The sequence below is a fragment of the Shinella sp. HY16 genome (assembly GCF_028534175.1).
Taxonomy (GTDB): domain Bacteria; phylum Pseudomonadota; class Alphaproteobacteria; order Rhizobiales; family Rhizobiaceae; genus Shinella.
This window is the reverse complement of record NZ_JAHYXL010000001.1, coordinates 1768146-1824599: the sequence shown is the minus strand read 5'-3', so window position 1 is coordinate 1824599 and position 56454 is coordinate 1768146. Positions and strand designations below refer to the sequence as shown.

General features: G+C 63.5%; 55 protein-coding genes and 1 tRNA gene (2 of these 56 running past the window's edge). 32 read left to right on the top strand and 24 right to left on the bottom strand.

What is annotated here, in order from left to right; translation table 11 throughout:
• Together K0P03_RS09315 and K0P03_RS09310 are read left to right on the top strand one after the other, a co-directional pair.
• Positions 1–157 carry the 3' portion of a BMP family ABC transporter substrate-binding protein gene (locus K0P03_RS09315; RefSeq protein WP_023513428.1) on the top strand. 914 nt of this gene lie to the left of the window's left edge, so 157 of the gene's 1071 nt are visible here — the last part of the coding sequence; its start codon lies off the left edge, out of view; it ends in the stop codon at positions 155–157.
• A 202-nt stretch (positions 158–359) separates the two neighbouring features.
• The gene (locus tag K0P03_RS09310; protein ID WP_367182441.1) at positions 360–1067 is read left to right on the top strand and encodes a FadR/GntR family transcriptional regulator; all 708 of its coding nucleotides are present in this window, start codon (positions 360–362) and stop codon (positions 1065–1067) included.
• A 31-nt stretch (positions 1068–1098) separates the two neighbouring features.
• Here the strand turns inward: K0P03_RS09310 and ybaL are convergent, their stop codons facing one another.
• The 4 genes from ybaL to K0P03_RS09290 all read right to left on the bottom strand — a co-directional run bounded on the left by ybaL (position 1099) and on the right by K0P03_RS09290 (position 4212).
• Positions 1099–2883, bottom strand: a complete 1785-nt coding sequence (gene ybaL, locus K0P03_RS09305; protein ID WP_023513430.1) for a YbaL family putative K(+) efflux transporter — start codon at positions 2881–2883, stop codon at positions 1099–1101.
• An 80-nt stretch (positions 2884–2963) separates the two neighbouring features.
• Entirely contained in the window at positions 2964–3311 is a 348-nt protein-coding gene (locus K0P03_RS09300; protein WP_023513431.1) for a hypothetical protein, read from the bottom strand.
• Between the two features lie 25 nt (positions 3312–3336).
• On the bottom strand, positions 3337–3600 hold the full coding sequence (locus K0P03_RS09295; RefSeq protein WP_272789424.1) for a hypothetical protein: 264 nt from the start codon (positions 3598–3600) through the stop codon (positions 3337–3339).
• A gap of 84 nt (positions 3601–3684) precedes the next feature.
• Positions 3685–4212 carry a DUF992 domain-containing protein gene (locus K0P03_RS09290; RefSeq protein WP_023513433.1) on the bottom strand — a complete coding sequence of 176 codons (528 nt, stop codon included), beginning with the start codon at positions 4210–4212 and terminating at the stop codon, positions 3685–3687.
• A gap of 537 nt (positions 4213–4749) precedes the next feature.
• Here K0P03_RS09290 and K0P03_RS09285 point away from each other — a divergent pair.
• Positions 4750–4839: transfer RNA gene (locus K0P03_RS09285), tRNA-Ser, on the top strand.
• A 133-nt stretch (positions 4840–4972) separates the two neighbouring features.
• On the opposite strand, the gene K0P03_RS09280 is transcribed toward K0P03_RS09285, so the two are convergent.
• The 5 genes from K0P03_RS09280 to K0P03_RS09260 all read right to left on the bottom strand — a co-directional run bounded on the left by K0P03_RS09280 (position 4973) and on the right by K0P03_RS09260 (position 10566).
• Positions 4973–6028 (bottom strand): type I restriction endonuclease, encoded by a 1056-nt coding sequence (locus K0P03_RS09280; RefSeq protein ID WP_023517567.1) that lies wholly within the window; start codon positions 6026–6028, stop codon positions 4973–4975.
• Positions 6029–6279: 251 nt separating this feature from the next.
• A complete protein-coding gene (locus K0P03_RS09275; RefSeq protein WP_023517566.1) occupies positions 6280–7056 on the bottom strand; it encodes an amino acid ABC transporter ATP-binding protein in 777 nt (258 codons plus the stop codon).
• 19 nt (positions 7057–7075) lie between these two features.
• A complete protein-coding gene (locus K0P03_RS09270; RefSeq protein ID WP_050744026.1) occupies positions 7076–8230 on the bottom strand; it encodes an amino acid ABC transporter permease in 1155 nt (384 codons plus the stop codon).
• A 1-nt stretch (position 8231) separates the two neighbouring features.
• Positions 8232–9440 carry an amino acid ABC transporter permease gene (locus K0P03_RS09265; RefSeq protein WP_272789423.1) on the bottom strand — a complete coding sequence of 403 codons (1209 nt, stop codon included), beginning with the start codon at positions 9438–9440 and terminating at the stop codon, positions 8232–8234.
• 97 nt (positions 9441–9537) lie between these two features.
• Entirely contained in the window at positions 9538–10566 is a 1029-nt protein-coding gene (locus K0P03_RS09260; protein WP_023515490.1) for an amino acid ABC transporter substrate-binding protein, read from the bottom strand.
• Between the two features lie 357 nt (positions 10567–10923).
• On the opposite strand from K0P03_RS09260, the gene K0P03_RS09255 reads away from it, so the two are divergent.
• Entirely contained in the window at positions 10924–12114 is a 1191-nt protein-coding gene (locus K0P03_RS09255; RefSeq protein WP_130515838.1) for a cystathionine beta-lyase, read from the top strand.
• A gap of 90 nt (positions 12115–12204) precedes the next feature.
• Here K0P03_RS09255 and K0P03_RS09250 read toward each other — a convergent pair whose 3' ends face one another.
• Together K0P03_RS09250 and K0P03_RS09245 are read right to left on the bottom strand one after the other, a co-directional pair.
• Positions 12205–13365 (bottom strand): FAD-dependent monooxygenase, encoded by a 1161-nt coding sequence (locus K0P03_RS09250; RefSeq protein ID WP_272789422.1) that lies wholly within the window; start codon positions 13363–13365, stop codon positions 12205–12207.
• Between the two features lie 22 nt (positions 13366–13387).
• The gene (locus K0P03_RS09245) at positions 13388–13636 is read right to left on the bottom strand and encodes a zinc-finger domain-containing protein (protein WP_023516619.1); all 249 of its coding nucleotides are present in this window, start codon (positions 13634–13636) and stop codon (positions 13388–13390) included.
• A gap of 166 nt (positions 13637–13802) precedes the next feature.
• On the opposite strand from K0P03_RS09245, the gene K0P03_RS09240 reads away from it, so the two are divergent.
• The 8 genes from K0P03_RS09240 to K0P03_RS09205 all read left to right on the top strand — a co-directional run bounded on the left by K0P03_RS09240 (position 13803) and on the right by K0P03_RS09205 (position 20935).
• Positions 13803–14588, top strand: coding sequence for an alpha/beta fold hydrolase (locus K0P03_RS09240; protein WP_023516618.1), 786 nt, complete (start codon positions 13803–13805; stop codon positions 14586–14588).
• A gap of 88 nt (positions 14589–14676) precedes the next feature.
• On the top strand, positions 14677–15510 hold the full coding sequence (gene cysE, locus K0P03_RS09235; protein WP_050744023.1) for a serine O-acetyltransferase: 834 nt from the start codon (positions 14677–14679) through the stop codon (positions 15508–15510).
• 152 nt (positions 15511–15662) lie between these two features.
• The gene (locus K0P03_RS09230; protein WP_024271065.1) at positions 15663–15866 is read left to right on the top strand and encodes a DUF3126 family protein; all 204 of its coding nucleotides are present in this window, start codon (positions 15663–15665) and stop codon (positions 15864–15866) included.
• A gap of 219 nt (positions 15867–16085) precedes the next feature.
• Entirely contained in the window at positions 16086–16439 is a 354-nt protein-coding gene (locus tag K0P03_RS09225) for a phasin family protein (RefSeq protein ID WP_024271064.1), read from the top strand.
• 296 nt (positions 16440–16735) lie between these two features.
• Positions 16736–17086, top strand: coding sequence for an ATP-dependent Clp protease adapter ClpS (gene clpS, locus K0P03_RS09220; protein ID WP_037408383.1), 351 nt, complete (start codon positions 16736–16738; stop codon positions 17084–17086).
• A 9-nt stretch (positions 17087–17095) separates the two neighbouring features.
• Positions 17096–19606: an ATP-dependent Clp protease ATP-binding subunit ClpA gene (gene clpA / locus K0P03_RS09215; RefSeq protein ID WP_023515318.1), complete on the top strand. Its 2511-nt coding sequence runs from the start codon at positions 17096–17098 to the stop codon at positions 19604–19606.
• Positions 19607–19859: 253 nt separating this feature from the next.
• Positions 19860–20594: an AzlC family ABC transporter permease gene (locus K0P03_RS09210; protein ID WP_272789421.1), complete on the top strand. Its 735-nt coding sequence runs from the start codon at positions 19860–19862 to the stop codon at positions 20592–20594.
• Positions 20591–20935, top strand: coding sequence for an AzlD domain-containing protein (locus K0P03_RS09205; RefSeq protein ID WP_050744020.1), 345 nt, complete (start codon positions 20591–20593; stop codon positions 20933–20935). The genes K0P03_RS09210 and K0P03_RS09205 overlap by 4 nt, the downstream gene beginning before the upstream one ends.
• 49 nt (positions 20936–20984) lie before the next feature.
• Here K0P03_RS09205 and K0P03_RS09200 read toward each other — a convergent pair whose 3' ends face one another.
• The 4 genes from K0P03_RS09200 to K0P03_RS09185 are packed head-to-tail and all read right to left on the bottom strand — an operon-like array spanning position 20985 to position 23812.
• Positions 20985–21410, bottom strand: a complete 426-nt coding sequence (locus K0P03_RS09200; protein ID WP_050744019.1) for an HIT family protein — start codon at positions 21408–21410, stop codon at positions 20985–20987.
• 17 nt (positions 21411–21427) lie between these two features.
• Complete coding sequence (locus K0P03_RS09195; protein ID WP_272789420.1) at positions 21428–22621, bottom strand: GNAT family N-acetyltransferase; 1194 nt, start codon at positions 22619–22621, stop codon at positions 21428–21430.
• Between the two features lies 1 nt (position 22622).
• Positions 22623–23348 (bottom strand): glycerophosphodiester phosphodiesterase, encoded by a 726-nt coding sequence (locus K0P03_RS09190; RefSeq protein WP_272789419.1) that lies wholly within the window; start codon positions 23346–23348, stop codon positions 22623–22625.
• The gene (locus K0P03_RS09185; RefSeq protein ID WP_023515324.1) at positions 23348–23812 is read right to left on the bottom strand and encodes a RidA family protein; all 465 of its coding nucleotides are present in this window, start codon (positions 23810–23812) and stop codon (positions 23348–23350) included. The genes K0P03_RS09190 and K0P03_RS09185 overlap by 1 nt, the downstream gene beginning before the upstream one ends.
• 179 nt (positions 23813–23991) lie before the next feature.
• Here K0P03_RS09185 and K0P03_RS09180 point away from each other — a divergent pair, with 179 nt between their 5' ends.
• The 14 genes from K0P03_RS09180 (at position 23992) to lpxB (ending at position 38423) form a co-directional block, all read left to right on the top strand.
• Positions 23992–24819, top strand: coding sequence for a cell envelope integrity EipB family protein (locus K0P03_RS09180; protein WP_272789418.1), 828 nt, complete (start codon positions 23992–23994; stop codon positions 24817–24819).
• 342 nt (positions 24820–25161) lie between these two features.
• The gene (rpsB, locus tag K0P03_RS09175) at positions 25162–25923 is read left to right on the top strand and encodes a 30S ribosomal protein S2 (protein WP_272789417.1); all 762 of its coding nucleotides are present in this window, start codon (positions 25162–25164) and stop codon (positions 25921–25923) included.
• 243 nt (positions 25924–26166) lie between these two features.
• Positions 26167–27093 carry a translation elongation factor Ts gene (gene tsf, locus K0P03_RS09170; protein ID WP_050744016.1) on the top strand — a complete coding sequence of 309 codons (927 nt, stop codon included), beginning with the start codon at positions 26167–26169 and terminating at the stop codon, positions 27091–27093.
• A 187-nt stretch (positions 27094–27280) separates the two neighbouring features.
• A complete protein-coding gene (pyrH, locus tag K0P03_RS09165) occupies positions 27281–28003 on the top strand; it encodes a UMP kinase (RefSeq protein WP_023515958.1) in 723 nt (240 codons plus the stop codon).
• A 57-nt stretch (positions 28004–28060) separates the two neighbouring features.
• The gene (frr, locus tag K0P03_RS09160; protein ID WP_023515957.1) at positions 28061–28621 is read left to right on the top strand and encodes a ribosome recycling factor; all 561 of its coding nucleotides are present in this window, start codon (positions 28061–28063) and stop codon (positions 28619–28621) included.
• 42 nt (positions 28622–28663) lie between these two features.
• Positions 28664–29410, top strand: coding sequence for an isoprenyl transferase (locus K0P03_RS09155; protein ID WP_130515849.1), 747 nt, complete (start codon positions 28664–28666; stop codon positions 29408–29410).
• The gene (locus K0P03_RS09150) at positions 29410–30243 is read left to right on the top strand and encodes a phosphatidate cytidylyltransferase (RefSeq protein WP_023515955.1); all 834 of its coding nucleotides are present in this window, start codon (positions 29410–29412) and stop codon (positions 30241–30243) included. The genes K0P03_RS09155 and K0P03_RS09150 overlap by 1 nt, the downstream gene beginning before the upstream one ends.
• Positions 30244–30270: 27 nt before the next feature.
• Entirely contained in the window at positions 30271–31404 is a 1134-nt protein-coding gene (rseP, locus tag K0P03_RS09145) for an RIP metalloprotease RseP (RefSeq protein ID WP_272789416.1), read from the top strand.
• 240 nt (positions 31405–31644) lie between these two features.
• Positions 31645–33975 (top strand): outer membrane protein assembly factor BamA, encoded by a 2331-nt coding sequence (gene bamA / locus K0P03_RS09140; protein ID WP_023516364.1) that lies wholly within the window; start codon positions 31645–31647, stop codon positions 33973–33975.
• A gap of 49 nt (positions 33976–34024) precedes the next feature.
• Positions 34025–35092, top strand: coding sequence for a UDP-3-O-(3-hydroxymyristoyl)glucosamine N-acyltransferase (gene lpxD, locus K0P03_RS09135; protein WP_272789415.1), 1068 nt, complete (start codon positions 34025–34027; stop codon positions 35090–35092).
• Positions 35085–35552, top strand: coding sequence for a 3-hydroxyacyl-ACP dehydratase FabZ (fabZ, locus tag K0P03_RS09130; protein ID WP_023516366.1), 468 nt, complete (start codon positions 35085–35087; stop codon positions 35550–35552). Before lpxD ends, fabZ begins: the two co-directional genes overlap by 8 nt.
• A 2-nt stretch (positions 35553–35554) precedes the next feature.
• A complete protein-coding gene (gene lpxA / locus K0P03_RS09125) occupies positions 35555–36364 on the top strand; it encodes an acyl-ACP--UDP-N-acetylglucosamine O-acyltransferase (protein ID WP_023516367.1) in 810 nt (269 codons plus the stop codon).
• Between the two features lie 5 nt (positions 36365–36369).
• The gene (locus tag K0P03_RS09120; RefSeq protein ID WP_050744011.1) at positions 36370–37248 is read left to right on the top strand and encodes an LpxI family protein; all 879 of its coding nucleotides are present in this window, start codon (positions 36370–36372) and stop codon (positions 37246–37248) included.
• Positions 37245–38423, top strand: a complete 1179-nt coding sequence (lpxB, locus tag K0P03_RS09115; RefSeq protein ID WP_272789414.1) for a lipid-A-disaccharide synthase — start codon at positions 37245–37247, stop codon at positions 38421–38423. Before K0P03_RS09120 ends, lpxB begins: the two co-directional genes overlap by 4 nt.
• A 31-nt stretch (positions 38424–38454) precedes the next feature.
• Here lpxB and gltA read toward each other — a convergent pair whose 3' ends face one another.
• A complete protein-coding gene (gltA, locus tag K0P03_RS09110) occupies positions 38455–39744 on the bottom strand; it encodes a citrate synthase (RefSeq protein WP_023516370.1) in 1290 nt (429 codons plus the stop codon).
• Positions 39745–40052: 308 nt separating this feature from the next.
• Here gltA and K0P03_RS09105 point away from each other — a divergent pair, with 308 nt between their 5' ends.
• Positions 40053–42509 (top strand): ComEC/Rec2 family competence protein, encoded by a 2457-nt coding sequence (locus tag K0P03_RS09105; RefSeq protein ID WP_272789413.1) that lies wholly within the window; start codon positions 40053–40055, stop codon positions 42507–42509.
• On the opposite strand, the gene lexA is transcribed toward K0P03_RS09105, so the two are convergent.
• From lexA to K0P03_RS09075, 6 genes are all read right to left on the bottom strand, one after another.
• Positions 42503–43228, bottom strand: coding sequence for a transcriptional repressor LexA (gene lexA, locus K0P03_RS09100; RefSeq protein WP_272789412.1), 726 nt, complete (start codon positions 43226–43228; stop codon positions 42503–42505). The two genes, K0P03_RS09105 and lexA, sit on opposite strands and share 7 nt — an antisense overlap.
• A gap of 98 nt (positions 43229–43326) precedes the next feature.
• Positions 43327–44550 (bottom strand): molybdopterin molybdotransferase MoeA, encoded by a 1224-nt coding sequence (locus K0P03_RS09095; RefSeq protein ID WP_272789411.1) that lies wholly within the window; start codon positions 44548–44550, stop codon positions 43327–43329.
• On the bottom strand, positions 44550–45047 hold the full coding sequence (gene moaC / locus K0P03_RS09090) for a cyclic pyranopterin monophosphate synthase MoaC (protein ID WP_023512641.1): 498 nt from the start codon (positions 45045–45047) through the stop codon (positions 44550–44552). Before moaC ends, K0P03_RS09095 begins: the two co-directional genes overlap by 1 nt.
• Positions 45048–45060: 13 nt before the next feature.
• Complete coding sequence (gene trpC / locus K0P03_RS09085) at positions 45061–45876, bottom strand: indole-3-glycerol phosphate synthase TrpC (RefSeq protein WP_272789410.1); 816 nt, start codon at positions 45874–45876, stop codon at positions 45061–45063.
• Between the two features lie 8 nt (positions 45877–45884).
• The gene (trpD, locus tag K0P03_RS09080) at positions 45885–46907 is read right to left on the bottom strand and encodes an anthranilate phosphoribosyltransferase (RefSeq protein ID WP_050744008.1); all 1023 of its coding nucleotides are present in this window, start codon (positions 46905–46907) and stop codon (positions 45885–45887) included.
• Positions 46908–46922: 15 nt separating this feature from the next.
• Positions 46923–48812 carry a peptidylprolyl isomerase gene (locus tag K0P03_RS09075; protein WP_272789409.1) on the bottom strand — a complete coding sequence of 630 codons (1890 nt, stop codon included), beginning with the start codon at positions 48810–48812 and terminating at the stop codon, positions 46923–46925.
• A gap of 281 nt (positions 48813–49093) precedes the next feature.
• On the opposite strand from K0P03_RS09075, the gene K0P03_RS09070 reads away from it, so the two are divergent.
• The 5 genes from K0P03_RS09070 (at position 49094) to K0P03_RS09050 (ending at position 55425) form a co-directional block, all read left to right on the top strand.
• Positions 49094–50746 (top strand): Na/Pi cotransporter family protein, encoded by a 1653-nt coding sequence (locus K0P03_RS09070; RefSeq protein ID WP_037408432.1) that lies wholly within the window; start codon positions 49094–49096, stop codon positions 50744–50746.
• Between the two features lie 134 nt (positions 50747–50880).
• Complete coding sequence (gene glmU, locus K0P03_RS09065) at positions 50881–52254, top strand: bifunctional UDP-N-acetylglucosamine diphosphorylase/glucosamine-1-phosphate N-acetyltransferase GlmU (RefSeq protein ID WP_272789408.1); 1374 nt, start codon at positions 50881–50883, stop codon at positions 52252–52254.
• A 113-nt stretch (positions 52255–52367) separates the two neighbouring features.
• Positions 52368–54194 (top strand): glutamine--fructose-6-phosphate transaminase (isomerizing), encoded by a 1827-nt coding sequence (glmS, locus tag K0P03_RS09060; protein ID WP_272789407.1) that lies wholly within the window; start codon positions 52368–52370, stop codon positions 54192–54194.
• Positions 54194–54688, top strand: a complete 495-nt coding sequence (locus tag K0P03_RS09055; RefSeq protein WP_197283974.1) for a GNAT family N-acetyltransferase — start codon at positions 54194–54196, stop codon at positions 54686–54688. The genes glmS and K0P03_RS09055 overlap by 1 nt, the downstream gene beginning before the upstream one ends.
• A 35-nt stretch (positions 54689–54723) precedes the next feature.
• On the top strand, positions 54724–55425 hold the full coding sequence (locus K0P03_RS09050; RefSeq protein ID WP_023512649.1) for a DUF502 domain-containing protein: 702 nt from the start codon (positions 54724–54726) through the stop codon (positions 55423–55425).
• A 176-nt stretch (positions 55426–55601) separates the two neighbouring features.
• Here K0P03_RS09050 and K0P03_RS09045 read toward each other — a convergent pair whose 3' ends face one another.
• The gene (locus tag K0P03_RS09045) at positions 55602–55817 is read right to left on the bottom strand and encodes a hypothetical protein (protein ID WP_272789406.1); all 216 of its coding nucleotides are present in this window, start codon (positions 55815–55817) and stop codon (positions 55602–55604) included.
• A gap of 109 nt (positions 55818–55926) precedes the next feature.
• Positions 55927–56454: the 3' portion of an ATP-dependent DNA helicase RecG gene (recG, locus tag K0P03_RS09040; RefSeq protein WP_272789405.1), read on the bottom strand. 1578 nt of this gene lie beyond the right edge of the window; the window shows 528 of its 2106 coding nt (coding positions 1579–2106); its start codon lies off the right edge, out of view — the gene reads right to left on this strand; it ends in the stop codon at positions 55927–55929.

Genomic DNA, 56454 nt, shown 5'->3' with positions numbered 1-56454 from the left:
AGCCAAGATCCGCGCAGGCGAACTGCACCCCTATACCGGCCCGATCAAGAAGCAGGACGGCTCGGACTGGCTGGCTGATGGCGCTGTTGCCGACGACGGCACGCTGCTCGGCATGAACTTCTACATCGCCGGCGTCGACGACCAGCTGCCGAAGTAAGCTGAAGCTGACCCATTCCAGCACCGAAGGCGCCCCATCGGGGCGCCTTTTTCGTTTGTGAAGGGCCGATGACGCGAACGGCCTTTGCGGAATCGGCGGCGCGCTCTATACCTGCCGAATGGCTTTGGACCAAAATGGGTGGTCCTTGGCGGAGGAGGGGACGTCGTTGCGCAGGGGTTTGTTAGAAACCGTCATCAGCGGGATGAACACGCGTACCAGTCACGCGCAGGTCGTCAACGAACTGGGCAGGGCAATCATTGCCGGCGACTATCCCGTCGGCGCGACCTTGCCCGGTGATGCCGAGCTTGCCGCGCGTTTCAAGGTCTCCCGAACGGTGCTGCGCGAAGCGATGAAAACGCTGGCCGCCAAGGGGCTCGTCGTGCCGCGCGCGCGAATCGGCACGCGGGTGACGCCGAACACCCAGTGGAACCTCTTCGACAGCGATATCCTCACCTGGTATTTCGCCGTCGGCGTCAACGAGGCGTTCCTGCTGCATCTGTCCGAAGTGCGTCTCGCCTTCGAGCCGCAGGCGGCGGCGCTGGCGGCGCGCCACGCGACGGAGGCCGATATCAGCCAGATGATGCGCCTTGCCGTCGCCATGGGGGATCCAGAGCACACGGCGGAAACGCTGGCCATGGCCGACCTGAAGTTCCACCTCTCCGTGCTCGAGGCCTCGCGCAATCCCTTCCTGCGCACGCTCGGCAGCCTCATCGAGGCAGGTCTCGTCGGCGCGTTCAAGCTCTCCTCGCCGGCCGCTGACCGTGGCAAGATTGGCGATGTCTCGACCAGCCACATCCGCATCGTCGAGGAGATCGACAAGCGGGACGAGGACGGTGCGCGCCGGGCGATGGAGAACGTCATCAAGGTCGGGCGCGAACGCGTCGTGCAGGCGCTGCGCGAAGGCATGTAGCGCGGCCGTGTTGCGTAAAAGCGTGCGCCCGTCAGAGTGATGACGGTGCGGCGAGGTTGAGTTCGCCCTGCACGCCATCCTCCTCGCGCGCCGGCCGAGCCTCCCCGGAAAGCAGGCGGTCCGCCATGGCCGCGGCGACCTCTTCCTTGGCAATCACGATATGGTTGGCGCCGAACTGGCGCAGGTGATCGGCCTCCGCCCCGGATGCCGCCCGCGCCACGATGCGGATTGCGCCATTGGCGGCGCGCGCCTGCTCGATCAGCGTCCCGGCTGCAAAGGCATCCGGTATCGCCGTCACGAACCAGCGTGCGCCGGCAATGTTTGCCTGCAGGAGCACGCCGCGCCCGCCTGCGGGTTCGCCGATCGCCTCGATGCCGCTTTCCCGCAGGGCTTCTGCCACGCCGGCCCGCTCCTCGATGACCAGTACCGGCATGCCGGCGGCGCGCAGCCGCTCGACGATACGCTTGCCGACCCGGCCGTAGCCCACGACGATCGCATGCTCGATGAGTGCCGTCGGTTCGGGAACGTCCTCGGCCGCTTCTTCCGGCTGGGGCACTGCGGCCGTGCTGCCGTCCGGCTCCTGTGCTGCTGCAGCATCCAGCCTCGCGCCATAGTGATCGACGGCCATGAAGAGAAGCGGATTGACCAGGATCGAGAACAGTGCACCGGCCACGACAAGATCTTGCGCTACGGCCGGCAGGAGATCGAGCCCGACCCCGAGCACGACGAGGATGAAGGAGAATTCGCCGATCTGGGCGAGGCTTGCGGCAATGACCAGCGCGATGGTGCGCGGATAACCGAAGGCCTTGACGATGAGATAGGCGGCGGCCGACTTGATGAAGACGATGGTGATAAAGGTGGCAAGGATCGCCAGCGGCCGCTCGATCAGGTTGACCGGGTTGAACAGCATGCCGACGGAGACGAAGAAGAGCACGGCAAAGGCATCGCGCAGCGGCAGCGTTTCCCGCGCCGCCTGCTGGCTGAGCTGTGATTCCGCCAGCACCATGCCGGCAAAGAAGGCGCCGAGGGCGAAGGAGACGCCGAATAATTTCGCAGAGCCGTAGGCGACGCCGAGCGCGATGGCGAGCACGGACAGGCGGAAGAGCTCGCGCGAGCCCGTATGCGCCACGTAGTGCAGGATCATCGGGATGACCTTGCGGCCGACGACGAGCATCAGCGCGATGAAGGCCGAGACCTTGAGCGCCGTCACACCCACCGCCGTCCAGAGCGCGCCGATGCCGAGCGCCCGCGTCAGCTCCGGATCGACATCGGCCGTCTGCGCCGTGCCGCCCAGCACGCCGGCGAGCGGCGGCAGCAGCACGAGGGTCAGCACCATGACGAGGTCCTCGACGATCAGCCAGCCGACCGCGATCCGGCCCCGCTCCGTCTCCACCATGCGGCGCTCCTGCAGGGCGCGCAGCAGCACCACGGTGCTGGCGACGGAAAGCGACAGGCCGAAGACGAAGCCGCTGCCGGCAGACCAGCCCATCGCCAGTGCAAGCAGGAGGCCGAAGAGGGTCGCCACGACGATCTGGCCGATCGCTCCGGGAATGGCGATGGCCCGCACGGAGAGGAGATCCTTCAGCGAAAAATGCAGGCCGACGCCGAACATCAGCAGGATGACGCCGATTTCCGCGAGCTCGTTCGCCAGCTTCTGGTCGGCGACGAAACCGGGCGTGAACGGGCCGATGACGACGCCGGCAAGAAGGTAGCCGGCGATCGGCGGCAGGCGGAAGCGATGTGCGACCAGCCCCGCCAGGAAGGCGAGGCAGATACCGGCAACCAGGGTTGCGATCAGCGGTGTCGCATGGGGCAAGCGCGTCTATCCTTAATTTCGTGGGAATTCAAGAGGATAGGGTAGGGCCACCGACCCCGTCGCGCAAGGCGGGAACGCCGTCAATCGTCGTTGCTGGCGTTCAGCTCTTCCGGCCGTTTTCCCTCGTCCGTGGCATGGGTTGCAAGCTGTGCCGCACCCATCGACTGGTAGAGGTTGAACAGCGCTTCACTCGCCCGGGCGGCGAGGCGGAACCATTCGTCGTTGCCGGCGATGGCGGGATGGTGGAGAAGCTGGTCGTCGACGAGGTCGAGCACGATGGATGCCGTGTGTACCGCCTCGTGGAAGCCGAAGGAGCCGGACGCATAGTGCGACAGCAGTTCGGGGGGCGTCATCGCCCGCTCTTGCGCGAGGATGTCGAGCTGCCTCAGCCGTTCGTCTTCCAGTTCGATGTCGGTGCTTTCCAGCATTGTCGTCTCCATGGCCTGCATCACCTCAGAAATACTCGATTCGCGTGTAGCGGTGGATCAGGAGAAGCGAACGATCCGGCTGGATACGGTAGGTTTCCACAACGGGGCGGCCATAGCGGTCGTTGAACGTGTGCTCGAGCGTGCTGCCGATCGGCGCCTTGGTGAGTTTGGTGCGCGGCTGGCCGCCATAGGTGATGCTGCCCGGAATGGGCTCCACCGCGCGGGTGCCCTCCGTCGTGCAGGCGGCAAGGAAAAGTGCGGCGAAAGCGGCGAGGGCGATACGGGTCATGTGAAACTCCTCCCGTGCAACTCTACCAGAACGCCGGCGCGCGGCAAAAGAAAAGGGCGGCCGAAGCCGCCCGTCTCTGCCGTATCAGCCCTGCGGCGTGAGGGTCACCGATGTGCCGGTGGCCGCAAGGTTCAGACCGATCTGGCCGCTGACGCTGATCGTCTGCAGGTGGATCGACCCGGAGGTGCCGCCGATGAGCACGTTGGTGCCGACGCCGAAGCCAAGCGTCGCTTCGGCTGTCGCGCCCTGATAGAGGCCGCCGAGCGAGCCCTGGTGGTAGCCGGCCGTCGGGGCGAAGACCGCCCAGACGATGCGGCCCTGCGTGGTGAAGCCGAGGTCGACGCCCATCTTGCGGATGACGCCGCTATAGGTGTCCTGCTCGCCGCGGGTAGACGAGAAGACGCAATCGACGCTCTTGGCCGAGCCGATGACATAACCGACCCCGCCGCCGACGTCGCAGGTCAGCATGCCGATCTTCACGCCGTCGCGATCACCCCCGCGCTCGACATAGGTCGGGGCGGGATCGCGTGCCACCATGTCGGCCGCGCCAGCGGTCGTTGCGAAAGCTTGCGCAAGGCCCAGCGCAAGGATCGTTCCAAGCTTCTTGTTCATTTGTGCACTCCTTCTAACTGGCACGGTAATGGCGAATCCGGTGCATTGGTTCCCGGCCGCAGGTCATCTCATGGAGAAGATCGTGGCAGAGTGTGGGCAGGTAACGATTTGATAAGATATTGCACCGGCCGGATAACGCGGCATTTGCCGGGCGAGGCTTTTCGACCACAGGCAGGGGCTGCGTCCCTTGAGCGCCTGATGGCCGAAAACAAAAAAGGCCGGGGCGAAAACGCACCGACCTTCCTCATCATCACCTTTTCACCAGTGCCAGTACATCCGTGGTCAATGGCATCAGGTGATGCAGCTATTGCGAGCGGCAGAAGCTTTCCAGCGCTCATCAGCAATGCCGATGACGGCTATATAGGAGGGCATTGTGTTCAAAACAAGATGTTGGCGACGAAGTCTGCCGCAAGCCGGCCCTCGCACGTTGACGATGCAGCCAAAGCTGCTACAAAGCCGGCATCGCCTGAAGGATGGGGCCGGCGGAGACCGGTTGCACATCGCTCCAAAGCCGGCAGGCTTTGGCCTTCAGACCGGGGAAGAGTGTCCGAGTGGTTTAAGGAACCGGTCTTGAAAACCGGCGTGCGGGAAACCGTACCGTGGGTTCGAATCCCACCTCTTCCGCCAACTGTTGTGTTTTCCAGTTCCATTATGTCGTTGGCGTTTTTAGCCATTTTGAACTTGTGATATCCAGCGAAGGTGGCATTCATGTGCATGCGCCGCCAACGCTGGTGCTAATGCAAGCTTAGCTGATCACAGCTCATTCACCTGCGTATCTCCTTGCTGTAGCCCGGAGCCTTTCGCTGTGATCGTAAATTTGATCAAGTGAATCGATGATTGTGCGATCTTCAGTCTCGCCGTCAAAAAGACCGATGTATTTAACGGAACGGTTGAACCATAGGCGAGCCAGCGGGCGTCGGTTGTTGTTGTCAACGAGCACGGCACAATAGGATTTTGCGTCGCGCATAGCGATCCGTTTGGAGTCAATCGTATCCCGCACAATCGCCTTCACGATCATGTAGCCCTCACGCTCCTCGTCTGTGGTAACAACCTCTGGCTCATCTTCTGTCGGCTCTTCAATGTTTTGAATAACTTCCTGTGTATCAGCAAGTGCGCTGGAGAGGCGATTTTTTACTGAGTCCATTATCACTTCTCTGAAGGCTGCGCGGACAATACCGGTAAACATTTCCTTTGCCTGTGCACGCATCTGGCCGTCATATACACTTCGGGATACCAAGCGCACAAACTCTTCGGTAGGATCTTCTATCAGCTTTGATATTTCCTGCTTTACCCCCGACGTGTATTTGAGACGCTCGGCTGTTGCTAGGATTGCTGATACGTCAAAGGAGCCTTTTTCAAATTTGCGAAGTTCGGACAGGATTCCTGCGTTGAAGTCAGTCAAGTCGAAGACGAAGAACGGCCGGGTGTCCAGTTTGTTGGTGGCCTCAAGATCCGTGTAGAAATTGAAGGTCCGTCCATTGGTCAATATGGCAAATTTCGCGTTGGTAACCGTGAAGTATCTGAAGAGCTGGTCGAGGTGCTTTTTGTCCAACTGGACTGAGATGGGTTTGCATTCGATCAGAATTCGAATTTCACCATCGATCTTGATGGCGTAGTCAACTTTCTCGCCTTTCTTGCCCACTGCGTCGGCTGTGAACTCGGGGACGACCTCGGTTGGGTCGAACACGTCGTATCCCAGTGAGCGGAGGAACGGGAGTACCACAGCTGTTTTCACAGCTTCTTCAGTTGCCATCGTGCTCGAATGCGACTTTACGCGCTCTGCGATTGCTCGCAGGCTTTCCTCTACCGTACTCATTTTTTCCCCCTACCCGTTATCTTGATAGAGTTGCGCAATCATTCGTTGCAAGTCAAGCCGCTTGCCTTTGCTGGTCTGAGTTTACAGTGCTCTTCTCTTGCCACGTGTTTTTGAAGACTGTCGTCTGCGGTAGCTGAAAAAAGGGGAGGACGTATTGCTGTAGTGGATGGGAAGAGGCGGACAATACAAAAGGCCGAAGCATCTTGCGGGATGCTCCGGCCTTGCACTGTGCTACGGGACCTTGGCTGCCGCTAGTGCAGGATCTGGCTCAGGAAGAGCTTGGTACGCTCGTGCTGCGGGTTGTCGAAGAACTCGGCCGGCGAGTTCTGCTCGACGATCTGGCCCTGGTCCATGAAGATCACCCGGTTGGCGACCTGACGGGCAAAGCCCATTTCGTGCGTCACGCACAGCATGGTCATGCCTTCCTCGGCCAGCGAGACCATGGTGTCGAGCACTTCCTTGACCATTTCCGGATCGAGCGCCGATGTCGGCTCGTCGAACAGCATGATCTTCGGCTTCATGCACAGCGAACGGGCGATCGCCACGCGCTGCTGCTGGCCGCCGGAGAGCTGCCCGGGATACTTGTTCGCCTGTTCCGGAATCTTGACGCGCTTGAGGTAGTGCATCGCCACTTCCTCGGCTTCCTTCTTCGGCATCTTGCGCACCCAGATCGGCGCGAGCGTGCAGTTTTCGAGGATCGTCAGATGCGGGAAGAGGTTGAAATGCTGGAACACCATGCCGACCTCGCGGCGCACCTCGTCGATCTTTTTCAGATCGTTGGTGAGCTCGATGCCATCGACGACGATCTGACCCTTCTGATGCTCTTCCAGGCGGTTGATGCAGCGGATCATCGTCGACTTGCCGGAACCCGACGGGCCGGCGATGACGATGCGTTCGCCCTTCATGACTTTGAGATTGATGTCGCGCAGCACGTGGAAATCGCCGTACCACTTGTTCATGTTGACGATCTCGACGGCGACGTCCGTCGCGGAGACCGTCATCTGTTGCGCCTGGGCCTGGTTTGCCATTGTTGTTGTTTCCTCTCAGTTATCTCTTGTGGTTCGTGTCGAGCCGGCGTTCCACGAAGGCCGAATAGCGCGACATGCCGAAGCAGAAAATCCAGAACACGAAGCCGGCGAAGATCAGGCCTGTCAACGGTGTGACCGGCGTGATCCAGCCCGAATCCCCAAAACTCGCCTTCACGATGCCGAGCAGGTCATACATCGAAATGATCGTGACGAGGGAGGTATCCTTGAACATGCCGATGAAGGTGTTCACGATACCGGGGATCACGAGTTTGATGGCCTGCGGAAGCACGACGAAGGTCATTTTGTGGAAGTAGTTTAGACCAAGAGCGTCGGCCGCTTCATATTGTCCTTTCGGAATGGCTTGAAGACCACCGCGAATAACCTCCGCCATATAGGCGGATGCGAAGATCGACACACCGATCAGCGCGCGCAGGAACTTGTCGATATTGTTGCCTGGCTCGAGGAACAGCGGCAGGAGCACGCTGGCCATGAAGAGAACGGTGATCAGCGGCACGCCGCGGATCAGTTCGATGAAGGCGATGCAGACCGTCTTCAGGATCGGCATGGTCGAGCGGCGGCCGAGCGCCAGCAGGATACCGGCGGGCAGCGACACGACGATGCCGACGAAGGAGATGATGAGCGTCACCATCAGCCCGCCCCACAGCGAGGTCTCCACATGGCGCAGGCCGAACGAGCCGCCGAGCAGCAGGAAGAAGGAGACGACCGGGAAGACGACGAGCAGCAGGAGCGCGTTCAGCCCCTTGCGCGGCGCCTTCGGCATCAGGAACGGGATGAGCAGACCGACGAACATGACGACGACGAGCAGCGGGCGCCACAGTTGGTCGCGTGGATAGGAGCCGAACATGAACTGCACGAAGCGGTCGTTCACATAGGCCCAGCACGCGCCGCTCCAGCCGGCGGGAAGCTGGCCGCCCTGCTCGGTGGTGAGGCACGCCATGCGGTCGGTCCCGGTCCACACGGCGGAGACGAACAGCCAGTTGAGGGCTGCCGGCAGGTACCAGACGATCGCCAGGATGGCGACGATGGTCATTGCACCGTCGGTGACGGACGCAAAGAGGTTGCGATGGATCCAGGCGAAGACCGAACGGTCGGAGGACGGCGGCTTTTCCGCTTCGAGGAACCGGTCGCGGACATAGGTAATGCTTTCAGCCATCTCAGCGCTCCACCAGGGCCATCTTGGCGTTGAACCAGTTCATGAACAGCGAGGTTATGAGGCTGATCGACACATAGATCAGCATCCAGATCGAGATGATCTCGATCGACTTGCCGGACTGGTTGAGGATGGTACCGCCGACCGCGACGAGGTCGGCATAACCGACGGCGACCGCGAGCGAGGAGTTCTTGATGAGGTTGAGATACTGCGAGGTGAGTGGCGGAATGATGATCCTGAGCGCCTGCGGCAGCACGACGAGGCGGGTCGCCTGGCCGGGGCGCAGCCCCAGCGCATAGGAGGCTTCCGACTGGCCCTTGGACACGCCGCGGATGCCGGCGCGCACGATCTCGGCGATGAACGAGGCCGTGTAGAGCGACAGTGCGAGGTAGAGTGCCAGGAATTCCGGCCCGATGACCATGCCGCCCTTCATGTTGAAGGAGCCCGGCACCGCGTAGTCGAGCGTCACGGGGCTGCCCATGACGAGGAAGACGAGGAAGGGGAAGAGCACGATCAGGCCGAGATTGACCCACAGCACCGGTGGGCGCTGGCCCGTGGCACGCTGGCGCGCATTGGCCCAGACAGTAAAGGCGATGGCGGCGAGAACGCCGAGCACAAAGGCGGATGCCACGACCCCGAAGCCCTCGCCGAAGACCGGCGCCGGCATGTAGATGCCGCGGTTCGAGATGAAGAAGACGGCGTCCGGATCCTCCTTGAGATGCTGGAAGATGGTGCGGATCGACGGCAGCAGGGCGAGAACGCCGAGATACCAGAAGAAGATGACGAGCAACGGCGGAATGTTGCGGAAGATTTCCACATAGACCGTGCAGAGCCGGGCGATCAGCCAGTTGTGCGACAGCCGCCCGATACCGACGAGCAGGCCGACGATCGTCGCGGTGACAATGCCGGCTACGGCGACGACGAGCGTGTTGATGAGACCGACCTGGAGCGCCCGGAAATAGGTCAAGTCGCTCGAATAGGCGATCAATGTCTGCGCGAGGTCGAAGCCGGCGCGGCTGTTCAGAAAGCCGAAGCCGGCCGTCATATTGGCGCGCGCGAGGTTCTGGACGACGTTGTTCCACGCGTACCAGACGGCCGAGATGATCACGACGAGCGTGACGACCTGATAGACGATGCTTCTCAGTGCCGGATTGTAGAGAAGAGATACCTTCGGCGGTTCGCCGGACCCTGTTCGGGCATCCGCAAGAGCCATGCATTTCCCCTGACGTTGGTTCGCCCTGTTTTCCGGGCGTTCTGTTTAAAGGGGAGGGCAGCTATCTGCCCTCCCGGAAGGAGTGTGCGCGAACCGCTTAGCGGACCGGCGGTGCGTACTGCAGGCCGCCCTTCGTCCACAGCGCATTCAGGCCGCGGGCGATCTTGAGCGGGGAACCTTCGCCGACATTGCGCTCGAAGGATTCGCCGTAGTTGCCGACGGCCTTGATGATCTGCACGGCCCAGTCCTTCGGCAGACCGAGGTCGGCGCCGATCGTCGAATCAGCCTCTTCGCCGAGGAAGCGCTTGATGTCCGGGTTGGCGGACTTCTTCATCTCCTCGACATTGGCCGTCGTGATGCCGAACTCTTCGGCAGCCACCATCGCATAGTGCGACCAGGTCACGATGTCGAACCACTTCGAATCGTTCTGGCGAACGGCCGGGCCGAGCGGCTCCTTGGAGATGATTTCCGGCAGAACCATGTGGTCGTCCGGATTGGCCATCTTCAGGCGGATGGAGTAGAGGCCCGAGGCGTCGGTCGTGTAGGCGTCGCAGCGGCCGGCATTGTAGGCGGCGTCCGCTTCGTCCTGCGCTTCGAAGACGACCGGCTTGAAGTCCATGTTGTTGGAGCGGAAGTAGTCGGCAAGGTTCAGTTCCGTCGTCGTGCCGGACTGGACGCAGACGGAGGCGCCGGACAGTTCCAGCGCGGACTTCACGCCGAGTTCCTTCTTCACCATGAAGCCCTGGCCGTCATAGTAGTTCACGGCGCGGAAATCGAAGCCGAGCTGCGAATCGCGGCTGACGCTCCAGGTGGTGTTGCGGGCAAGAAGATCGATTTCGCCCGACTGCAGGGCCGGGAAGCGGTCCTTGGCCGAGAGCGGGGTGAATTTCACCTTGGTGGCATCGCCGAAGACGGCAGCGGCCACGGCCTTGCAGAGATCGACGTCGAGGCCAGCCCAGTTGCCCGACGAATCCTGCGCGCCGAAACCGGCGAGGTTCGAACCGTTCACGCCGCACTGCACGAAGCCCTTGGCCTTCACGTCAGAGAGCGTGTCTGCCTGTGCTGCCGTCGCGCCAAGCCCCAGTACGGCAGCGCCAACGAGCGCCGTCACGATTTTTTTTGCCATTTTTTCACAACCTTTTTCTGTTGTCTTTGTTTTGTCCGCAGGCCCCGCACCCTTTGACGGGCGCGCCCATGGAACTCGCCACCCTCCCGGCGCGAGGTTGCTTATCTCATGCTCAAAATTTCACAGGGTCAAGTGAGCGCCGCCATTTTCCGGCCGGTAACCTAAATTTGTCGGCGATTGCTGTGGTTTTGGGCGAAAAATCGTGGATTTGTGCAGTAAACCGCTCAAAAAATTCGCGTCTTTCCCACTTGAAGCGCTTTGGAAGCCGCGTCCACGCTGTCGCATGGGGTTGACCTGCCGCCGCGCCTGTCCAAAAGTCGGCGCCTCAAATTCCCTCCTGCCTTCCTCGGATCGATCATGAAAAACAGAGACGAAATCCTCGCCGGCGCCGGCGTGAACACCCGCCTTGCCCATGCCGGAAACGACCCGGCGGACTACCACGGTTTCGTCAATCCGCCCGTCGTTCACGCCTCTACCGTGCTCTTTCCCGATGCGGCGACCATGGAAAGCCGGGCGCAGAAATACACCTACGGCACGCGCGGCACGCCGACGACGGACGCGCTCTGCGCGGCGATCGACGAGCTGGAAGGCTCGGCCGGCACCATCCTCGTGCCCTCGGGTCTTGCCGCCGTCACCGTGCCGTTCCTCGCTTTCCTGTCGGCAGGCGACCATGCGCTCATCGTCGATTCGGTCTACCATCCGACCCGCCATTTCTGCGACACCATGCTGAAGCGCCTCGGCGTTACGGTCGAATACTACGACCCGGCCATCGGTGCCGGCATCGCGGCGCTGATCCGGCCGAACACAAGGCTGGTGCATACGGAGGCGCCCGGCTCCAACACCTTCGAGATGCAGGACATCCCGGCGATCGCTGCCGTCGCGCATAAGCACGGCGCCGTGGTCAGCATGGACAACACCTGGGCGACACCGCTTTATTTCCGCCCGCTGGATTTCGGCGTCGACATCTCCATCCATGCGGCGACGAAATATCCGGCCGGCCATTCGGATGTGCTGTTCGGCACGGTCTCGGCCAATGCGGCCCATTGGGAACAGCTGCACGAGACTCAGATCACGCTCGGCACCTGCGCCTCGCCCGACGATGCCTACCAGGTGCTGCGCGGGCTGCGCACCATGGGCGTACGGCTGGAGCGGCACCAGGAAAGTGCGCTCGAGCTGGCGCGCTGGCTGGAGGGTGTCGACGACGTTTCCCGCGTATTGCACCCGGCTCTGCCGAGCTTCCCCGGCCATGACCTCTGGAAGCGCGACTTCAAGGGCGCAAGTGGCATCTTCTCCATCGTCCTCAACGGCGGTTCGCCGGAGCGCTACAAGGCGAAGGCCCATGCCTTCCTCGATGCGCTCGGCATTTTCGGCCTTGGCTATTCCTGGGGCGGCTTCGAGTGCCTCGCGGTGCACGTCAATCTCGGCGATCGCCGCGTCGCCAAGGGGCCGGAGGAAGGTCCGGTGCTTCGCCTCCAGATCGGGCTTGAGGACGTGAAGGACATCAAGGCCGACATCGAGCGTGGCCTGGCGGCGGCGCGGGCTGTCTGACAGCTCTTGGGGAGGGCGCGCTGGCGCCCTCTTTGCCCACGCGCGGTCATTTCCGCTCTGTAGGAGAAGCGGGAGATTTCCGGCGCCCGTTCACTCCGGTGTGCGGTAGCCGTAAAGCCAGTCGAGATCGGCGGCGAGGCTTTCGGGCCCGCGCAGCGACAGGACGAGATTGCGGCCGAGCGCGATCGGGCCGCGGGCGTGGTAGGCGAATCGATTGAAGGCGCCGCGGCGGCGCACACTGGCGACTCGCTCGCGGCGGGTCGCCTCGAACTGCCGGAGCGCCTGTGCCGTGTCGGATGTTCGGGCGAGACGGTATGCCAAGAGCGCCGCATCCTCGATCGCCATCGCTGCGCCCTGGGCGGCAAAAGGCGTCATGGCATGGGCGGCATCGCCGATAAGCACGAGCTTGCGTCCATTGGTCCAGGCCCCGTCGGGGCATTCGAAAAGCGGCCATATCAGCGGACCGCGCGCTTCTGCGAGCATCTGGCGGATATCGGCGTGCCAGCGTGAGAAGGCATCGAGCAGGCGGGTGCGGGCGGCGGCATCGCCCGTGCGGGACCAGCCGGCGGCCGGTGCCTGCCCATGCGCGTGAAGGGCAACGACATTGAACGCCTGTGCCTCGGCCAGCGGATAGGCGACCAGGTGGGCCTGCGGGCCGAGAAAGGCCGTCACCGTGCGCGGATTGAGGAAGGGCGGCGCGGCGCCATAGGGCACCAGGAAACGCCAGGCGATTGTCCCCGAATACCGCGCCGGCAGGGCGCCCGGCACCGCCTTTCGCAGCGCCGACCAGACACCGTCGGCGGCGATGACCACGTCGGCCGGTGCGATGGCCAAAGCGTCATCCGCGGTATCGATTCGCCGGCCGGTCGTCAGCGTGCAGAGCGGTTCCCGGCTGACGGCATCTGCCAGTACGGCCTGCAGCGAGGCGCGATGCAGCACGCCATAGGGCGCGCCCCAGCGCTTGCGCGCGGCGGCACCGGCCGGGACGGAGGCGAGGGGGGCAAGCATATGGCCCGAGGACAGGAGGATATGGTCCGGTTCGCTCCAGCGCGCGGCAAGGGCATCGAGGAGGCCGAGATCGGCAAGGATGCGCGAGGCGTTGGGCGAAAGCTGCAAGCCGGCGCCGACTTCTTCGAGTGCGGGCGCCTGTTCCAGGACATGCACGGCAATGCCCTTGCGGGCGAGCGCGAGAGCTGCCGTCAGGCCGGCAATGCCGGCCCCGACGATGCATGCGGATTTTACGGAGGGCATGTCTGCGGCGGCCTTCCGGCCGTCACGCCGCGACCTGATTGGTGAAGATGCAGCCGGCCGGATCGGTCTGGCTGGCCTTGAGTGCCGGGTTGTAGCGGTAGAGCGTCGAGCAGTAGGGGCAGACCTTCTCGTTGTCGTCGCCCATGTCGAGGAAGACATGCGGGTGGTCATAGGGCACCGAGGCGCCGACGCACATGAACTCCTTCACGCCGATCTCGATCGAGCCATGGCCGCCGTCGTTCTGGAAATGGGGAATGCTGTGGCCAGCCATGTCAATGCTCCTGAAATGCCGTCTTTCTGGCGCGGACCATAGTCGCCTTCACGGCAAATGTGTAGATGCAAAACCGCCGCGCCCCGGGAGATTTCCGCATGCCTGCCGTTTTCTCCGCGGGCAAAGGGCAGTAAGAGCAGGGCATGCAAACGAAAGACGGCCCGCGATGAACCTTGATCCCCCGCCCTTTTCCCGTTTTACCCATGACGGCCTGGAGCTCGCCTTCTTCGACGAGGGCGACCCGTCGGGCCCACCGGTGCTGCTGATCCATGGCTTTGCCTCCAGCGCCAATGTCAACTGGGTGTTTCCCGGCTGGCTGAAGACGCTGGGCGATGCCGGCTACCGCGTCATCGCGCTCGACAACCGCGGCCACGGCAAGAGCGCCAAGCCGCACGATCCCGCGCTCTACACGCCGCCGCTGATGGCCGGCGATGCGGCCGCGCTGCTCGATCATCTGGCGATCCCCGAAGCCCATGTGTTCGGCTACTCCATGGGCGCGCGCATCACTGCCTTCCTGGCACTCGCCCATCCGCACCGCGTGCGCTCCGTCGTCTTCGGCGGGCTCGGCATCGGCATGGTGGAGGGTGTCGGCGACTGGGACCCCATTGCCGATGCGCTGCTGGCGCCCTCGCTCGACGTGGTGACGCACGATCGCGGCCGCATGTTCAGGGCCTTTGCCGACCAGACGAAATCCGACCGGCAGGCGCTTGCCGCCTGCATCATGACCTCGCGCGATCTCCTGACGGAAGCCGACATGGCGCGCATCGACATGCCCGCGCTGATCGGTGTCGGCACGAAGGACGATATCGCCGGGGCGCCACAGCCGCTCGCCGACCTGATGCCGGACGCAAGGGCGCTCGACATTCCCGGTCGCGACCACATGCTGGCTGTCGGCGACAAGGTCTTCAAGCATGCTGTTCTGGAATTCTATGCGGAGATCGGCGGTCGCTGAGCGGCCGTTTACGACGATGGGCGCCAGCCATTTCGCGCCGGCACCATTTGCTCTATATTGCGTGGGACAGACGACAAGGAGTGCGGCAATGGTCGCGATGAACGAACTCAGGGCCGGCGAGAAGCTCAAGGCCATGGATCCGATCTGGGACAGCCTGCGCGAGGAAGCCCGCGTCGCCGCCCAGGCCGAGCCGCTGCTGGCGGCCTTCCTCTATTCGACGGTGCTGAACCAGCGTTCGCTCGAGGAAAGCGTGATCCACCGCGTCTGCGAGCGGCTCGACCATCCGGACCTGCAGGCCAACCTCCTGCACCAGATTTTCGACGAGATGCTGGAAGACTGGCCGGAATGGGGCGGAATCCTGCGCGTCGATATCCAGGCCGTCTATGACCGTGACCCTGCCTGCCTGCGCTTCCTTGATGCCGTGCTCTATTTCAAGGGATTCCACGCCATCCAGACCCACCGTCTGGCGAACTGGCTGTACACGAAGGGCCGGCGTGACCTCTCGCTCTACCTGCAAAGCCGCTCCTCCAGCGTTTTCCAGACGGACATCAATCCGGCTGCGCGCATCGGCAAGGGCTTCTTTCTCGACCATGCGACGGGCCTCGTCGTCGGCGAGACGGCCGTCATCGGCGACAATGTCTCGATCCTCCACAATGTCACGCTCGGCGGCACCGGCAAGGAGGGGGGTGACCGTCATCCGAAGATCGGCGACGGCGTGATGATCGGCGCGGGGGCCAAGATCCTTGGCAACATCCATGTCGGTCATTGCTCGCGCATTGCTGCTGGCTCCGTCGTGCTCAAGCCCGTTCCACCGAAATCGACCGTTGCCGGCGTGCCGGCCAAGGTGATCGGCGAGGCGGGCTGCAACGAGCCGTCGCGTGCCATGGACCAGCTCCTGGCGGCCTTCGACTACGATCTCTAGCAATGCCAGCGAAGGCGTAACGCAGTTCTGCACCCGGCGTTGCGCGAAGGGCTCCAAAGCGGGAAAAGTCGCTTTCTCGGGGAATTCGAGGGTTTACAGGGCCGGAGGCAGGTGCGAGAAGCGCGGCAAATCAACCGATACGGAGACAGATCGTGAAGCCGGAAGAAATCAGGAAACTCGAGGCCTACTTCAAGCGCAATCTCAACAAGGAGATTGTCATCAAGGCCCGTCCGCGCAAGGATGAGTCTGCGGAAGTCTATCTCGGCGACGAGTTCCTGGGCGTCATCTTCCGCGACGACGAGGACGGCGAACTGTCCTACAACTTCTCCATGGCGATCCTCGACATCGACCTCTGATCGATCGGTGTTCGCAAGGTTTAAGGCCCGGCTGCCCTTGGCGCCGGGCCTTTTGTTATTCTTTTGCGACAAATCGGCTTTTGTCAGGTCCAATAATCATACCTATTGCGCAAGCTCTTGCTTTGGTTGCAAAATATTGCAATGCAGCATCTTTGTTGACTTTTTTGTGCATTGCATATAGATTTCGGACCATACCACCGGGATCCAAAGGAGACTTCGATGTTCAATTTCGACGAGGCAAACAAGAAGGGCAAGGAAGCCGTGGACACGTTCGTCAAGAGCTACACCACTGCTGCCCAGAGCTGGCAGGCGATCGCCACCGAGACCGCCGACTATTCGAAGAAGTCCTTCGAGAACGGCGTGGCTCACTTCGAAAAGCTCTCGGGCGTCAAGAGCGTCGAAGCTGCTCTCGAACTGCAGACGGCCTTCGTGAAGTCCTCCTATGAAGGTTTCGTCGCCGAAGCCACCAAGCTCAGCGAAATGTATGCCGATCTCGCCAAGGGCGCCTACAAGCCCTACGAAGCACCGGTCGCCAAGGCGACTGCCGCTGCCAAGGCTGCCGTCGCCGCCTGATTTTTTCCAAGTACTGCGTACGCGTATAGCGTTCATCGGCCGGCTGCGGGCAACCGCAGCCGGCCTTTGCGCGTTCCGGGGATTGCGCGAGGCTGACGCGGCGGCGGCAAATTTCGCTATTTCCTTCGGATGACCCGCGATTATGATTGCAGTGCGAAGCGGGGGTCTTACAATCGTGGGCCGAGACATTAGATAACAGCTCCAGAAGGCAACCTCGGACAAGCGGTGCGCCGCAGGCAAAGCGACCGCATGAAGGGCCCGCGGTCCGGGTCACAGTCAAGGGAATGAACACGAAAATGGATGTGAGACGGGTTCGAATGCAGGATGGGGAAGGCGGCGGCGACACTCCCGGTCGCAGCACCTCCGTCATTACCCGCACGAAACCTAAGACGAAGAAGCCGAGCCTGTACCGCGTCCTGCTTCTCAATGATGATTATACGCCCATGGAGTTTGTGATCCACATTCTGGAACGTTTCTTCCAGAAGGACCGCGAAGCGGCGACACGGATCATGCTGCATGTGCACAATCATGGCGTAGGCGAGTGCGGCGTGTTCACCTACGAGGTTGCCGAAACCAAAGTGACACAGGTGATGGATTTCTCCCGCCAGCACCAGCATCCGCTGCAATGTGTCATGGAAAAGAAATGAGGAACGAACGTGCCAACATTTTCTGCAAGCCTTGAAAAGGCGCTCCACCAGGCACTGACCTACGCGAACGAGCGCCACCACGAATATGCGACGCTCGAGCACCTCCTGCTGGCCCTTATCGACGACGCCGACGCGGCGGCCGTGATGGGGGCCTGCAACGTCAATCTCGACGTATTGCGCAAGACCGTTACCGACTATGTCGACCATGACCTAGCCAATCTGGTGACGGGCTACGAAGAAGACTCCAAGCCGACCTCCGGCTTCCAGCGCGTCATCCAGCGTGCGGTGATCCATGTCCAGTCGTCCGGTCGCGAAGAAGTGACCGGCGCCAACGTGCTCGTCGCGATCTTCGCCGAGCGCGAAAGCCATGCCGCTTATTTCCTGCAGGAGCAGGAGATGACACGCTACGATGCCGTCAACTTCATCTCGCATGGCATCGGAAAGCGCCCCGGTTCGACCGAGGAGCGAAAGGTGCGCGGCGCGGAGGAGAGCGAGAACGAGCAGAAGCAGACCCGCGGCGCCAGCGAGCAGGAAGAGCCTGCCAAGAAGCAGGATGCCCTGACGGCCTATTGCGTCAATCTCAACGAGAAGGCCAAGAACGGCAAGATCGACCCCTTGATCGGCCGTCATGCCGAGGTCAACCGGACGATCCAGGTCCTGTGCCGCCGCTCCAAGAACAACCCGCTCTATGTGGGCGATCCCGGCGTCGGCAAGACTGCCATCGCCGAGGGCCTCGCCAAGCGCATCGTCGAGGGCAAAGTGCCGGAAGCGCTCGCTGACGCGACGATCTTCTCGCTCGACATGGGCACGCTGCTCGCCGGAACGCGCTATCGCGGCGATTTCGAAGAACGGCTGAAGCAGGTCGTCAAGGAGCTCGAAGACTATCCGGGCGCTGTGTTGTTCATCGACGAGATCCATACGGTGATCGGCGCCGGCGCAACGTCCGGCGGGGCGATGGACGCCTCGAACCTCCTGAAGCCGGCGCTGTCGTCCGGTGCGATCCGCTGCATCGGCTCGACGACCTACAAGGAGTACCGCCAGTTCTTCGAGAAGGACCGGGCGCTTGTCCGCCGGTTCCAGAAGATCGACGTCAACGAGCCGACCATCGATGACACGATCGAGATCATGAAGGGTCTGAAGCCCTATTTCGAGGAGTATCACAAGCTGAAATACTCCAACGAGGCGATCAAGACGGCGGTGGAACTGTCGGCGCGCTACATCAACGACCGCAAGCTGCCGGACAAGGCGATCGACGTGATCGACGAGACCGGTGCGGCCCAGATGCTGCTGCCCGTGGGGAAGCGCCGCAAGCTGATCACCGAGAAGGAGATCGAGGCGACGATCGCCACCATGGCCCGCATTCCGGCAAAGACAGTGTCGAAGGACGACGAGCAGGTTCTTGCCAACCTCGACAAGGAACTGCGCTCCGTCGTCTACGGCCAGGACCTTGCCATCGAGGCGCTGTCGTCGGCGATCAAGCTTGCCCGCGCGGGCCTGCGCGAGCCGAACAAGCCGATCGGCTGCTACCTCTTCTCCGGCCCCACCGGCGTCGGCAAGACGGAAGTCGCCAAGCAGCTCGCATCGTCGCTCGGCGTGGAACTCCTGCGCTTCGACATGTCGGAATACATGGAGCGGCATACGGTTTCCCGTCTGCTCGGTGCACCTCCCGGCTATGTCGGCTTCGACCAGGGCGGTCTCCTGACCGATGGCGTCGATCAGCACCCGCATTGCGTGCTGCTGCTCGACGAGATCGAGAAGGCGCATCCGGACCTCTACAACATCCTGTTGCAGGTCATGGATCACGGCTCGCTGACCGACCACAACGGCAAGAAGATCGACTTCCGCAACGTTATCCTGATCATGACGACCAATGCGGGCGCGTCCGACATGGCCAAGGCTGCCATCGGCTTCGGCTCGTCGAAGCGCGAGGGCGAGGACATGGAGGCGATCAACCGCCTGTTCACGCCGGAATTCCGCAACCGTCTCGATGCGATCATCCCGTTCGGCTCGCTGCCGACGCCGGTCATCCATCAGGTCGTGCAGAAGTTCGTCATGCAGCTGGAAACCCAGCTTGCCGAGCGCAACGTCACCTTCGATCTCCAGCAGGAGGCAATCGCCTGGCTGGCCGAGAAGGGCTACGACGAGAAGATGGGTGCCCGTCCGTTGGCGCGCGTCATCCAGGAGAACATCAAGAAGAAGCTGGCCGACGAAATCCTCTTCGGCAAGCTCAAGAAGGGCGGCGTCGTGCGCGTCTCCGTCGGCGTGAAGGAAGACGGCTCGAAGGGCCTGATTCTCGACGCCGTGCCGGAGACGGCGCGGATCAAGCCAAAGGCCGAGGTCGAGGAGGCAGCCGCCAAGAAGGCCAAGCCCCGCAAGCCCAAGGAAACCGTCGCCGCGGAGGCCGCGCCCGCCAAGGCTCGCTCTTCGAAGAAGGTGGTGGAGGCCAAGGCAGAGGAACCGAAGGACGAGCCGCCACGCAAGTCGTCCGGCGCCGTTCCGAAGGTGCCGCGCAAGAAATAACGGTTCGATGAAACGAATGGGCCGGGCAGGCGACTGCCCGGCCTATATTGTTGAGGACGTGGCGCAAACCGTCGCTCCGCCGCAAACCTTTCCTCCGCAATGGCCGGGCTTGTCCCGATCATCCAGCGCTACAGGGCGGGTGTGGATCCTCGGGTCGGAGGCCAGAGATGACAGCAGTGGGCGAAGTGAGCTTGCCAACTCATGGGGCCGGGACAAAAATCCGTACGGCCTTGCTTTGCTACAAGAGAATTGAATGACCGCCCCGCCCGAACCCCAACCCCAAAACCACTGGTTCCTCCTCGGCATGCGCGGCATCTTCAGCCTGCCGGCAATCATCCTGATGCTGTCCTTCGTCGGTTTCGCGGCTTTTACCGCGGAAGCGAAGATCCCGGTCGACCAGGTGATGTTCATGACCGGCATGGTCTGGGCGCTGCCGGCAAAAGTGATTCTCGTCGGCTCCATGCTGTCGGGTGCGCATATCGCCACGGCCTTTCTCGCGGTGACGCTTTCGTCGGTGCGGATGATGCCGATGGTGGCGGCGCTCATTCCGGAAATCCGCACCAGCCGCACGCCGACCTGGCTGTTGCTGATCATCTCGCATTTCGTCGCCATCACCGCCTGGGTCTTTGCGATGGAGAAGGTAAGGGACGTGCCGCGTGGGGGCCGCGTCGCCTTCTTCGCCGGCTTTGGCGTAACATTGACGCTCACCAATATTGTGCTCGTCGGCCTTGTTTATGGTGCGGTCTCGGAATTTCCGCCGATCGTTTCCGGCTGTCTCTTCTTCCTGACGCCGGTCTACTTTCTGACCTCGATCTGGATTTCAGCGCGTCACCGGGTGATCTACTGGGCACTCGGCATCGGCCTGGCGCTCGGTTACGTCTTCGCGGTCGTCGCGCCGGAATATGATATCCTCCTGACCGGCGTCATCGGGGGGACTGCGGCCTGGTGGGGCGAAAGGGCGCTGCGCCGCCGGGAGGCCGCACGATGAGTTTCGATGGTCTTTGGCCTTACATCTACATCGCCGTTGCCGGCTGGCTGGCGACGGACCTCTGGCGCTGGGCGGGTGTCATCGCCGGCAATCGCATCGACGAGCGGTCCGAGGTCCTGAACTGGGTGAGGGCGGTGGCGACGGCGCTGGTGGCGGCGGTCATCGCCAAGCTGATCTTCTTCCCGACCGGCACGCTGGAGGCTTCGCCCCTCTGGCTGCGCCTTGGGGCTGTCGTGTTCGGCGGTCTCTGCTTCTTCTTCGGCGGCCGATTCAGGCAGATCGCCGGCATCGCCGCGGCCATCGCTTTCCTTGCCGCAGGGTTGGCGCTGCTCGGCGTTTGAAACGGAGCGCGCCGTCCGCGCGCTCCGTCTCCGGCTTTCGTGGTGTTTCTTACCGCGCCAATGCCCTGCGCAGCTTTTCCGCATTGGCGGCAAGCACGCTCTGGTCTTCCATCGTACCGGAATGCGGCTTCAGCGGCAGGCCCTCGACGCGCGGGATGACGTGGAAATGCAGGTGGTAGACGGTCTGGCCGGCGGCCGGTTCGTTGAACTGCATGACGGTGACGCCATCGGCCTCGAAAGCCTCCTTGGCGGCGGCCGCCACCTTCTGCACCACCGGCAGCAGGCGCGACAGCGTCTGGGGGGCAGCGTCGAGGATGTTGCGCGACGGCGTCTTGGGAATGACGAGCGTATGCCCGTTTGCCTGCGGCATCACATCCATGAAGGCGACGGCGTCGTCATCCTCGTAGACGCGGTGCGAGGGGATCTCGCCGCGCAGGATCTTTGCGAAGATGTTGTTCGTGTCGTAGGCGGTCATGCTCGTCTCCGATGTGCTCAGTCGTTGTCGTCTTGGCCGCCGCTGCGGCGGAAGGGGCCGTGTTCGGCAAGGTATTCGCCCGTCGCCTCGACGTCGCGGCGCTCGCGCTCGAGATAATCGGCGACGGCGCGCCGAAGGCCGGGATGGGTGATGTAGTGAGCCGAATGGGTGGTGACGGGCAGATAGCCGCGCGCCAGCTTGTGCTCGCCCTGCGCGCCGGCCTCGACCCGCGCCAGACCCTTCTCGATCGCGAAATCGATGGCCTGATGGTAGCAGACCTCGAAATGCAGGAAAGGGTGGTCCTCGACGCAGCCCCAGTGCCGGCCGAAGAGCGTGTCGCCACCGATGAAATTGATCGCGCCGGCGATGTAGCGGCCGTTGCGCCTGGCCATGACGAGCAGGATATCGTCTGCCATGCGTTCGCCGATCAGGCTATAGAACTGGCGGTTGAGATAGGGCCGGCCCCATTTGCGGCTGCCGGTGTCCATATAGAAGGCGAAGAACTGGTCCCAGATTTTTTCGGTCAGGTCCCTTCCGGTCAGCCAGTCGATCTCGATGCCGTTTTCCACCGCCGCCCGTCGCTCCTTCTTCAGCGCCTTGCGCTTGCGGGAGGCGAGCGTTTCCAGGAAGTCGGCATGCGAGCCGTAGCCCTCATTGAGAAAATGGAACTGCTGGTCGGTACGGTGGAGGTAGCCCGCGGCCTCGAAAACCGGCATTTCCCCTTCCGGGACAAAGGTGACATGGGCGGAGGAGACGCCATGGCGCTTCGACAGTTCCTTCAACCCTTCGGCAAGGGCGGCCTGGCTGGCGATGACCGGCCGGTCGGTCCGGTGCAGCAGCCGCGGGCCGGTCGCGGGCGTGAAGGGAATGGCGGCCTGCAGTTTCGGATAATAGCGCCCGCCGGCGCGCTCCAGCGCATCGGCCCAGCCATGGTCGAAGACATATTCGCCCTGGCTGTGGTTCTTCAGATAGACGGGCAGGGCGCCGAGGAGGCCGCCGTCGTCGTTCTCCAGCAGGAGATGCTGGCCGAGCCAGCCCGTCTCGGCGGTGGCGCAGCCCGAATTCTCGAGCGCGGAGAGGAAGGCGTGGCTGACAAAGGGGTTGTACGGCACCGAAGCGTCGCCCCTGGAGGCGCCGGAAAGGCGCCCCCAGTCGTCCGCCGCAATGTCGGCGAAGCTCGTTTCGACGCGGATCCGCACCGTCCCGCTCATCCTATGCCGTCAAGGCCTCGCGCGGATCGAAACCCTCGAAGGTCATCTGGTCCGCGTTGAGTGCCGTAATCGTGCGCGCTTCGTCGTCGCGCACCGTCCAGGTGATGACCTGCCGGCCGAGGTCGCGCTGCCGGCTGATGAAGGCGTTCGGCAGGTGGCCGTAGTGGTAGGAGATGAAATCGAGCCCGAGCTGCATGGCTTCCTCATGCACGGCGAAATTCTCCGGCCGGGCGCCTTCCGCCGTCAGGCCGACGGGGCGGCTGGTGCCGATCGCCGTCAAATCCTTCAAAAGCCAGTGATCGAAGCTCATCAGCGCGACGGGCCCGTCATAGTCTTCGATCGTGTCGAGCACGGCCATCGCGAAACCGTCATCGTCACCTTCGCGCCCCTTCAGCTCCAGGACGAGCGGCACACGGCCCTTCACGAGGTCGAGCAGCCGGCGCAGCGTCGGCACGCCGTCTTCCGTGCCGCCGACCTTCAGCAGGCCGAGTTCGGCGGCGGTGCGCTGGCGCACGTCCCCCTCGATGCCGCACAGCCGCTTCAGGTCGTCGTCATGGAAGACGACGGGTACGGCATCGGCGGCATATTGCAGGTCGCATTCGATGGCGAAGCCGGCATCGGCCGCGCGCGCGAAGGCAGAAAGCGTGTTTTCCCAGACCTTGCGGTTGAGATCGTGATAGCCGCGATGGGCGATTGGCCGCTCGGTCAGCCAGGGGAATTTCCGCATCAGGCGATTTCCATGATGGCGTCGATCTCGACGGCCGCATTGAGGGGAAGCGCTGCCATGCCGACGGCGGCGCGGGCATGTTTGCCGGCATCGCCAAGAGCTGCGACGAGGAAGTTCGATGCGCCGTTGATGACGAGGTGCTGCTCGACGAAATCCGGCGCGGAGGCGACGAAGCCGTTGATCTTGATGATGCGCTTGATGCGCGAGAGGTCCCCGAGGGCGGCCTTGGCCTGGGCGAGAAGGCCGAGTGCGCACAGTTCCGCTGCCTTCTGGCCGCCGGCGACATCAACGTTCCGGCCGAGATGTCCGGTGACGGCGAGCTTGCCGTCCAGCATCGGCAGCTGGCCGGAAATGTGGAGCACGTTGCCGCTGATGACGAAGGGCACGTAGTTGGCGGCCGGTGCTGCCGCCACGGGAATGTCGTAGCCCAGTTCCTTGACGCGGTTTTCGATTTCAGCGGACATTCCGGTCTCCGTTTCTTGTCGCCGGTCCATAGATAGGATCGGCTGGTGGCGGCTGTGAGGGGCATTGCGGCGCAGATCGTCGCAATGGAGGAAATGAAGTTGGCAAGAGGTGGATATTGCCTCGCTTTTGCCGGAAGAGTTCATATAACATCGCGACCGACTTCAACAGGAGGAAACGGATGTTTCGTTCAGCCTTTGTCGCGGCCCTGACGGCCGGGGCATGCTTCGCCGGCAGCGGCGTCTCGAGCGCCTTTGCCACGCCGGCGACCGGGCTTGCGCCGCACCGCGCCGTCTATGACCTCAAACTGAAGGATGCGACCGAGCGCTCCGGCATCGCCGGCATGTATGGCCGCATGGTCTATGAGTTCAACGGCAGTCCGTGCGACGGCTATACGGTCAGCTTCCGCTTCGTCACGCAGGTCAATACCGGCGAGGAGACGCGCCTCACGGACCAGCAGACGACGACCTACGAGGACCTGAAGACCGGCAGCTTCCGCTTCCTCACCCGCTCCTTCACCGACGAGAAGCTGGACAAGGAGGTGCGCGGCACAGCGCGCGAGGACAAGAAGGGCGTCAGCGTCGATCTGACTGCGCCGGACACGAGACAGGTGGAGCTTGCCGCAAGCCGCTTCCCGACAGAGCACATGCTCGACGTCATCGATCGGGCCAAGAAGGGCGAGCGTTTCTTCGAAGCGCGCCTCTTCGATGGCTCGGATGCGGGCGACAAGACGCTGATGACGACCGCCGTCGTCGGTAAGAAGGAAAAGCCCAAGGTGGGTGATCCGGACGCCGACAAGGCCGGTTCCTTCTCCAAGGAGGCCTTCTGGCCGGTCTCCATCGCCTACTACAACGACACGAGCGAAGGCGATGCGTTGCCGGTCTACCGCATGTCCTTCAAGCTCTACGAGAATGGAATCACCCGCGATCTCACCATGGACTATGGCGAGTTCGTGTTGAGCGGGAAGCTTGCCAGGCTGGAGATGTTCAAGCAGCAGGAATGCAAGTAGGCGGTTTTGGCTTGCCGGTCACCCTAACCCTCTCCCCGCAGGCAGGGAGAGGGAATGTGCCAAACGAGCGATATTGATTGGGAAAACCGGCGCGGCCTATCCCTTCGCCCCGCTACGGGGAGAAGGTGGCTGGCAGGCCGGATGAGGGGCGAAACTGCACAGGGGATGCCTTTTTTACCCTGCGGCCCTTGATTTGCCGGCAAACTGCGGTTAAAGGGCCGCTCATTCCACACGTAAGGCATGGGATCGTCCGGGAGAAATCCGGACCGTTCCGCCCGGTGGCGCTTCCCAAGGAAGTGCTGTTCGCCTTGCGGAGGTTCAACCGGAAAAGGATAACTAGGCATGGCATTGCCCGATTTTTCTATGCGCCAGCTTCTGGAAGCTGGTATTCACTTCGGCCACCAGACGCACCGCTGGAACCCGAAGATGAAGCCGTACATCTTCGGCGACCGTAACAACGTTCACATCATCGACCTGGCACAGACCGTTCCGCTGCTGTCGCGCGCCCTTCAGGTCGTGTCCGACACCGTCGCCGGTGGTGGCCGCGTTCTGTTCGTCGGCACCAAGCGCCAGGCTTCGGACATCATCGCCGATGCAGCCAAGCGTTCGGCCCAGTACTACGTTAACGCCCGCTGGCTCGGCGGCATGCTGACGAATTGGAAGACGATCTCCAACTCGATCCAGCGCCTGCGCAAGCTCGACGAGATCCTGTCCTCGGAAGGCTCCGGCTATTCCAAGAAGGAGCGTCTGACCCTCGAGCGCGAACGCGAGAAGCTTGAAAAGGCCCTCGGCGGTATCCGCGACATGGGCGGCACGCCGGACCTGATGTTCATCATCGACACCAACAAGGAGTCGATCGCGATCCAGGAAGCCAAGCGTCTCGGCATCCCGGTCGTCGCCATCATCGACTCGAACTGCGATCCGGACCCGATCGATTTCCCGATCCCCGGCAACGACGACGCCTCGCGCGCCATCGCCCTCTACTGCGATCTGATCGCGCGCGCCGCCATCGACGGCATCGCACGCCAGCAGGGCGCTTCGGGCCGCGACCTCGGTGCTTCCGCTGAAGTTCCGGTCGACCCGGTTCTCGAAGCCGAAGCATAAGGCAAAGGTCGGAGCGACGTCTTTCGCTCCCGCTTTTCTAGATGACCGAGGCCAGAGAGACGATCCCTGGCCTCGGCTTGTTTGAAGACCCTGTCTGCCACGATCCCCAAGGATCGTTTTGCGGCGACAGGCCAGAGGTGATCTTCATCACCCTGTCACACTTCCGGGTACATTCGTTCCCAAAACCTTGAGTTCGCCGAGGTTTTCCGGCGACACGCAACAAGAACCGACAAGAGGCTCACAATGGCTGAAATCACCGCTGCACTGGTGAAGGAACTGCGCGAAAAGTCCGGCGCAGGCATGATGGACTGCAAGAAGGCGCTGGCTGAAAACAACGGCGACATCGAAGCGGCAATCGACTGGCTGCGCGCCAAGGGTATCGCCAAGGCCGACAAGAAGTCCGGCCGCACCGCGGCTGAAGGCCTGATCGGTATCGCCAGCGCCGGCACGAAGGCTGTTGTCGTCGAAATCAACTCCGAAACCGACTTCGTTGCCCGCAACGATGCCTTCCAGTCCATGGTTCGCGGCGTTGCCGACGTAGCCCTGACGACCGACGGCACCGTTGAAGCCGTTGGTGCCGCCACCTATCCGGCAACCGGCAAGTCGGTCACCGACACGATCAAGGACGCTGTCGCCACCATCGGCGAAAACATGAACCTGCGCCGCTCGGTCCTGTTGTCGGTCGAAGACGGCGTCGTCGCGACCTACATCCACAACGCTGCTGCCGACCGTCTCGGCAAGCTCGGCGTTCTCGTGGCGCTGAAGTCGACCGGCGACAAGGAAGCCCTGAACGCCATCGGCCGCCAGGTCGCCATGCACGTCGCTGCAACGGCTCCGCTCGCCATCCGCGCCGAAGAAGTCGACGCCGCTGTCGCCGAGCGCGAACGCAACGTCTTCATCGAGCAGTCGCGCGCTTCCGGCAAGCCGGACGCGATCATCGAGAAGATGGTCGAAGGCCGCATGCGCAAGTTCTTCGAAGAAGTCGCCCTCTTGTCGCAGGCCTTCGTCATGAACCCCGACCTCACGGTCGGCGCTGCCGTCAAGGAAGCTGAAAAGACCGTCGGAGCGCCGATCGAAGTCGTCGGCATGGCCCGCCTGCTGCTCGGCGAAGGCGTCGAAAAGGAAGAAACCGACTTCGCCGCAGAAGTCGCAGCCGTCGCCAAGGGCTGATTTTCTTAATCCCGTTAGGGAAAAGAACAGGGCGCCGCGTGACAACGCGGCGCCCTTCGTGTATCCGGCTTGCCGAAATGCCTGCCCCGAAATTCTCAAGCGGCGATGGCTGCCCTCAAGCGGGACCGCCCTCGGTTCTGCCCGGCTGCCGGTTCGGGAGAGCAGGCGCACGAGTTCAGGAGCGACCATGACGGCCAAGCCAATCTACAAACGTGTTCTGTTGAAAGCCTCCGGCGAGGCGCTGATGGGCTCGCAGGGCTTCGGCATCGATGTCGCGGTGGCCGATCGCATCGCCTCGGATATTGCCGAGGCGCGGGCGCTCGGCGTCGAGGTCGGCGTCGTGGTCGGCGGCGGCAACATCTTCCGCGGCGTTGCCGTTGCCTCCAAGGGGGGCGACCGCGTTACCGGCGACCACATGGGCATGCTGGCGACCGTGATCAACGCGCTGGCGCTGGCCACTTCGCTGCGCAAACTCGACATCGACACCGTCGTCCTCTCGGCCATCGCGATGCCGGAGATCTGTGAAAGCTTCTCCCAGCGCGCGACGCTCCATCATCTCTCGCTCGGCCGGGTGGTGATTTTTGCCGGCGGCACGGGCAACCCGTTCTTCACGACTGATTCGGCCGCGGCACTGCGTGCTGCCGAAATGGGTGCCGAAGCGATCTTCAAGGGCACGCAGGTCGACGGCATCTATTCTGCGGACCCGAAGAAGGACCCGACCGCCACGCGCTTCGACCGCCTGACCCACAGCGAAGTGCTCGAAAAGGGCCTTGCCGTCATGGACGTCGCCGCGGTTGCCCTGGCGCGTGAAAACTCCATCCCGATCATCGTCTTCTCCATCCATGAGAAGGGCGGTTTTGCCGAAATATTGACCGGCGGCGGACGCGGGACCATCGTAACCGACAACTGATTCTTGAGGCGCGCACGCGAACCGCGTGCAGCCGCTCTATGAAAACGGGAGTATCCGATGAGTGAAGGTATTGACCTGAAGGAACTGAAGCGCCGCATGGATGGCGCGATTTCGGCCTTCAAGAACGACATCGCGTCGCTGCGCACCGGCCGCGCCTCGGCCAACGTGCTCGATCCGGTGCAGGTCGAGGCCTATGGTTCGCGCGTTCCGCTGAACCAGGTCGCCAACATCTCCGTTCCGGAGCCGCGCATGCTGTCGGTTTCCGTCTGGGACAAGGGCATGGTCGGCGCCGTCGAGCGCGGCATCCGCGAATCGAATCTCGGCCTTAACCCGATCATCGACGGCCAGAATCTGCGTATTCCGCTGCCGGAGCTCAACGAGGAGCGCCGCAAGTCGCTCGTCAAGGTTGCGCATGACTATGCCGAAAAGGCCAAGGTGGCGGTCCGCCATGTGCGCCGCGACGGCATGGACGACCTCAAGAAAGCCGAAAAGGATGGCGATATCGGGCAGGACCTGTCCCGCAGCCAGTCCGAAAAGGTGCAGAAGATGACGGACGACACGATTTTGGACGTCGATCGCTTGCTTGCCGAGAAGGAAAAGGAAATCATGCAGGTTTAAGGCGTTCGCCACCTGCATTTGTTTTCCTTTTCCGGATTGCCCATGAACCAACTTTCGCCCAGCACTGCGCCGGCACACGTCGCCATCATCATGGATGGCAACGGACGCTGGGCGAATGCACGCGGCCTGCCGCGCGCCATGGGGCACCGCAAGGGTGTCGAAGCGGTGCGCGAGGCCGTGCGCACGGCCGCCGAATGCGGCGTGCGCTATCTCACGCTCTTTGCCTTCTCCTCGGAAAACTGGAGCCGGCCGGAGAGCGAGATCACCGATCTGATGGGGTTGCTGAAGACCTTCATCCGGCGTGACCTTGCGATTCTCCACCGCGAGAACGTGCGCATTCGCGTCATCGGCGACAAGTCGAACCTGTCGAGCGATATTCTGCCGCTGCTGCTGGAGGCAGAGGAGACGACTCGGGAAAATTCCGGCATCACGCTGGTCATCGCCTTCAACTACGGTTCGCGTGACGAGATCGCGCGCGCCGTCAGAAAACTTTCCGAAGAGGTTGCCGCGGGCCGGCTCGATCCGGCTGCGATCACGCAGGAGCGCATCGGCGCATCGCTTGATACTGCCGGCATTCCCGACCCCGACCTCATCATCCGCACCAGCGGCGAGGAGCGGCTTTCCAATTTCCTGCTTTGGCAGGCGGCTTATGCGGAACTGATGTTCATTCCCGAATTCTGGCCCGATTTTTCGCGCGACACCTTTGTCGCCGCGCTGTCGCGTTATGCCATGCGCGAGCGACGCTTCGGCGGTCTGCAGGCGGCAAAGACGCTTGCGGTGGGTTCGTGATGCACAGTGAACTGCGCCTGCGCATTCTCTCCGGCATTGTTCTGGCAGTCGTCGTGCTGGCTGCGACCTGGCTTGGCGGCCTTGCCTTCCGTCTGCTCGCTTCGGCCATCGCGCTGCTCGTCTACTATGAATGGTCGACGATCACCCGCATGTCGGAAACGGATTTCCGCGCCAATGCCTTCGGCTGGCTGTCGACCGTTCTCGTCGCGGCGCTGGTGCTCTTCGGCTTTGACGAGCTTGCGCTGCCCGTGCTGATTGCCGCCACACTGGTCGGCATCGTCTATGCGGTTGCGCTGAAGGGCAGCGGCTGGCTTGCCGGCGGCATTGTCTATTCCGGCCTGACGGTGATCTCGCTCGCTGCCATTCGCGGCGACACCGCCCATGGCTTTGCCGCCATGCTGTTCATTTTCGCCGTCGTCTGGGCGACGGACATCCTCGCTTACTTCGTCGGCCGGGCGATCGGCGGGCCAAAGCTCGCTCCGCCCATCTCGCCCGGGAAGACTTGGTCGGGGGCGATCGGCGGGGCGATTTCGGCGGTTGTTGCCGGCACGCTCGTGCATATGGTCTTTTTCCCGCTGAATGGCCTGTGGGTACCGGCCATTGCGCTCGTGCTCTCGGTGTTCAGCCAGATCGGCGACCTTTTCGAATCCTTCATCAAGCGCCGCTTCGGCGTGAAGGATTCCAGCCGCCTCATTCCGGGACATGGCGGCGTCATGGACCGGGTGGACGGCCTTGTTTTTGCCTGCTTCGCCGCGTTCCTCATTGCGCTTGGCGATGCGATCGTTTCGGGCACCGTCAACACGCCGGCCGGCGTGTTCCTTTTCGGCCCGTAGCGGCGACACAGACTGGGGATTGGGACCATGGACATACTGGCTGGCTCCGTTGGATTCGTGACGGGCTATATCCTTCCCTTTCTGATCGTACTGACCCTCATCGTTTTTGTGCACGAGATGGGTCATTATCTCGCCGGCCGCTGGTCCGGCATCGGCATTACCGCCTTTTCCGTCGGGTTCGGCCCGGAACTTCTCGGTTTCACCGATCGTCACGGCACACGCTGGAAGCTCTCCGCCATTCCGCTCGGCGGCTATGTAAAATTCCTCGGCGATGACGACCCGGCGTCCATTCCGGATTACAATGCCGTCGCCGCACTGCCGGATGATGTGCGCAAGCGCACCTTCCTCGGCGCTGCGCTCTGGAAGAGGGCCGTCACGGTCGCCGCCGGCCCCATCGCCAATTTCATCCTCGCCATCGCCATTTTCGCCGTGATGTTCTCCATCTATGGCCGGCAGATCGCCGATCCGATCGTGGCCGAAGTCCGGCCGGACAGCGCCGCCCAGGAGGCCGGCGTGCGCCCGGGCGACCTGCTTGTCGCGCTCGACGGCAATCCGGTAGCGACCTTCGACGACGTGCGCCGCTATGTCAGCGTGCGTCCGGAACTGACGATCAAGGTGACGGTACGCCGCGATGGCCAGGATCTCGACCTGCCCATGGTGCCCAAGCGTACCGAGATCACCGACCAGTTCGGCAACAAGATCGAGCTTGGCCTGATCGGCATCGTGACCAATCAGGAAAGCGGCAATTTCCGTGTCGTCGAATACGGCCCGGTCGAGGCCGTGGGGCAGGGCGTGCTGCAAAGCTGGCACATCGTGACGGGCACGTTCGACTATCTCTCCAACCTCGTCATGGGGCGCATGAAGGCCGATCAGCTCGGTGGACCTATCCGCGTGGCGCAGGCTTCAGGCCAGATGGCGACGCTCGGTGTTGCCGCCCTGCTTCAGCTTGCCGCGGTTCTGTCTGTTTCCATTGGACTTTTGAACCTGATGCCGGTTCCGGTACTTGATGGCGGCCATCTGATGTTCTATGCGGTGGAGGCTATCCGGGGCAGGCCAGTCGGGCCCGGGGCGCAGGAGATCGCATTTCGCATCGGCATGGCGCTGGTGTTGATGCTGATGGTCTTTGCGACCTGGAACGATATTTCCATGCTTCTCGGCTAAGGTTTGCCGGTCTTCCGGCAGGAATCAAAAGGGGAGCCGCTTTCGCTGAGGCAGTCGTGCTAACGCTCTGTTTACCGTAATGAAACGGATGTAGTGACCTTCGGGCCACGGTTGGAATTGAAGTAAACAGAAATTAACGCGTGCGCTTGCTTGTATGGCAAAAGCGGTTAAAACGGCAAACGTGACCGGAATCGGGCGTACGCGCCTGCCGGGACGTTGAAACGAAGGTAAGTAGTGAAGATGAAAGCTGGTTCAAACTTTTTGAACGCCGTGTCGGCCGTTGCATTGTCGGCCAGTATGGTTGTCACGGGCGGCTCTTTTGCCACGCTTGTCTCCGCCTCCGTCGCGGAAGCGGCCGTTATCCGCAGCATCCAGGTGCGTGGCGCCAGCCGCGTGAGCGCCGATACGGTCAAGGCGAACATCACCATCACGCCTGGCAAGAATTTCTCCAATGCCGATATCGACGCCTCCGTGCGCCGCCTTTTTGCGACCGGCTATTTCTCGGATGTGAAGGTTTCGGTTTCCGGCAGCACGCTCGTCGTCACCGTCGATGAAAACCAGCTGATCAACCAGGTCGTCATCAACGGCAACCGCAAGATCAAGGACGAGAAGCTCGCGCCGGTTCTGCGTTCGCAGTCGCTCGGCCCGTACAGCGAAACCGCCATCGAGGCCGACAAGCAGGCCATCCGTGATGCCTACGCTTCGATCGGCCGTTCCGACGCCACGGTCACGACGCAGGTCTATCCGCTCGGCAATGGCCGCGTGAACGTTGCTTTCGTCGTTGATGAAGGTGACCGCACGAAGATCTCGCAGATCAATTTCGTCGGCAACCAGGCCTACAGCAACAGCCGCCTGCAGGCCGTCGTCGTCACCAAGAAGTCGAACTTCCTGTCGTTCCTGACCCGCAAGGACGTTTACAGCGAAGACAAGCTGCGCGCCGACGAAGAGGCGCTGCGCCAGTTCTACTTCAACAACGGTTATGCCGACTTCCGCGTCGTTTCGTCGGAAGCCGTTCTCGATGAAGCCTCCAACGAATATGTCGTGACCTTCACGGTCGAGGAAGGCCAGCGCTACGACTTCGGTGAAATCAACGTTGAATCGACCGTTGACGGCATCGATGGCGAAGAGCTGAAGGGCCTCGTCGAATCGCGCCCGGGCAAGACCTATCGCGCCCGCGACGTGCAGGACACAATGTCCGAGATTTCCAAGCGCGTCGCGGCCAACGGTTATCCGTTTGCCCGCGTGACCCCGCGCGGCAACCGCGACCTCGGCAATGGCACGATCGCCGTCGACTACCTCGTCGACCAGGGCGAGCGCGCCTATGTCGAGCGCATCGAGATCCGCGGCAACACCCGCACGCGTGACTACGTCATCCGCCGCGAGTTCGATATCGGTGAAGGCGATGCCTTCAACCAGGAAGTCATCACGCGCGCCAAGCGCCGTCTTGAGGCGCTCGGCTACTTCTCGACCGTCAACATCACCACGGCGCCGGGCAGCTCGGCTGACCGCGTTGTGCTCGTCGTCGACGTTCAGGACCAGTCGACCGGCTCGTTCGGTATCGGCGCCGGTTACGAGACGGGCAACAAGGGTGGTTTCAAGCTGGAAGCTTCGATCGAGGAAAAGAACTTCCTCGGCCGCGGCCAGTATATCCGCGTGGCTGCCGGTGGCGGCGAGAATTCGCGTGACTACAACCTGTCGTTCACCGAACCCTACTTCCTCGGCTACCGCCTTGCGGCCGGCTTCGACGTCTTCAAGAACGAGGACGACAGCGAAGATTACTACAGCGTCGATACGCAGGGCTTTACCCTGCGTGTGACGGCTCCGATCACGGAAGACCTGTCGACGTCGCTGCGCTACAACTACACCAAGCTCGACTACAAGTCGGGCGACCTCGACGAGCTGTCGTCGCCGTATCAGCATGTCGTGGTCAACGGTCCGTGGGTTCGTTCTTCGGTCTCGCACAGCCTGACCTACGACACGATCGACGATCGCACACTGCCGCGCGACGGTATCTTCGCCCAGATCACGCAGGAGTTTGCCGGTCTCGGTGGCGATTCGGATTTCTACAAGATCTCGGGTAAGGCTCGTTACTTCCACACGCTGCTCGAAGACGCCGATGTCATCGGCTCCATCGCGGTCAGCGGTGGCCATATGTGGGGCCGCAACGACGTGAAGGTCTTCGACCAGTTCACGCTGTCGGCGAACGACCTGCGCGGCTTCGAATCGAGCGGCATTGGCCCGCGTGCGACCTCGACGGGCGATGCGCTCGGCGGCACGACCTACTTCACGGCATCCGCAGAAGCCTCCTTCCCGCTGCCGTTCATCTCCCGTGACTCGGGCTTCCGCGGCGCTGTCTTCGTTGATGCCGGCACGCTTTACGGCAATGACGTCAAGACCGTTGCGGCCGACAGGGTCCGTGGTGACGACATGAGCCTGCGCGCTTCCGTCGGTGCCTCGATCATCTGGGCTTCGCCGTTCGGCCCGCTGCGTGTCGACTACGCGGTTCCGGTCAAGAAGGAATCCTTCGACGAGGTGCAGCGCTTCAAGTTCGGCATCGCGACCCAGTTCTGAGGTAAGCAGTCCAGAACTGCGAGAAGACGGACGTTCTGGAGTCATGCCTATGGAGCATAACTGGTTCTTTCCGCCCCATGACGGCATTCGTCTGGGTGACCTTGCCACAAGGCTTGGGGCGGAACTCGCCGATCCTGCGCAGGCCGACCGCGTCGTGCGCAACGTTTCGCCCGTCAATCGGGCGAAAGAAGGCGATCTCTGTTACATTCTTTCCCGCAAGTTCCGCGCCGAGCTCGAGACCTGCGAGGCGAGCGCGATCCTGTGCGACCGCGCTCTCGTGTCGCTCGTTCCCCCAAAGACCGCGGTGCTGATTTCAGCCCGTCCGCACACCGCCTTTGCCCGCGCCGGCGAAATCCTGCACCCTTCGGCCATGCGCCCGGAAGCGATGACCTCGGCGCCCGTCGGCGTCGCTCAGGGCGCCTATGTCGATCCGCAAGCGCGGCTTGAGGACAATGTGTCCGTGGAACCGATGGCCGTGATCGGCAGGGGCGCGGAGATCGGCGAGGGCAGCCGCATCGGGCCGGGGGCGGTCATCGGTGCAGGCGTGCGCATCGGCCGCGACTGCACGATCGCCGCGGGCGTTACGATCCAGTGTGCGCTGATCGGCAACAATGTCATCATTCATCCCGGCGCGCGTATTGGCCAGGACGGTTTCGGTTATGCTCCCGGTCTCAAGCCCGGCATGATCAAGATCGTCCAGATCGGCCGCGTGATCATCCAGGACCATGTGGAGATCGGCGCGAACACGACGATCGACCGCGGCACGATGGACGATACCGTCATCGGGGAGGGGACCAAGATCGACAACCAGGTCCAGGTTGGCCACAACGTGCGCATCGGCCGGCATTGCGGCATCGTCAGTGGCGTGGGCATCGCCGGCAGCACGCGCATCGGTGACGGCGTGATGATCGGCGGCGCAGCCGGCATTAACGGTCATATTACCATTGGCGACGGCGTGCAGATTGCTGCCATGAGCGGTGTCGTCGCCGATATTCCAGCCGGCGAGAAATACGGCGGCATTCCCGCGCGCCCGATGCGCGATTTCCTGCGCGACATGGCGGAGATCGCCATGCGTTCCAGCACTCGAGTCCAGAAAAAGGGGGGCAACGATGAGTGAAGAAACCAAGGCAACGCTCGGCGTGGCTGATCTGCGTGAGATCCTGACGCTGCTTCCTCATCGTTATCCGTTCCTGCTCGTCGACAAGATCGTCGACATCGATGGCGACGATTCTGCTGTCGGCATCAAGAACGTCACTGTCAACGAGCCGCAGTTCATGGGCCATTTTCCCGACCACCCGATCATGCCGGGCGTGCTGCTCATCGAGGGCATGGCACAGACCGCCGGTGCGATCTGCGCCCGCAAGACGCGCTCGGGCTCCAACCTCGTCTACTTCATGACGATCGACAATGCCCGCTTCCGCAAGCCGGTCGTGCCCGGCGATCGCGTCGAGTTCCATGTCGTCAAGCAGAAGCAGCGCGGCAATATCTGGAAGTTTCACTGCGATGCAAAAGTTGATGGGCAACTCGTCGCGGAAGCTGATATCGGCGCGATGATCGTCAAGAAGGAAGACGCCTGATCATGATTGCCGCCAGCGCGAAGATCCACCCGCTCTCCGTCATCGAGGACGGAGCGGTCATCGGTGAGAACGTCGTCGTGGGACCCTTTTGCCATGTGGGGCCCAAGGTCGTTCTCGGCGACGGTGTCGAACTTCTGACGCATGTGGTGGTGACGGGGCGCACGCATATCGGCCGCGGCACGCGCATCTTCGCCAATGCCGTCATCGGCGGCGATCCGCAGAGCGTGAATCACGACGGCGCCGAGACGACCCTCTCGGTCGGCGAGATGTGCGTCATCCGTGAAGGCGTGACGATGAACACCGGCACGACGGAAGGCGGTGGCAAGACCGTCGTCGGCAACCACAACCTGTTCCTTGCCAATTCGCATGTCGCGCATGATTGTCAGCTCGGCGATCACATCATCCTGTCGAACAATGTCATGCTCGCCGGCCACGTGACCGTTGAGGACCGGGTGATCCTGGGTGGCGGTTCGGCGGTGCACCAGTTCACCCGTATCGGCCGGCAGGCCTTCATCGGGGGGCTTTCGGCGGTTGCCTATGACGTGATCCCCTATGGCATGCTGAACGGCAACCCGGGCATCCTCGGCGGCCTCAACGTCGTCGGCATGAGCCGCTCCGGTATGGAGAAAGCGACGATCCATGAGGTTCGCCGCGCCTTCAAGCAGATTTTCGAGGGCGAGGGGTCGATCCGCGCCAATGCGGCGGCGATCCGTGCGGACTATGCCGATAGCGTGCCTGTCATGCACATCCTCGATTTCATCGCTGTCGAAAGCGACCGCGCGCTGTCCTCCCCGAACCGCGGCAAGGGCTGAGCGGCGTGGCGGACAGCCGGCCCCTCGTGCGCGACCGGCTGGCCATCATCGCTGGCGGCGGCCTGCTGCCGCGCTATGTCGCGGATGCGGCCCGCGCCCGTGGCGAGGATCCCTTTGTCCTGGCGCTTCGCGACGAATCCAGCCCGGACTGGACCGGCTTCGACCATCAGGTCATTTCCATTGGCAACTATGCTGGTATTGGCGCCGCCTTTCGGGCGAAGGGCATCGGCCGCGCCGTGCTGTCGGGTTCCGTCCGCCGTCGACCGGAATGGCGTGACATCCATGCGCCGTTGAAAGCGCTCGCCGCCGTCCCGTCCATCATCCGAACCCTGCTGAAGGGGGGGGATGATGCGGTGCTGAAGATGGTTATCCGGTTGATCGAAGCGGAGGGGGTGCGGGTCGTCGGCGCGCACGAAATCGTGCCTGATCTGCTCGGCAGCGAAGGCCCGCTCGGCACCGTCACGCCGGATGCGGCCGCCGAAGCCGACATTGCCGCCGCGGCCGCCGCGGCGCTGGCGCTCGGTCGCCTCGATGTGGGGCAGGGCGCCGTCGCGCTTGGCGGGCGCGTGGTGGCGCTCGAGGGCGCGGAGGGTACGGATGCGATGCTGGAGCGTGTGGCAAGCCTGCGTGCCGCCGGACGCATCTCCACGCGCCGCAAGGGCGTTCTCGTCAAACTGTGCAAGCCCGAGCAGGACCTGCGCGCCGACCTGCCGTCCATAGGCATGGAAACGTTGCACCGCGCCCGCGCCGCCGGCCTTGCCGGGATCGCCGTGGAGGCTGGGCGCTCGCTTGTGCTGGAACGTGCGGCGCTTGTTGCGGAAGCGGATGCGCACGGTCTGTTCGTGACGGGCATCATACCCGAGAGGGCGGAGGCACGGCGATGACGGAAAGCCCTCTGAAAATCGGCGTCATTGCCGGCGAGGTTTCCGGTGATCTTCTCGGTGGCGATCTGATCGCGGCGCTACGGGCCATGCATGCCGGTCCGGTGACGCTGGTCGGGGTCGGTGGCGAAGCGCTGGAGCGGCAAGGTCTCAAATCCCTGTTCGATTTCTCCGAACTCTCCATCATGGGCATTTCGCAGGTGCTGAAGCGGCTGCCGTCGCTTATCCGCCGCATTCGCCAGACGGCCGATGCGTTGGTCGCCGCACGGCCGGATGTGCTTCTCATCATCGACAGCCCGGACTTCACCCATCGCGTGGCGCGCCGCGTGCGCAAGGCGCTGCCGGACCTGCCGGTCGTGAATTATGTCTGCCCGAGTGTCTGGGCCTGGAAACAAGAGCGCGCACCGCGCATGCGCGCCTATGTCGACCGTGTCCTCGCGCTTCTGCCGTTCGAGCCTGCCGTGATGGAGCGGCTCGGCGGCCCTGCGACCACCTATGTCGGCCACCGGTTGGTCAGCGATCCCGACATCCAGCAGGTTCGTGCCGCACGGCTTGCCCGTGGCGAACGCGCGCCGGGCGAGTGCGCGTGCCTGCTGCTTCCCGGTTCACGCGGCACGGAAATCACCCGTCTGCTGCCGGTCTTTGGCGAAGCGGTGCAGGAAATTATCGGGCGCAACCCCGGCACGCGCTTCCTTCTGCCGACCGTGCCGCGGCAGGAGGCGCTGGTGCGGAAACTGACGGCGGACTGGCCGGTGCAGCCGCAGATCACCGTTTCGACCGCGGAGAAGTGGCAGGCCTTCATCGAAGCCGATGCGGCGATCGCGGCCTCCGGCACCGTCATCCTCGAACTGGCGCTCGCGCGCGTGCCTGTCGTCTCGACCTATCGTTTCGACTGGCTCGCCAACCTCTTCCTCGGCAAGGTGAAGATCTGGACGGCGGCGATCCCTAACATCATTGCCGACTACGCCGTCGTGCCGGAATATCTGAACGACATGGTGCGCCCCGGCAGTCTGACCCGCTGGGTCGAACGGCTTTCGACCGATACGGCCCAGCGCAGCGCCATGCTGGAAGGCTATGACCTCGTACACACGCGCATGCAGACACAGCGCCCGCCCGGTGAAACTGGCGCGGCGGTCATTCTGGACCTTCTTGCAACAAAAAAGCCCGGTCGAAACTGACCGGGCTTTTTCATGGATGGCTCCGCTGAAATCAGCGCTTGGAGACCGGTACGTAGTCCCGCTTCGGGGCACCGATATAGAGCTGGCGCGGGCGGCCGATGCGCTGCTCCGGATCCTCGATCATCTCGTTCCACTGGGCGATCCAGCCGACCGTGCGGGCGAGCGCGAACAGCACCGTGAACATGGTGGTGGGGAAACCGAGCGCCTTCAGCGTGATGCCGGAGTAGAAGTCGATGTTCGGGTAGAGCTTCTTCTCGATGAAGTAGTCGTCCGTCAGCGCGATGCGCTCCAGCTCCATGGCGACTTCCAGCATCGGATCGTCCTTGATGCCGAGTTCGCCGAGAACCTCGTGCGTCGTCTTCTGCATGATGCGGGCGCGGGGGTCGTAGTTCTTGTAGACGCGGTGGCCAAAGCCCATCAGGCGGAACGGGTCGTTCTTGTCCTTGGCCTTGGCGACATATTCCGGGATACGCTCGACCGAGCCGATTTCCGCGAGCATGTTGAGCGCGGCTTCGTTGGCGCCGCCATGGGCTGGGCCCCAGAGGCAGGCGATGCCGGCCGCGATGCAGGCGAACGGGTTGGCGCCGGAGGAACCGGCGAGACGAACCGTCGAGGTGGAGGCGTTCTGCTCGTGGTCGGCATGCAGGATGAAAATGCGGTCCATGGCGCGCGAGAGCACCGGGTTGACCACATAGTCTTCGCAGGGCACGGCAAAACACATGCGCAGGAAGTTCGAGGCGTAGTCGAGGTCGTTCTTCGGGTAAACGAAGGGCTGGCCGATGTGGTACTTGTAGGCCATCGCGGCGATCGTCGGCATCTTGGCGATCATGCGCAGCGAGGCGACCATGCGCTGGTGCGGATCGGTGATGTCGGTCGAGTCGTGGTAGAAGGCCGAGAGCGCGCCGACACAGCCGCACATGACGGCCATCGGGTGGGCGTCGCGACGGAAGCCGGTGAAGAAGCGGCTCATCTGCTCGTGCACCATGGTGTGGTGCGTGACGCGGTAATCGAAATCGTCCTTCTGGGACTTGGTCGGCAGTTCGCCGTACAGCAGAAGGTAGCAGACTTCGAGGAAATCGCCGTGTTCGGCCAACTGTTCGATCGGATAGCCGCGATGCAGCAGAACGCCTTCGTCGCCGTCGATATAGGTGATCTTCGATTCGCAGGACGCGGTGGAGGTGAAGCCGGGATCGTAGGTGAAGGTGCCGGTGTTCTTGTACAGCGTGCCGATGTCGATCACATCGGGGCCGATGGTACCGGATCGCGTCGGCAGCTCAACCGCTTTGCCACCGACCGATACACCCGCGCTTGTTCCTGTCATAACGATCCTCCGTTGTTTCCAATGGCGGCACGAAGTTGTGCCGGAACCATGAACATGCTCGTTTTGCTAGCCCATTTGCACCTGCCTGCCAAGCGAGACGAAAGGCAAATTGTGCATTGCGAAAATAGGCTTTCCGGCAACGCAATATCTACCCTTTCCAGCAAGTTTCAAGCAACTTTTACGCGTGTTTCGCGAAATGCGGAGGTGGCATCCTTTCTGTCTGGCTTAGCACTTGCAGCGACCACTACTGATTGAAGTTTCCATCATTCGGTTGCATAGTGGCGGTGTGAACGGGTGGGGCCGGGATCATGGAGAAGGGCAAGGTCGCAGAACGGCGGGAGGTGCCCGAAGCGCATGCCTGGCGGGCGGCGCCTGACGATGCTCCTCTGCCGGTCCCGGCACGCGATCCGCCGGCCCGCAGGGGCAGGGTCGTGGTGCTTCTGACAGCGGCGGGGCGCTTGAGGAGTGCTTCCGAGACGCCGCAGACGTGGCGCGCCGCCTTCGCGCAGGAACGGGCACATGGCCATTTCTTCCTGTTCGTGCCGGTCTTCCTTGGTGCTGGAGCGGCCCTTTGGTTTTCCGCCGTTACTGATCCATCGCTTCCAGCACTGCTGCTTTTCGCTGCCTTCGCGTTCTGGCCCGCCTGGCGCTTCCGACATCGGGAGGACTGGACTGCGCTCGCCGCCGGGGCGATACTCTTCGTTCCGGTCGGCATGCTGCTGGCGGCGCTCGAAAGCGCGCGGCTCGATACGGTCGTGCTTGATGCGCCCGTTACCACCGATGTCAGCGGGCGGGTGCTGGCGCGCGAGAGTGACGAACGGGGTGCGATCCGCTACCGCATCGCGCTCGATACGACACGCGACCCGGTGCTCAAACGCCCGCCCGGCGTGGTGACGCTCCTCGCCCGCAGTCGGCATGCGCCGATCCCGATCGGCGGTGGGATAACCGGACGGGCACGGCTCGGGCCGCCCTCTGGCCCGGCGCTTTCCGGCCTCAACGACTTCGCCTTTGACGCCTATTTCGCCGGCACCGGCGCGGTCGGCTACTTCTATCAGGCCCCGCGTGCGGTTGCAGTGGCCGAGCCGGGCGTCGAGGGTCGGATTCGACAGACGGTCGCGACCTGGCGCAACAACCTCACCGAGCATATCCGCGGGCGGATTGGCGGCGATGCCGGCGCGATCGCTGCGGCCCTGGTGACAGCTGAGCAGCGGGCTATCAGCCCGGAAACGGTGGAGGCATTGCGAGAGGCGGGGCTTGCCCATGTGCTGGCCATTTCCGGGCTCAACATGGTGCTCGCCGCTGGCACTTTCCTCGTCGGCGCCCGCGTTCTGATGGCACTGATCCCGGGCTTTTCCGAACGCTATCCCGCCAAGAAGATTGCCGCCGCCGGCGCGCTCGTCATGGTGACGCTCTATATCCTCGTTTCGGGCGGTGCGATCTCCGCCGTGCGCTCGTGGATCATGATCTGCATCATGCTGTTGGCGGTGCTGTTCGGCCGTGCGGCGATCAGCCTGCGCAACGTGGCACTCTCGGCCATCGTCATCCTTGCCGTGACACCGTCGGCCGTCACCAATCCGGGCTTCCAGATGTCCTATGCCGCAACGCTCGGGCTCGTCGCCGGCTATGCGGCCTGGCGGGAACGTCCTGTCCGCCGCGAGGGCGAGGGAGGGCGCCTGAAACTGTTCGGTGGTGCGCTGGGGCGCTTCTTCGGCGGGCTGCTCCTGTCCTCGCTGATCGGCGGGTTCTCGACCCTGATCTATTCCATCGGCCATTTCCATCGCATCCCGGCCTATGGACTTGCCGGCAACTTGCTCGCTATGCCTGTCATCAGCGCGATCGTCATGCCCTTCGGCCTCATCGCCGTACTGCTCATGCCTTTCGGCCTCGATGGCGTGCCCTTCGCGATCATGGGCAAGGGCATCGAGTGGATGATCGCGCTGTCGACATGGGTTGCGAGCTGGAAGGGCGAGATCGTCACCGGCCGCATTCCCTCGATTGCGTTCCTGCTGATCGGTCTTGGTGGCGGGCTTGTCTGCATCCTGCGCACGCGGCTGCGCCATGCGGGAACGCTGCTTGTCGGGATCGGCCTCGCCATCGCCTGCTTTCCGGCTGGAGGTGCCACGCCGGAAGTGCTGGTGTCCGAGGATGGCCGCCTCGTTGCCATCCTTCGCGGCGAAACCGTCGCCACAAACCGGGCAAGACCGCCAGACTTCATCTATTCGCAGTGGCGGCGCGCCCTTCGGCTCGGCGAACTTGTAAAACCGGAGATCCGCAGAAGCGCCGGCTTGACCCTTGAAGAAGCCGTCAGCACCACGGGTGCTGCAGAAAGCCGAAACAAGCCCCGGCGCAGGGCCGACCGGCAGAAGGCGAGGGACGCCATGGCGTCCGCGCTCGCGGAGGCCCGGGCCGGCAATGGCTTCGTCTGCGAGGCAAAGGCATTCTGTGCCGCCGTCTCGCCAAGCGGCTGGCGGATCGTGACCCTCGACGACGTCGCCTTCCTGGGCACGGCCTGCGACGCTGCCGACCTCGTCGTCGTGTCCCTGGCCCTGCGGCTCAAGGCTTGCCGCTCGGGTGCGCGCCTGGTGACGGCGCGTCACCTGAGGCGAACCGGCGCCCTCGAAATCCACCCGGACGCCGAAGGCCTATCCAACATCTTTTCAGTTGCGCAGGTCACACCAGCCGTGGAAAGTCTCGACCGGCCCTGGGCCCGCCACCGCAGCTACGACTGGCGCACAGGCAGTTTCGATCCGCCGGGCGATCAGTGATAGCGGCGAATGAGGCCAACCAGCTTGCCCTGGATTTTTACCCGGTCCGGCCCGAAGATGCGGGTCTCGTAGGCGGGGTTTGCCGCTTCGAGCGCGATCGACGCGCCCTTGCGGCGGAAGCGCTTCAGCGTGGCTTCCTCGTCGTCGACAAGCGCCACGATGATTTCGCCGGGATTGGCGCTGCTCGCCGTGCGGATGATCACCGTGTCGCCATCGAGAATGCCGGCCTCGATCATCGAATCGCCCTTGACCTCCAGCGCATAGTGATCGCCGTTGCCGATCATCTCGGCTGGAACGGTGATGTCATGGGTGTTGTTCTGGATGGCGGAGATCGGCACGCCGGCAGCGATGCGGCCCATGACAGGAACGGAGACGGATGAGGAAACCTCGGCCATGGGCGTGCGCTGCGGCGGGGCGGCGACGGGAGCGGGGGGCTGCTTGCCGCGACTGCCCTCGATGACGGCAGGTGAAAAGCCGCGGCGCGGCTGCAGGCTCTGGGTATAGGCTTCGGGAAGCTTTATCACCTCGAGCGCGCGGGCCCGGTTCGGCAGGCGCCGGATGAAGCCGCGTTCCTCCAGCGCCGTGATGAGGCGGTGGATGCCCGATTTCGACGCGAGATCCAGCGCGTCCTTCATCTCGTCGAAGGAGGGAGGAATACCGGACTCCTTCATCCGTTCATGAATGAACAGGAGAAGTTCCTGTTGTTTCCGCGTGAGCATGGCCCCTCCACCGAGAATCGAGTGAAACAAATCCAGAACAGACACTATCTGTTCCATATGTGTTCTGCAAGGGGCTGCTGAAACAATAATAGTACTGTTCAGGCGGATGGTTCGCGCAGGAGAAGCACTGTACAGGGCGCGCCTGCAGGGGCCGCCGGAGCGTGGGGTGCGCGGACGAGAAGGCCCTCGGATGCGGCGAAGGCCTTCATCATGGAGGAATCCTGCTTGTCGAGGGGCGTGACGAGCAGGTCTCCGGCGGGGTCGCGGGCAATGCGTGCGCGAACATAGTCCTGCCGGTGGTCGTTCTCCTTGAGCGGCACGGCGGCGATGGCCGGACGTTCGCGGTTTTCCGCGGGAAGGCGGGCGAGGCGGCGCACGAGGGGAACGAGGAAGAGGTGCGAGCAGACGAGACTCGAAACAGGGTTGCCGGGCAGGCCCACGACGTGCACGTCGCCGAGGTGGCCGACCATCAGGGGTTTGCCGGGGCGCATGGCGATGCGCCAGAAATCGAGGTCCATGCCGGCTTCGCCGAGCACGGGCTGCACAAGGTCGAAATCCCCGACGGAGGCGCCGCCGAGCGTGACGAGCGCGTCGATACCGAGCGACAGCGCGTGGCGCACGGCGTTCAGAATCGCGTCCTTGTCGTCGCCGACGATACCGAGGTCGATCACCTCCGCGCCTGCCGCGCGGGCGAGCGCGGCGACGCCGTAGGTGTTGGATGCAATGATCTGGCTGGCGCCTGGAGGCGTGCCCGGCGACACAAGCTCGTCGCCGGTGGCGAGCACGGCGATGCGCGGGCGTGTATAGACGGTCACCGCCGCATGGTTCATGGCTGCCGCGACCGTCAGGCGGCCGGCATCGAGCACGTCCCCGGCCCTCAGGACGATTTCGCCTTCGGAAAAATCCTGGCCGCGCGGGCGGATGTGGCGCCCCTTCGGTGTGAGGAAGGTGGTGCGGATGCGGCCGTCTTCCAGAACCTCGGCATCTTCCTGCAGGAGCACGGTATCGGCGAAGGCCGGCAGCGGGGCGCCGGTGAAGATACGCACGGCCTCGCCGGGGCCTGCGGTGCCCTGGAAGGCGTGGCCAGCGGACGACATGCCCGCAACGCTCAGGATCGAGCCGAGCGTGGCTATATCCGCGTGGCGCACGGCATAACCGTCCATCGCGGAATTGTCGAAGGGCGGCTGCGTCAGCCTGGCAGCAACATCCTCGGCAAGCACGCGGCCATCCGCCTCATGCAGGCGGACCAGCTCTGTCCGCTGCGTCGGCCGGGCGGCCGAAAGCAGGCGATGGAGGGCGTCTTCGACAGGCAGCAGCGACATCAGCCTGCGTCTCCGCGCCGGTAGTCGCCGGAGCGGCCGCCGGATTTTTCGACGAGGCGGATGCCGCCGATCTCCATCTCGCGGTCTGCGGCTTTCGCCATGTCGTAGATGGTGAGGCAGGCGACGCTGACGGCGGTGAGCGCCTCCATCTCCACGCCGGTGCGGCCGGTCAGCTTGGCCATAGCCTCGATCCGCAGTCCCGGAAGGCTGCGGTCCTCGCGGATGTCGACCGCGACCTTGCTCAGCATCAGGGGATGGCAGAGCGGGATGAGGCTGGCGGTCTGCTTGGCGGCCATGATGCCGGCAAGCCGCGCCGTACCGATCACGTCGCCCTTCTTGGCGTCGCCCTTGAGGATGAGGTCCAGCGTTGCCGGCGCCATGCGGATGAACCCTTCGGCAACCGCGATGCGCACCGTCTCGGCCTTGCCGCCGACATCCACCATGTTGGCTTCGCCGGACGCGCCGATATGCGTGAGCGTGCGGGCCTCGCCCGTCATTTCGAGACCGCCATCATTCCGCTGCCAGCATGCCGGCCGAGCCGGTAAGGAGCTCGCGGGTGGCGGCCGCCACGTCATCCTTGCGCATCAGGCTTTCGCCGACGAGGAAGGTGGAGATGCCGACCTTGCCGAGGCGTTCGCAATCCGCATGGGTGAAGATGCCGCTCTCGCCAACGAGCAGGCGGTCATCCGGCACCATGCTTGCGAGCTTTTCGGAAACGGCAAGATCCACGTCGAACGTGCGCAGATTGCGGTTGTTGATGCCGACGAGCTTGGACTTGAGCTTCAGCGCGCGTTCCATTTCCGGCGCATCATGCACCTCGATGAGCACATCCATGCCGAGCGCGAAGGCGGCGTCTTCCAGCATCTTCGCATCGTCGTCGCTGAGCGAGGCCATGATGAGAAGGATGCAGTCCGCACCCCAGGCACGGGCTTCCAGCACCTGGTAGCCGTCGAACATGAAGTCCTTGCGCAGCGCCGGCAGGGCGCAGGCCGCCCGCGCCGCTGTCAGGAACTCCGGCGCACCCTGGAAGCTCGGTGTGTCCGTGAGAACGGAAAGGCAGGCGGCTCCGCCGGCCTCATAGGCCTTCGCCAGCGCCGGCGGATCGAAATCCGGCCGGATGAGGCCCTTGGAGGGGCTTGCCTTCTTGATCTCGGCGATGAGGCCGAAGCGGCCTTCCGCCTTTTTCGCCTTGAGGCCCGCAAAGAAGCCTCGCGGCGGCTCCTGGTCGCGGATGCGCGCGCGAAGCTCGGCGGGGGAAACACGCGCCTTGGCGGCGGCGATTTCCTCCAGCTTGTAGGCTTCGATCTTCTTCAGGATATCGGTCATGGACAATCCTACTCCGCCTGGCCTTCGTTGGAAACTGCGACAAGGCGTTCCAGAACGGTACGCGCACGCCCGCTTTCCAGCGCTTCGGTGGCGAGGCGCATGCCGTCCCTGAGCGTTTCCGCCTTGCCGGCGACGACGAGCGAGGCCGCGGCATTGGCGAGCGAAATGTCCCGGTAAGGCATGTGTGCGCCGCCGAGCACGGACAGGAGGGCGGCGGCATTGTGCGCGCCGTCTCCACCGCGCAAGTCGTCCAGTGCCACCTGGGGAAGGCCGAAATCGGCGGGCGTCAGTTCGAAGGTGCGGATCTTGCCATCCTCGAGCGCGGCGACCTTCGTCGTGCCCGTCGTGGTGATCTCGTCGAGGCCTTCGCCATGCACAACCCAGATGCTCTCCGAGCCGAGATCGCGCATCACTTCGGCGATCGGCAGCAACCAGTGCGGCGAGAAGACGCCGAGCAGCTGGCGTTTGACGCTGCCGGGGTTCGAAAGCGGGCCGAGCAGGTTGAAGATCGTGCGCGTGCCGAGTTCGACGCGCGACGGGCCGACATGCTTCATGGCAGGATGGTGCAGCTGCGCGAACATGAAGCCGAGGCCGGCATCGTGCACGCAGCGTGCGATCTCCGCGGGGCCGATGTCCAGCTTTACGCCGAGGCAGGAGAGGGCGTCCGCCGTGCCCGACTTCGAGCTGAGCGCCCGGTTGCCGTGCTTTGCGACCGGAACGCCGGCGCCCGCGACGATGATCGCCGCGAGCGTCGAGATGTTGTAGGTGCCGGCGCCGTCGCCGCCCGTGCCGACGATGTCCACAGCATCGGCGGGAACATTGACCGGCAGCATGCGGGCGCGCATCGAGCCTACGGCGCCGTAGATCTCGTCGACGGTCTCACCGCGCACGCGCAGCGCCATCAGGAAGCCGCCGATCTGCGAGGGCGTGGCGGCACCGGACATGATGATCTCGAAGGCGCCGCGGGCGTCCTCGCGGTCCAGCGTCGCGCCCCCGGCAACCTTGGCGATATAGGGTTTCAGGTCGGACATGCGGTTGCCGTCTCCCTATCGCGCGATGCTCTGTTCGGCGAGCGTGCGGTTGATCGAAACGCCGTAGGACGTCTGCAGGGCGCTCACCATCTGGTCGAGGATGTCGTCGCCGCTGGCACGGGCGACGGCGGCGATCTGCTGCTCGTCGCCGGAGAGCGCGTCGGTGGCGGTCTCGGCGTTCACTTCCGTCACCTTCAGGAGGATCTGGCCTTCACCGTCGACACCGGGCGTATTGGCGACGTGGCCGAGCGGGCCTGCGAAGGCGGCAGCGACGGCCACCGGGCTCAGCACCGGATCCTGGGCGCCGCGATTGAGGCCCGCCTTGTTCTCGACGGCCATGCCGAGTTCGCCGGCAATGGCGGCGATGTCGCTACCCTTGCGCACGCGCTCGGCCAGCTCTTCGGCCTTCTTGGCGAGTGTCTGGCGCTGCTGCTCGGCGGTCCAGTCGGCGACCACGCGCTCGCGCACCTCGTCCAGCGTGCGGTCGCGGTCCGGGATCACGTCGAGCACCTCGAACCAGGCATAACCCTCGCGGCCGACATTGATCGGCTGCGTTTCCGTGCCGACATCCGTCTTGAAGACCTCGCCGAGAAGGGCGGCCTTTTCGGGCAGGCCGGTGATCTCTTCACCCTTCTGGTCGTTGCCCTGCGCATCGACGGCGTCGATCGTCACGGCCTTCAGGTTGTTCTTGGCCGCGGCTTCGGCAAGGCCGAGGCCTTCGGCGCGCGCATCTTCCAGCCGGTCGTGTACGGCGAGAATGCCATCGGCGGCCTCGCTCAGCGCCAGCTCGTTGCGCAGATCCTCCTTCACCTCGTCGAAGGTCTTGGTGTTTTCCGGGCGGATGTTCGTCACGCGCAGGATGATCGGGCCGAATGTGCCGTCGATGACCGGGGTCGTGCCGCCGTTTTCAGCGACAGCGAAGGCGGGTGCGGCGAACTTCTGGTCCGGCACGTTCGCTTCGGTGAAATCACCGAGCAGCACGTCGGCGGCCGTCTTGCCCTGCTCGGCGACGATGGCGTCGAAGGTCGTGCCGGATGCGAGCTTGGCGACAGCCGCGTCAGCGCTCACGCGGTCGGCAAACGTCAGCTGCTCGATCGTGCGGGTGGCCGGCGTGCGGTACTTGTCCTTGTTCTTCTCATAGTCGGCCTGAAGTACCTCGTCGGTAATCGCGGCCGTGTCGACGATGTCCTTCGGCTCGAGCGAGACATAGACGACCTTGCGATATTCCGGCGCGCGGTACTTGGCCTTGTTCTCTTCGAACCAGGGGGCGAGCACGTCGTCGCCCGGTGCCTTGACCGGGTCGATATTGGCGTTGCTCAGGATGAGATAGTCGATGGTGCGGGCTTCGCTGCGGTACTGGCGCAGGGCTGCGGTCAGCACGTCGGGCGCCTTGTAGCCGTCGGAAACGGCCTCGACGACCTGGGCGCGGATCGCCACCTGGCTGCGGTTGTTGATGTAATCGTTCTCCCGGAGGCCGGCATTGCGCAGGACGGAAGAGAAGGCCATGCGGTCGAACTGGCCGTTGACGCCGCGGAAGGCCGGGTCATCGGCGATCAGCTGGGCGAGGCGACCTTCGGAAAGGCCGAGATTCATGTCGCGCGAAAGCTGGTCGAGCGCGGCGCCCGCGACGAGCTCGGCGAAAACCTGATTCTCGATGCCGAAGGCCCGGGCCTGCTCGGCATTCAGCCGCATGCCGAAGCGCTGCGACATGGTCGCGACCTGGCGCTCATAGGCAAGACGGAAGTCTGTCGGCGAAACGCTGACATCGCCGACCGTGACCACGGAATTGGCCGTGCCGGTCACGAGAGAGCTCGAAACGCCCCAGACAGCGAAGGAACCGACCAGAACGATCAGCAGGGCTTTTGCCACCCAGGTCTGGGAGGCGCGTCTCAGGGCTTCGAGCATCGTCTAAATTTCCTCAATCTCAGCGGCCGTGCGGCCGGAAATCGTCTCTTAACGGAAAGTTCGCGGGAATTGAAGTCCGCCCGGGTTACGCAATGTTCGGGAAAACAGGGCCTGACGCAAATGTGTCAGGCGGTGTCGATTTATTTTGCCGGCAAACAAAAGTTTTTTGAAATTATTGACGGAATACCGCCAAAATGGCCTATCACGATGCGAAACTTCGTGTTCGGATGCGCGATCAGGCCGGTGAGTCCTGTTTTCACCGGGAGGAAGGGGGCAAAACCGTGGAATCCACGATTGTCATGATCAATCTTTTTGGCGCGGTTGCGCTGCTGCTGTTCGGCCTCGCACAGGTGAAGGACGGCATGACCCGCGCTTTCGGCGTCCGCCTGCGTTCCGGCCTGGCGCTCGGCACGCGCGGGCCGTTCCGCTCCTTCTTCGCCGGTTTCGTCGCCACCGTCGCGCTGCAGAGTTCGACGGCGACGGCGCTGATGATCGCCTCTTTCGTCGAGCGCAACCTCGTCAGGGCGCGCATGGCGCAGATCGTGCTGCTCGGCGCCAATGTCGGCACGGCCGTCACGGCCTGGCTGGTGGCGACGGGCATCGAATCGGTTTCCCCGCTGGTCATCCTCATCGGCATCGTCTTCTACAAGTCGAGCAGCTCCACCGCCCGGCAGGGTCTCGGCTCTGCTCTGGTCGGCATTGGCCTTATGCTCCTGTCGCTGCACCTGCTCAGCCTTGCGACCGAGCCGATGCGGCAGTCGCCCGCGCTCGGCGCCTTCCTGACGCTGCTCGACGGGGCCTGGCCCGTCGCACTTGCCTTCTCGACGGTTCTCGCCATCATTTCGTCCTCCAGCCTCGCGGTCGTCGTGCTTATCATCTCGCTGACGGCGATGGGCATCCTGTCGCCGGCGCTGACGGTCATCCTCGTGCTTGGCGCAAATCTTGGCGGCGCCGTGCCGCCGGTCATCGCCACCATGAAGGCGGCTGCTTCGGCCCGGCGCGTCACGCTCGGCAATCTCATCGTGCGCGGGGTCGGCTGCCTTGCGGTGCTACCCTTTGCCGGGCAGGTCGCCGAGCTTCTGGCGCTTCTGCCGATCCCCGCCGCAAAACTTCCCGTCGATGTGCATCTGGCGTTCAACCTCGTGGTCGCGCTGATCCTCTGGCCGCTGTCGGGGCCGCTCTCGAAGCTGATGGAAAAGCTCGTTCCGGAAGAAAAGCAGCCGGAGACGGGGCCGAAATATCTCGACGATTCCGCGCTCTCGAACCCGGTTGTCGCGCTGTCTGGCGCGACACGCGAAGTGCTGCGCGTCGGGGACATCATCGAATCGATGCTGATCCGCACCATGCGGGCCTTCAACGACAACAATCTTGCGCCGCTGAAGGATGTCGGCGAACTGGAACGGCAGGTCGACGCCTTGCAGCAGGAGGTGAAGATCTACCTGTCGCGCCTTGGTCGCCAGGGCATCACCGGCGAGAGCGCCGCGCGTTCCATCGTCATCATCGACTATGCGATCAATCTCGAACATGTCGGCGACATCATCGAGAAGGGCCTGCAGGAGCAGGTGCGCAAGAAGATCGCCAATGGCCTGAAATTTTCCGACGACGGCTACAAGGAACTGGCCAACCTCTTCAACCTGACGATCGAGAATTTGCGCATCGCCCAGACGATCTTCGTCACGCGGGACGCCGGGCTTGCCCGTCAGCTGGTCGAGGTGAAGGTGGATGTGCGACGGATGGAGAAGCAGTCCTCGGAACGTCATCTGGCACGCCTTCGCGACGGCCGGCTCGACAGCCTCCAGACGAGCTCGCTGCATCTCGACATGCTGCGCGACTTGAAGCGCGTCAACGCTCATCTCGTCTCGGTCGCCTATCCTATCCTCGACGAGAGCGGGCTTCTGACGGAGAGCCGCCTGCGCAGCAGCAGCGCGAGCTGAGGCGCCCGCGGTCCAGGGCTAAGCCAATAGAAGGATCGGGCGGCTTGCGCGGACCGCCCGAGAAATATCCCTTTGTCTCCTCCGTTCCGTTTTTGCTAAGGAACGGCGTCGATTTCGGGTGAACGAGGATTCCCATGACTGCAACGAAGCGCACCTGCCTGGCCGTCATTCTGGCTGCCGGCGAAAGCACGCGGATGAAATCCTCCCGTTCGAAGGTGCTGCATCCCGTCGCCGGCCGGCCGATGATCGCCCATGTGGTCGATGCACTGGTCGGCGCCGGCATTTCCGATGTCGCGCTGGTGCTTGGCCGCGATGCGGACAAGGTCGAGGCGGCGGCGGCGAACCCGGGGGTCACCAGCTCCGTGCACATCCAGACCGAGCGGCTGGGCACCGCCCATGCCGTGCTGGCCGCGCGCGACGCCATCGCCCGGGGCTATGACGACGTGCTCGTCATCTTCGGCGACACGCCGCTCGTCACCGATGCGCCGCTGACGGCCGCCCGCGCGGGCCTTGCCGGAGGCGCGGATGTCGTCGTCATCGGTTTCGAGACGGCGGACCCGACCGGTTACGGCCGGCTGATCGTGGAGAACGGCGAATTGCTGGCGATCCGTGAACAGAAAGATGCAAGCGAGGCCGAACGCGCGATCACCTATTGCAATGGCGGCCTGATGGCGATCGACGGGCGCAAGGCGCTCGACCTCATCGGCCGGATTGGCAACGCCAATGCCAAGGGTGAGTACTATCTCACCGACATCGTCGAGGTGGTGCGCGGGGCCGGTGGCCGGGCCATTGCCGTCGAGGCCCCGGAGGAGGAGCTGACCGGCTGCAACACACGCGCCGAACTTGCGGTCATCGAGCGGCTCTGGCAGCAGCGCCGCCGCCACCGGATGATGCTGGACGGCGTCTCGATGATTGCACCGGAGACCGTGTTCCTTGCCTATGATACGAAGATCGCGCCTGACGTGACCATCGAGCCGAACGTCTTCTTCGGCCCCGGTGTCACCGTGGAAAGCGGCGCGCTCATCCATTCCTTTTCGCATATCGAGGGGGCGCATATCGCCGAGGATGCGGAGATCGGCCCCTATGCCCGCCTGCGGCCGGGCGCCAATCTCGGCCCGCATTCCAAGGTCGGCAATTTCTGCGAGGTAAAGAAGGCGGAGATCGGTGCGGGCGCCAAGGTCAACCATCTTACCTATATCGGCGACGCCATCATCGGCGAAAAGACGAATATCGGCGCGGGCACCATCACGTGTAACTATGATGGCATCAACAAGCACCTGACCCGCATCGGCGGCCACGCCTTCATCGGCTCCAACACGTCGCTCGTCGCCCCCGTTTCGATCGGCGATGGCGCCTATATCGCATCCGGCAGCGTCATCACCGAGGACGTGCCCGACGATGCGGTCGCCTTCGGCCGGGCCCGGCAGGAGAACAAGGAGGGCAGGGCCGTTCTGATCCGCGAGCGCAACCAGGCGATCAAGGATGCCAGGAAGAAGGCTGCCGGATAGCCGCTGCCCGCGTTAACGCTTGCAATCGAAAGTGAGTGTCGTCGTGTTGCGCCGCGGCGAAAAACCTCTACGAAACGAATGCAGTAGAACGAAATGAACCTGCGGAGCGGTCCATGTGCGGAATTGTCGGTATCGTCGGAAACCAGCCTGTTGCCGGCCGCCTCGTCGATGCCCTGAAGCGCCTTGAATACCGCGGCTATGATTCCGCCGGCGTTGCCACCATCGTCGACGGCAAGCTGGTGCGCCGCCGCGCCGAAGGCAAGCTGTTCAATCTCGAAAAGCGCCTCGCCGAAGAACCGCTCGCCGGCACGATCGGCATCGCCCACACACGCTGGGCGACGCATGGCGCGCCGACCGAGGCCAATGCCCATCCGCATTTCGTCGATGGCGTTGCCGTCGTGCACAACGGCATCATCGAGAACTTTTCCGAGCTGAAGGACGAGCTGATCGCCGGTGGCGCCACCTTCACGACGCAGACCGACACCGAGGTCGTCGCCCAGCTCGTCGCAAAGCACCGTCGCGACGGCCTTGGCCGGCGCGAGGCGATGCATGCCATGCTGCGCCGCGTTACCGGCGCCTATGCGCTCGCGGTGGTCTTCGAGGACGATCCGTCGACCATCATGGCCGCGCGCAGCGGCCCGCCGCTAGCGATCGGCCACGGTCGCGGCGAAATGTTCCTCGGCTCCGATGCCATTGCGCTCGCCCCCTTCACCAGCGAGATCACCTATCTCGTCGATGGCGACTGGGCGGTGATCGGCCGCGACGGCGCCTTCGTCTTCGACATCGACGGCAACCGTGTGGAGCGGCCGCGCCAGTTCTCGTCCGCTGCCGCCTATCTCGTCGACAAAGGTAATCACCGGCATTTCATGGAAAAGGAAATCCATGAGCAGCCCGAGGCGATTTCCCATGCGCTCAGCCACTATGTCGATTTTCTCGCCCATACGGTGCGCCCGATCGCGTCCGAGATCGATTTTTCCAAGGTGCCGAGCCTGGCCATTTCCGCCTGCGGCACGGCTTATCTCGCCGGCCTCGTCGGAAAGTACTGGTTCGAGCGGTATGCCCGCCTTCCGGTCGAGATCGATGTCGCCTCGGAATTCCGCTACCGCGAAATCCCGCTGAATCCGGCCTCCGCCGCGCTCTTCATCTCGCAGTCCGGCGAGACGGCAGACACGCTCGCCTCGCTGCGGTATTGCAAGGAGAACGGCCTGAAGATCGGCGCGGTCGTCAACACGCGCGAATCGACCATCGCCCGCGAATCGGACGCCGTCTTCCCGATCCTTGCCGGCCCGGAAATCGGTGTCGCCTCCACCAAAGCCTTTACCTGCCAGCTCGCCGTCCTGGCGGCACTCGCCGTGGGAGCGGGCCGGGCGCGCGGCACGATCAACGAGGCGGAAGAAAAGGCGCTGGTGCGCAACCTCGCCGAAATGCCGCGCATCATGGCCGGCGTGCTCAACACCATCCAGCCGTCGATCGAGCAGCTCTCGCGCGACCTCTCCAAGTGCAAGGACGTGCTCTATCTCGGCCGTGGCACCAGCTATCCGCTGGCCATGGAAGGAGCGCTCAAGCTCAAGGAAATCTCCTACATCCACGCCGAAGGCTACGCTGCCGGTGAACTCAAGCACGGCCCGATCGCGCTGATCGACGAGAACATGCCCGTCATCGTCATCGCCCCGCATGACCGGTTCTTCGAAAAGACCGTTTCCAACATGCAGGAAGTCGCAGCCCGTGGCGGCCGGATCATCTTCATCACCGACGAGAAGGGCGCTGCGGCCTCGAAGCTTGAGACCATGGCGACGATCGTGCTGCCGAATGTCGACGAGATCATCGCGCCCATGATCTATTCGCTGCCCATCCAGCTTCTCGCCTACCACACGGCGGTCTTCATGGGCACGGACGTCGATCAGCCGCGCAACCTCGCCAAGTCCGTGACCGTCGAATGATCTTCTTGCGCCCGGAACGACCCGAGGACGTGGATGCCATCCGCACGCTGACGGAAACGGCCTTCAAGACCGCGCCCCATGCCGATGGTACGGAGCATATCATCATCGACCGTCTTCGCGCCGCGGGTGCCCTGACGCTTTCGCTGGTGATGGAGGCGGACGGCGCCATTGTGGGCCACGTCGCCTTTTCACCGGTCACGGTGTCCGATGGAAGTACGGACTGGTATGGCCTCGGCCCGATCTCCGTCGACCCGGCCCGCCAGGGCGAGGGCATCGGCGGCCGGCTGATCGGGGAGGGGCTGCAGCGCCTCAAGGCCCTGGGCGCGGCCGGCTGCGTTCTGCTCGGCGATCCCGCCTACTACAGCCGGTTCGGCTTTGTGGCCGATCCGAAGCTGACGCTCGACGGCGTGCCACCGGAGTATTTCATGCGCGTGGCGTTTTCTCCGGTTTACGGCGGGGGAACGGTTTCCTATCATCCGGGTTTCTACGGCTGAGTGACCTCCCACGCTCGCCAGATGCTGGATATCCGATGACCGACCTCGTTCCGAGACAGTCGCTCGCCATGCGGCTGCGCAACAATTTTCTGACCGGCCTCGTCATCTGTGCGCCGATCGCCATCACCATATGGCTGACCTGGACCTTCATCCGCTGGGCCGACAGCTGGGTGAAACCCTATATTCCGGCACAGTACAATCCGGAAAACTATCTGCAGTTCGCCATTCCCGGCTTCGGGCTCCTGACGGCGCTGGTGCTGATCACGCTTGTCGGGTTTCTGGGCAAGAACCTCATCGGCCGCACCATCGTCGAGTTTGGCGACGGGCTGTTCAACCGTACGCCGCTGGTGCGCACGGTACACAAGAGCCTGAAGCAGATCTTCGAGACGGTGCTGAAGGACAAGGGGACCTCGTTCAACAAGGCGGCGATGATCGAATATCCGAGCCCCGGCCTGTGGGCGATCGTCTTCGTGGCCACGGATGCGCGCGGCGAGATCGCGACGAAGTTCCGTGCGATGGGCAAGGACATGGTTGCCTGCTTCCTGCCGCCGACGCCCTTTCCGACCGCCGGTTTCCTTGTCTATGTGCCGCGCGAAAAGCTGGTGCCGCTCGACATGAGCGCGGAGGACGCCGCCAAGCTCATCATCTCCGTCGGCCTCGTCACGCCGCCGGACAAGCCGCTCCAGCTCGTCGAGAGCGAGGCTCAGCGCAAGGCGAAGGGCAAGAAGAAGAGCTGAGGGAACCGAACCCTCGACGTCGTCCCCGGGCTTGACCCGAGGATTCATGCGTCACGGCACGGCCCTGCTTGGGACATGGATCCTCGGGTCAAGCCCGAGGATGACGGAGGGAAGGTTTACGGGTGATGTCGGCGTTCAGCCTTCGAGCCGCCCCGTGAAGGGGCGGCCGGAAAAGGCTATTCGGTAACCGCTGCGTCCGTCTGCTCTTCCAGGATGACCTTGCCCTCCTCGGCGGGCAGGCGGGACTGCTTTCCGGTTGTGGTGACGCTTGCGGTGGTGATGGTCTTGTCGACCTTGGCTTCCGCATTGACCTTGTTGTGCCAGGCGCATTCCGCAAAGGCGGCGGATGCCGAAAGGCCGAGCGTTGCTGCGACTACGAGAACTGTCTTCATGGCATTTCTCCTTCTTCGCTGGGGCGATGGAAAGTATGCCTTCACGCCGGACATCGGCGAAATCACGTTTTTGTGGCGGAAGCGCTCCTGTGCGAAATCCTCCTGCGCTTCATCCGGCACGCAGGAAGCGGATCGCCTCGTCGCGGCGGTAGAGATAGAGCAGCGTGCGGATCGCTTCGCCGCGTTCGCTCGTCAGGTCCGCATCGCGCTCCAGCACATAGGCGGCGTCCTTGCGGGCGATTTCGAGAAGGTCGCCATGGGCTTCGAGGCTTGCCACCAGAAAGCCGGGCGTGCCGGACTGGCGGGTGCCCAGAAGCTCGCCTTCGCCGCGCAGCTTCAAATCCTCCTCGGCGATGCGGAAACCGTCCTCCGTCTCGCGCAGGATCGAAAGCCGTGCCCGGCCGTTCTCGCTGAGCGGCCCCTTGTAGAGGAGGATGCAGCTCGACGCCTCCTCGCCCCGCCCGACGCGGCCGCGCAGCTGGTGGAGCTGGGCAAGGCCGAAGCGCTCGGCATGCTCGATCACCATGATGGAGGCATCCGGTACATCGACGCCAACCTCCACCACGGTCGTCGCGACGAGCAACCGCGTCTCGCCGTTCTTGAAGGCGAGCATGGCGGCGTCTTTCTCCGGTCCGCT

Coding starts and splice junctions, on each gene's coding strand:
- K0P03_RS09310 (WP_367182441.1), top strand. CDS start 360: ATGAACACGCGTACCAGTCACGCGCAGGTCGTCAACGAACTGGGCAGG.
- K0P03_RS09300 (WP_023513431.1), bottom strand. CDS start 3,311: ATGCTGGAAAGCACCGACATCGAACTGGAAGACGAACGGCTGAGGCAG.
- K0P03_RS09295 (WP_272789424.1), bottom strand. CDS start 3,600: ATGACCCGTATCGCCCTCGCCGCTTTCGCCGCACTTTTCCTTGCCGCC.
- K0P03_RS09290 (WP_023513433.1), bottom strand. CDS start 4,212: ATGAACAAGAAGCTTGGAACGATCCTTGCGCTGGGCCTTGCGCAAGCT.
- K0P03_RS09280 (WP_023517567.1), bottom strand. CDS start 6,028: ATGAGTACGGTAGAGGAAAGCCTGCGAGCAATCGCAGAGCGCGTAAAG.
- K0P03_RS09275 (WP_023517566.1), bottom strand. CDS start 7,056: ATGGCAAACCAGGCCCAGGCGCAACAGATGACGGTCTCCGCGACGGAC.
- K0P03_RS09270 (WP_050744026.1), bottom strand. CDS start 8,230: ATGGCTGAAAGCATTACCTATGTCCGCGACCGGTTCCTCGAAGCGGAA.
- K0P03_RS09265 (WP_272789423.1), bottom strand. CDS start 9,440: ATGGCTCTTGCGGATGCCCGAACAGGGTCCGGCGAACCGCCGAAGGTA.
- K0P03_RS09260 (WP_023515490.1), bottom strand. CDS start 10,566: ATGGCAAAAAAAATCGTGACGGCGCTCGTTGGCGCTGCCGTACTGGGG.
- K0P03_RS09255 (WP_130515838.1), top strand. CDS start 10,924: ATGAAAAACAGAGACGAAATCCTCGCCGGCGCCGGCGTGAACACCCGC.
- K0P03_RS09250 (WP_272789422.1), bottom strand. CDS start 13,365: ATGCCCTCCGTAAAATCCGCATGCATCGTCGGGGCCGGCATTGCCGGC.
- K0P03_RS09245 (WP_023516619.1), bottom strand. CDS start 13,636: ATGGCTGGCCACAGCATTCCCCATTTCCAGAACGACGGCGGCCATGGC.
- K0P03_RS09240 (WP_023516618.1), top strand. CDS start 13,803: ATGAACCTTGATCCCCCGCCCTTTTCCCGTTTTACCCATGACGGCCTG.
- cysE (WP_050744023.1), top strand. CDS start 14,677: ATGGTCGCGATGAACGAACTCAGGGCCGGCGAGAAGCTCAAGGCCATG.
- K0P03_RS09225 (WP_024271064.1), top strand. CDS start 16,086: ATGTTCAATTTCGACGAGGCAAACAAGAAGGGCAAGGAAGCCGTGGAC.
- clpS (WP_037408383.1), top strand. CDS start 16,736: ATGGATGTGAGACGGGTTCGAATGCAGGATGGGGAAGGCGGCGGCGAC.
- K0P03_RS09210 (WP_272789421.1), top strand. CDS start 19,860: ATGACCGCCCCGCCCGAACCCCAACCCCAAAACCACTGGTTCCTCCTC.
- K0P03_RS09205 (WP_050744020.1), top strand. CDS start 20,591: ATGAGTTTCGATGGTCTTTGGCCTTACATCTACATCGCCGTTGCCGGC.
- K0P03_RS09200 (WP_050744019.1), bottom strand. CDS start 21,410: ATGACCGCCTACGACACGAACAACATCTTCGCAAAGATCCTGCGCGGC.
- K0P03_RS09195 (WP_272789420.1), bottom strand. CDS start 22,621: ATGAGCGGGACGGTGCGGATCCGCGTCGAAACGAGCTTCGCCGACATT.
- K0P03_RS09190 (WP_272789419.1), bottom strand. CDS start 23,348: ATGCGGAAATTCCCCTGGCTGACCGAGCGGCCAATCGCCCATCGCGGC.
- K0P03_RS09185 (WP_023515324.1), bottom strand. CDS start 23,812: ATGTCCGCTGAAATCGAAAACCGCGTCAAGGAACTGGGCTACGACATT.
- K0P03_RS09180 (WP_272789418.1), top strand. CDS start 23,992: ATGTTTCGTTCAGCCTTTGTCGCGGCCCTGACGGCCGGGGCATGCTTC.
- rpsB (WP_272789417.1), top strand. CDS start 25,162: ATGGCATTGCCCGATTTTTCTATGCGCCAGCTTCTGGAAGCTGGTATT.
- tsf (WP_050744016.1), top strand. CDS start 26,167: ATGGCTGAAATCACCGCTGCACTGGTGAAGGAACTGCGCGAAAAGTCC.
- pyrH (WP_023515958.1), top strand. CDS start 27,281: ATGACGGCCAAGCCAATCTACAAACGTGTTCTGTTGAAAGCCTCCGGC.
- frr (WP_023515957.1), top strand. CDS start 28,061: ATGAGTGAAGGTATTGACCTGAAGGAACTGAAGCGCCGCATGGATGGC.
- K0P03_RS09155 (WP_130515849.1), top strand. CDS start 28,664: ATGAACCAACTTTCGCCCAGCACTGCGCCGGCACACGTCGCCATCATC.
- K0P03_RS09150 (WP_023515955.1), top strand. CDS start 29,410: ATGCACAGTGAACTGCGCCTGCGCATTCTCTCCGGCATTGTTCTGGCA.
- rseP (WP_272789416.1), top strand. CDS start 30,271: ATGGACATACTGGCTGGCTCCGTTGGATTCGTGACGGGCTATATCCTT.
- bamA (WP_023516364.1), top strand. CDS start 31,645: ATGAAAGCTGGTTCAAACTTTTTGAACGCCGTGTCGGCCGTTGCATTG.
- lpxD (WP_272789415.1), top strand. CDS start 34,025: ATGGAGCATAACTGGTTCTTTCCGCCCCATGACGGCATTCGTCTGGGT.
- fabZ (WP_023516366.1), top strand. CDS start 35,085: ATGAGTGAAGAAACCAAGGCAACGCTCGGCGTGGCTGATCTGCGTGAG.
- lpxA (WP_023516367.1), top strand. CDS start 35,555: ATGATTGCCGCCAGCGCGAAGATCCACCCGCTCTCCGTCATCGAGGAC.
- lpxB (WP_272789414.1), top strand. CDS start 37,245: ATGACGGAAAGCCCTCTGAAAATCGGCGTCATTGCCGGCGAGGTTTCC.
- gltA (WP_023516370.1), bottom strand. CDS start 39,744: ATGACAGGAACAAGCGCGGGTGTATCGGTCGGTGGCAAAGCGGTTGAG.
- K0P03_RS09105 (WP_272789413.1), top strand. CDS start 40,053: ATGGAGAAGGGCAAGGTCGCAGAACGGCGGGAGGTGCCCGAAGCGCAT.
- lexA (WP_272789412.1), bottom strand. CDS start 43,228: ATGCTCACGCGGAAACAACAGGAACTTCTCCTGTTCATTCATGAACGG.
- K0P03_RS09095 (WP_272789411.1), bottom strand. CDS start 44,550: ATGTCGCTGCTGCCTGTCGAAGACGCCCTCCATCGCCTGCTTTCGGCC.
- moaC (WP_023512641.1), bottom strand. CDS start 45,047: ATGACGGGCGAGGCCCGCACGCTCACGCATATCGGCGCGTCCGGCGAA.
- trpC (WP_272789410.1), bottom strand. CDS start 45,876: ATGACCGATATCCTGAAGAAGATCGAAGCCTACAAGCTGGAGGAAATC.
- trpD (WP_050744008.1), bottom strand. CDS start 46,907: ATGTCCGACCTGAAACCCTATATCGCCAAGGTTGCCGGGGGCGCGACG.
- K0P03_RS09075 (WP_272789409.1), bottom strand. CDS start 48,812: ATGCTCGAAGCCCTGAGACGCGCCTCCCAGACCTGGGTGGCAAAAGCC.
- glmU (WP_272789408.1), top strand. CDS start 50,881: ATGACTGCAACGAAGCGCACCTGCCTGGCCGTCATTCTGGCTGCCGGC.
- glmS (WP_272789407.1), top strand. CDS start 52,368: ATGTGCGGAATTGTCGGTATCGTCGGAAACCAGCCTGTTGCCGGCCGC.
- K0P03_RS09050 (WP_023512649.1), top strand. CDS start 54,724: ATGACCGACCTCGTTCCGAGACAGTCGCTCGCCATGCGGCTGCGCAAC.
- K0P03_RS09045 (WP_272789406.1), bottom strand. CDS start 55,817: ATGAAGACAGTTCTCGTAGTCGCAGCAACGCTCGGCCTTTCGGCATCC.